The 55,483-nt window shown below is 65.1% G+C and carries 57 protein-coding genes (1 of these 57 cut by a window edge); 29 read left to right on the forward strand and 28 right to left on the reverse strand.

Features of this window, described 5'->3' with window-relative positions:
* The first annotated feature begins 273 nt into the window (after positions 1 to 273).
* Positions 274 to 870: a TetR/AcrR family transcriptional regulator gene (locus tag XI08_RS17290; RefSeq protein WP_271575319.1), complete on the forward strand. Its 597-nt coding sequence runs from the start codon at positions 274 to 276 to the stop codon at positions 868 to 870.
* A gap of 11 nt (positions 871 to 881) precedes the next feature.
* Positions 882 to 1,349 carry a PaaI family thioesterase gene (locus XI08_RS17295; RefSeq protein ID WP_011086851.1) on the forward strand — a complete coding sequence of 156 codons (468 nt, stop codon included), beginning with the start codon at positions 882 to 884 and terminating at the stop codon, positions 1,347 to 1,349.
* Positions 1,350 to 1,468: 119 nt separating this feature from the next.
* Here the strand turns inward: XI08_RS17295 and rplI are convergent, their stop codons facing one another.
* The 4 genes from rplI to rpsF form a co-directional block, all read right to left on the reverse strand.
* Positions 1,469 to 2,074, reverse strand: coding sequence for a 50S ribosomal protein L9 (gene rplI, locus XI08_RS17300; protein WP_271575320.1), 606 nt, complete (start codon positions 2,072 to 2,074; stop codon positions 1,469 to 1,471).
* Between the two features lie 50 nt (positions 2,075 to 2,124).
* Positions 2,125 to 3,102: a DUF2232 domain-containing protein gene (locus XI08_RS17305; RefSeq protein WP_271575321.1), complete on the reverse strand. Its 978-nt coding sequence runs from the start codon at positions 3,100 to 3,102 to the stop codon at positions 2,125 to 2,127.
* 130 nt (positions 3,103 to 3,232) lie between these two features.
* The gene (gene rpsR / locus XI08_RS17310; RefSeq protein ID WP_007592020.1) at positions 3,233 to 3,472 is read right to left on the reverse strand and encodes a 30S ribosomal protein S18; all 240 of its coding nucleotides are present in this window, start codon (positions 3,470 to 3,472) and stop codon (positions 3,233 to 3,235) included.
* Between the two features lie 5 nt (positions 3,473 to 3,477).
* Positions 3,478 to 3,978 carry a 30S ribosomal protein S6 gene (gene rpsF / locus XI08_RS17315; RefSeq protein ID WP_027542989.1) on the reverse strand — a complete coding sequence of 167 codons (501 nt, stop codon included), beginning with the start codon at positions 3,976 to 3,978 and terminating at the stop codon, positions 3,478 to 3,480.
* Between the two features lie 332 nt (positions 3,979 to 4,310).
* On the opposite strand from rpsF, the gene XI08_RS17320 reads away from it, so the two are divergent.
* The 9 genes from XI08_RS17320 (at position 4,311) to gmk (ending at position 13,016) form a co-directional block, all read left to right on the forward strand.
* On the forward strand, positions 4,311 to 5,018 hold the full coding sequence (locus XI08_RS17320; RefSeq protein WP_271575322.1) for a TetR/AcrR family transcriptional regulator C-terminal domain-containing protein: 708 nt from the start codon (positions 4,311 to 4,313) through the stop codon (positions 5,016 to 5,018).
* Between the two features lie 3 nt (positions 5,019 to 5,021).
* Positions 5,022 to 6,047, forward strand: a complete 1,026-nt coding sequence (locus XI08_RS17325; protein ID WP_271575323.1) for a fatty acid desaturase family protein — start codon at positions 5,022 to 5,024, stop codon at positions 6,045 to 6,047.
* A 172-nt stretch (positions 6,048 to 6,219) separates the two neighbouring features.
* Positions 6,220 to 7,179 carry an ACP S-malonyltransferase gene (fabD, locus tag XI08_RS17330; protein WP_271575324.1) on the forward strand — a complete coding sequence of 320 codons (960 nt, stop codon included), beginning with the start codon at positions 6,220 to 6,222 and terminating at the stop codon, positions 7,177 to 7,179.
* A 104-nt stretch (positions 7,180 to 7,283) separates the two neighbouring features.
* On the forward strand, positions 7,284 to 8,021 hold the full coding sequence (fabG, locus tag XI08_RS17335) for a 3-oxoacyl-[acyl-carrier-protein] reductase (protein ID WP_027542985.1): 738 nt from the start codon (positions 7,284 to 7,286) through the stop codon (positions 8,019 to 8,021).
* A gap of 311 nt (positions 8,022 to 8,332) precedes the next feature.
* Entirely contained in the window at positions 8,333 to 8,572 is a 240-nt protein-coding gene (locus tag XI08_RS17340) for an acyl carrier protein (RefSeq protein ID WP_008130699.1), read from the forward strand.
* 108 nt (positions 8,573 to 8,680) lie between these two features.
* Positions 8,681 to 9,946, forward strand: coding sequence for a beta-ketoacyl-ACP synthase II (fabF, locus tag XI08_RS17345; RefSeq protein WP_027542984.1), 1,266 nt, complete (start codon positions 8,681 to 8,683; stop codon positions 9,944 to 9,946).
* 125 nt (positions 9,947 to 10,071) lie between these two features.
* The gene (gene mltG / locus XI08_RS17350; RefSeq protein ID WP_271575325.1) at positions 10,072 to 11,349 is read left to right on the forward strand and encodes an endolytic transglycosylase MltG; all 1,278 of its coding nucleotides are present in this window, start codon (positions 10,072 to 10,074) and stop codon (positions 11,347 to 11,349) included.
* A 116-nt stretch (positions 11,350 to 11,465) separates the two neighbouring features.
* Positions 11,466 to 12,353: a YicC/YloC family endoribonuclease gene (locus XI08_RS17355; RefSeq protein WP_271575326.1), complete on the forward strand. Its 888-nt coding sequence runs from the start codon at positions 11,466 to 11,468 to the stop codon at positions 12,351 to 12,353.
* Positions 12,354 to 12,356: 3 nt separating this feature from the next.
* Positions 12,357 to 13,016 (forward strand): guanylate kinase, encoded by a 660-nt coding sequence (gene gmk / locus XI08_RS17360; protein WP_027542981.1) that lies wholly within the window; start codon positions 12,357 to 12,359, stop codon positions 13,014 to 13,016.
* On the opposite strand, the gene XI08_RS17365 is transcribed toward gmk, so the two are convergent.
* The 12 genes from XI08_RS17365 to lptF form a co-directional block, all read right to left on the reverse strand.
* The gene (locus XI08_RS17365; protein WP_271575327.1) at positions 12,949 to 14,196 is read right to left on the reverse strand and encodes a hypothetical protein; all 1,248 of its coding nucleotides are present in this window, start codon (positions 14,194 to 14,196) and stop codon (positions 12,949 to 12,951) included. The genes gmk and XI08_RS17365 overlap by 68 nt on opposite strands.
* A gap of 1,100 nt (positions 14,197 to 15,296) precedes the next feature.
* Entirely contained in the window at positions 15,297 to 15,518 is a 222-nt protein-coding gene (locus XI08_RS17370) for a hypothetical protein (protein WP_027542978.1), read from the reverse strand.
* Between the two features lie 55 nt (positions 15,519 to 15,573).
* Positions 15,574 to 15,750 carry a hypothetical protein gene (locus XI08_RS17375; protein WP_167770577.1) on the reverse strand — a complete coding sequence of 59 codons (177 nt, stop codon included), beginning with the start codon at positions 15,748 to 15,750 and terminating at the stop codon, positions 15,574 to 15,576.
* Between the two features lie 41 nt (positions 15,751 to 15,791).
* Positions 15,792 to 15,983 carry a hypothetical protein gene (locus XI08_RS17380; RefSeq protein WP_029677420.1) on the reverse strand — a complete coding sequence of 64 codons (192 nt, stop codon included), beginning with the start codon at positions 15,981 to 15,983 and terminating at the stop codon, positions 15,792 to 15,794.
* A 205-nt stretch (positions 15,984 to 16,188) separates the two neighbouring features.
* Entirely contained in the window at positions 16,189 to 16,419 is a 231-nt protein-coding gene (locus tag XI08_RS17385) for a hypothetical protein (RefSeq protein ID WP_271575328.1), read from the reverse strand.
* A gap of 54 nt (positions 16,420 to 16,473) precedes the next feature.
* Positions 16,474 to 17,532: an alcohol dehydrogenase gene (locus XI08_RS17390; RefSeq protein WP_271575329.1), complete on the reverse strand. Its 1,059-nt coding sequence runs from the start codon at positions 17,530 to 17,532 to the stop codon at positions 16,474 to 16,476.
* A 98-nt stretch (positions 17,533 to 17,630) separates the two neighbouring features.
* Positions 17,631 to 18,485, reverse strand: a complete 855-nt coding sequence (gene rsmA, locus XI08_RS17395) for a 16S rRNA (adenine(1518)-N(6)/adenine(1519)-N(6))-dimethyltransferase RsmA (protein WP_271575330.1) — start codon at positions 18,483 to 18,485, stop codon at positions 17,631 to 17,633.
* A complete protein-coding gene (pdxA, locus tag XI08_RS17400; protein WP_271575331.1) occupies positions 18,485 to 19,522 on the reverse strand; it encodes a 4-hydroxythreonine-4-phosphate dehydrogenase PdxA in 1,038 nt (345 codons plus the stop codon). Before pdxA ends, rsmA begins: the two co-directional genes overlap by 1 nt.
* Positions 19,522 to 20,451: a SurA N-terminal domain-containing protein gene (locus tag XI08_RS17405; protein WP_271575332.1), complete on the reverse strand. Its 930-nt coding sequence runs from the start codon at positions 20,449 to 20,451 to the stop codon at positions 19,522 to 19,524. Before XI08_RS17405 ends, pdxA begins: the two co-directional genes overlap by 1 nt.
* Positions 20,452 to 20,519: 68 nt before the next feature.
* Positions 20,520 to 23,006 (reverse strand): LPS-assembly protein LptD, encoded by a 2,487-nt coding sequence (locus XI08_RS17410; RefSeq protein WP_027542972.1) that lies wholly within the window; start codon positions 23,004 to 23,006, stop codon positions 20,520 to 20,522.
* The gene (gene lptG, locus XI08_RS17415; RefSeq protein WP_027542971.1) at positions 23,006 to 24,103 is read right to left on the reverse strand and encodes an LPS export ABC transporter permease LptG; all 1,098 of its coding nucleotides are present in this window, start codon (positions 24,101 to 24,103) and stop codon (positions 23,006 to 23,008) included. The genes XI08_RS17410 and lptG overlap by 1 nt, the downstream gene beginning before the upstream one ends.
* Entirely contained in the window at positions 24,100 to 25,269 is a 1,170-nt protein-coding gene (gene lptF / locus XI08_RS17420) for an LPS export ABC transporter permease LptF (protein ID WP_027542970.1), read from the reverse strand. The genes lptG and lptF overlap by 4 nt, the downstream gene beginning before the upstream one ends.
* 338 nt (positions 25,270 to 25,607) lie before the next feature.
* Between lptF and XI08_RS17425 the strand changes: the two genes are divergently transcribed.
* The 3 genes from XI08_RS17425 (at position 25,608) to XI08_RS17435 (ending at position 28,208) form a co-directional block, all read left to right on the forward strand.
* Positions 25,608 to 27,107 (forward strand): leucyl aminopeptidase, encoded by a 1,500-nt coding sequence (locus tag XI08_RS17425; protein ID WP_271575333.1) that lies wholly within the window; start codon positions 25,608 to 25,610, stop codon positions 27,105 to 27,107.
* Positions 27,104 to 27,556 carry a DNA polymerase III subunit chi gene (locus tag XI08_RS17430; protein ID WP_271575334.1) on the forward strand — a complete coding sequence of 151 codons (453 nt, stop codon included), beginning with the start codon at positions 27,104 to 27,106 and terminating at the stop codon, positions 27,554 to 27,556. Before XI08_RS17425 ends, XI08_RS17430 begins: the two co-directional genes overlap by 4 nt.
* A gap of 166 nt (positions 27,557 to 27,722) precedes the next feature.
* Positions 27,723 to 28,208: a hypothetical protein gene (locus XI08_RS17435; RefSeq protein ID WP_271575335.1), complete on the forward strand. Its 486-nt coding sequence runs from the start codon at positions 27,723 to 27,725 to the stop codon at positions 28,206 to 28,208.
* 106 nt (positions 28,209 to 28,314) lie between these two features.
* Here the strand turns inward: XI08_RS17435 and XI08_RS17440 are convergent, their stop codons facing one another.
* On the reverse strand, positions 28,315 to 29,106 hold the full coding sequence (locus tag XI08_RS17440) for a class I SAM-dependent methyltransferase (protein WP_271575336.1): 792 nt from the start codon (positions 29,104 to 29,106) through the stop codon (positions 28,315 to 28,317).
* Positions 29,107 to 29,459: 353 nt separating this feature from the next.
* On the opposite strand from XI08_RS17440, the gene XI08_RS17445 reads away from it, so the two are divergent.
* From XI08_RS17445 to XI08_RS17460, 4 genes are all read left to right on the forward strand, one after another.
* Positions 29,460 to 29,762: a DUF485 domain-containing protein gene (locus XI08_RS17445; RefSeq protein ID WP_027542965.1), complete on the forward strand. Its 303-nt coding sequence runs from the start codon at positions 29,460 to 29,462 to the stop codon at positions 29,760 to 29,762.
* Between the two features lie 38 nt (positions 29,763 to 29,800).
* Positions 29,801 to 31,450, forward strand: coding sequence for a cation acetate symporter (locus tag XI08_RS17450; RefSeq protein ID WP_049823239.1), 1,650 nt, complete (start codon positions 29,801 to 29,803; stop codon positions 31,448 to 31,450).
* 117 nt (positions 31,451 to 31,567) lie between these two features.
* Entirely contained in the window at positions 31,568 to 33,370 is a 1,803-nt protein-coding gene (locus XI08_RS17455) for a putative nucleotidyltransferase substrate binding domain-containing protein (protein WP_271575337.1), read from the forward strand.
* A gap of 1 nt (position 33,371) precedes the next feature.
* A complete protein-coding gene (locus tag XI08_RS17460; RefSeq protein ID WP_027542962.1) occupies positions 33,372 to 34,043 on the forward strand; it encodes a 3'-5' exonuclease in 672 nt (223 codons plus the stop codon).
* A gap of 123 nt (positions 34,044 to 34,166) precedes the next feature.
* Here XI08_RS17460 and XI08_RS17465 read toward each other — a convergent pair whose 3' ends face one another.
* The 3 genes from XI08_RS17465 to XI08_RS17475 all read right to left on the reverse strand — a co-directional run bounded on the left by XI08_RS17465 (position 34,167) and on the right by XI08_RS17475 (position 36,748).
* Positions 34,167 to 36,029, reverse strand: a complete 1,863-nt coding sequence (locus tag XI08_RS17465) for an ABC-F family ATP-binding cassette domain-containing protein (protein ID WP_271575338.1) — start codon at positions 36,027 to 36,029, stop codon at positions 34,167 to 34,169.
* A 71-nt stretch (positions 36,030 to 36,100) separates the two neighbouring features.
* Positions 36,101 to 36,280, reverse strand: a complete 180-nt coding sequence (locus tag XI08_RS17470) for a hypothetical protein (RefSeq protein ID WP_027542960.1) — start codon at positions 36,278 to 36,280, stop codon at positions 36,101 to 36,103.
* A gap of 216 nt (positions 36,281 to 36,496) precedes the next feature.
* On the reverse strand, positions 36,497 to 36,748 hold the full coding sequence (locus tag XI08_RS17475; protein WP_027542959.1) for a hypothetical protein: 252 nt from the start codon (positions 36,746 to 36,748) through the stop codon (positions 36,497 to 36,499).
* 310 nt (positions 36,749 to 37,058) lie between these two features.
* Between XI08_RS17475 and ndk the strand changes: the two genes are divergently transcribed.
* Together ndk and XI08_RS17485 are read left to right on the forward strand one after the other, a co-directional pair.
* Positions 37,059 to 37,481: a nucleoside-diphosphate kinase gene (ndk, locus tag XI08_RS17480; protein WP_011086893.1), complete on the forward strand. Its 423-nt coding sequence runs from the start codon at positions 37,059 to 37,061 to the stop codon at positions 37,479 to 37,481.
* 129 nt (positions 37,482 to 37,610) lie between these two features.
* Positions 37,611 to 38,471 carry a TerC family protein gene (locus tag XI08_RS17485; RefSeq protein WP_271575339.1) on the forward strand — a complete coding sequence of 287 codons (861 nt, stop codon included), beginning with the start codon at positions 37,611 to 37,613 and terminating at the stop codon, positions 38,469 to 38,471.
* Between the two features lie 48 nt (positions 38,472 to 38,519).
* Here the strand turns inward: XI08_RS17485 and ppx are convergent, their stop codons facing one another.
* The 4 genes from ppx to XI08_RS17505 form a co-directional block, all read right to left on the reverse strand.
* A complete protein-coding gene (ppx, locus tag XI08_RS17490; RefSeq protein WP_271575340.1) occupies positions 38,520 to 40,022 on the reverse strand; it encodes an exopolyphosphatase in 1,503 nt (500 codons plus the stop codon).
* Between the two features lie 15 nt (positions 40,023 to 40,037).
* On the reverse strand, positions 40,038 to 42,227 hold the full coding sequence (locus tag XI08_RS17495; RefSeq protein ID WP_271575360.1) for an RNA degradosome polyphosphate kinase: 2,190 nt from the start codon (positions 42,225 to 42,227) through the stop codon (positions 40,038 to 40,040).
* Between the two features lie 134 nt (positions 42,228 to 42,361).
* Entirely contained in the window at positions 42,362 to 43,039 is a 678-nt protein-coding gene (locus XI08_RS17500; protein ID WP_271575341.1) for a DnaA ATPase domain-containing protein, read from the reverse strand.
* Between the two features lie 90 nt (positions 43,040 to 43,129).
* Complete coding sequence (locus tag XI08_RS17505) at positions 43,130 to 43,672, reverse strand: CDP-alcohol phosphatidyltransferase family protein (protein WP_027542953.1); 543 nt, start codon at positions 43,670 to 43,672, stop codon at positions 43,130 to 43,132.
* 154 nt (positions 43,673 to 43,826) lie between these two features.
* Between XI08_RS17505 and purM the strand changes: the two genes are divergently transcribed.
* Both purM and purN read left to right on the forward strand, forming a co-directional pair.
* Complete coding sequence (purM, locus tag XI08_RS17510) at positions 43,827 to 44,900, forward strand: phosphoribosylformylglycinamidine cyclo-ligase (RefSeq protein ID WP_271575342.1); 1,074 nt, start codon at positions 43,827 to 43,829, stop codon at positions 44,898 to 44,900.
* Positions 44,900 to 45,553, forward strand: coding sequence for a phosphoribosylglycinamide formyltransferase (gene purN / locus XI08_RS17515; RefSeq protein WP_271575343.1), 654 nt, complete (start codon positions 44,900 to 44,902; stop codon positions 45,551 to 45,553). Before purM ends, purN begins: the two co-directional genes overlap by 1 nt.
* Before the next feature lie 85 nt (positions 45,554 to 45,638).
* Here purN and XI08_RS17520 read toward each other — a convergent pair whose 3' ends face one another.
* Positions 45,639 to 45,845 (reverse strand): cold-shock protein, encoded by a 207-nt coding sequence (locus XI08_RS17520; RefSeq protein ID WP_008129967.1) that lies wholly within the window; start codon positions 45,843 to 45,845, stop codon positions 45,639 to 45,641.
* 381 nt (positions 45,846 to 46,226) lie between these two features.
* Here XI08_RS17520 and XI08_RS17525 point away from each other — a divergent pair, with 381 nt between their 5' ends.
* Positions 46,227 to 47,351 (forward strand): autotransporter outer membrane beta-barrel domain-containing protein, encoded by a 1,125-nt coding sequence (locus XI08_RS17525; protein WP_271575344.1) that lies wholly within the window; start codon positions 46,227 to 46,229, stop codon positions 47,349 to 47,351.
* 9 nt (positions 47,352 to 47,360) lie between these two features.
* Here the strand turns inward: XI08_RS17525 and XI08_RS17530 are convergent, their stop codons facing one another.
* On the reverse strand, positions 47,361 to 48,401 hold the full coding sequence (locus XI08_RS17530) for a LysR family transcriptional regulator (RefSeq protein ID WP_271575345.1): 1,041 nt from the start codon (positions 48,399 to 48,401) through the stop codon (positions 47,361 to 47,363).
* 74 nt (positions 48,402 to 48,475) lie between these two features.
* Here XI08_RS17530 and XI08_RS17535 point away from each other — a divergent pair, with 74 nt between their 5' ends.
* The 5 genes from XI08_RS17535 (at position 48,476) to XI08_RS17555 (ending at position 52,014) form a co-directional block, all read left to right on the forward strand.
* Positions 48,476 to 49,087 carry a hypothetical protein gene (locus tag XI08_RS17535; RefSeq protein ID WP_271575346.1) on the forward strand — a complete coding sequence of 204 codons (612 nt, stop codon included), beginning with the start codon at positions 48,476 to 48,478 and terminating at the stop codon, positions 49,085 to 49,087.
* Positions 49,074 to 49,694 carry a GNAT family N-acetyltransferase gene (locus XI08_RS17540; RefSeq protein ID WP_027542947.1) on the forward strand — a complete coding sequence of 207 codons (621 nt, stop codon included), beginning with the start codon at positions 49,074 to 49,076 and terminating at the stop codon, positions 49,692 to 49,694. The genes XI08_RS17535 and XI08_RS17540 overlap by 14 nt, the downstream gene beginning before the upstream one ends.
* Before the next feature lie 25 nt (positions 49,695 to 49,719).
* Positions 49,720 to 50,283 carry an isochorismatase family protein gene (locus XI08_RS17545; protein WP_027542946.1) on the forward strand — a complete coding sequence of 188 codons (564 nt, stop codon included), beginning with the start codon at positions 49,720 to 49,722 and terminating at the stop codon, positions 50,281 to 50,283.
* A gap of 34 nt (positions 50,284 to 50,317) precedes the next feature.
* Positions 50,318 to 50,488, forward strand: coding sequence for a hypothetical protein (locus XI08_RS17550; protein WP_167770582.1), 171 nt, complete (start codon positions 50,318 to 50,320; stop codon positions 50,486 to 50,488).
* A 143-nt stretch (positions 50,489 to 50,631) separates the two neighbouring features.
* Positions 50,632 to 52,014 (forward strand): aspartate aminotransferase family protein, encoded by a 1,383-nt coding sequence (locus XI08_RS17555; protein WP_135173472.1) that lies wholly within the window; start codon positions 50,632 to 50,634, stop codon positions 52,012 to 52,014.
* Positions 52,015 to 52,207: 193 nt separating this feature from the next.
* Here the strand turns inward: XI08_RS17555 and rnd are convergent, their stop codons facing one another.
* Together rnd and XI08_RS17565 are read right to left on the reverse strand one after the other, a co-directional pair.
* Positions 52,208 to 53,356, reverse strand: coding sequence for a ribonuclease D (rnd, locus tag XI08_RS17560; protein WP_027542944.1), 1,149 nt, complete (start codon positions 53,354 to 53,356; stop codon positions 52,208 to 52,210).
* A gap of 354 nt (positions 53,357 to 53,710) precedes the next feature.
* Positions 53,711 to 54,613 (reverse strand): LysR substrate-binding domain-containing protein, encoded by a 903-nt coding sequence (locus tag XI08_RS17565; protein WP_271575347.1) that lies wholly within the window; start codon positions 54,611 to 54,613, stop codon positions 53,711 to 53,713.
* Positions 54,614 to 54,716: 103 nt separating this feature from the next.
* Between XI08_RS17565 and XI08_RS17570 the strand changes: the two genes are divergently transcribed.
* Positions 54,717 to 55,483, forward strand: the 5' portion of a protein-coding gene (locus XI08_RS17570) for a zinc-dependent alcohol dehydrogenase family protein (protein ID WP_271575348.1). It continues 223 nt past the right edge of the window; 767 of the gene's 990 nt are visible here — the first part of the coding sequence; it begins with the start codon at positions 54,717 to 54,719; the stop codon falls past the right edge of the window.

Consider the following 55,483-nt stretch of genomic DNA (forward strand, 5'->3'; position numbering starts at 1 on the left):
GGTCGCGCCCAAGGCGGCGGAAGAGGCGGCTCCCAAGCCTGCCGCGCCTGCCGCAAGCTCCGAACCGGCGGCCAAGCCGCAGGAGGCGGCGCCGCCCGCGACCGCTGCGGCCCCGCCGCCGGCGGAGTCATCAGGACCGCCGGCGCCGCCGATTTCGCGCTAAGCCAACCCGCATTTTCGGATCGCGTTGCGAGGGCCGCGTTCATCGCGGCCTTCGCATCGTCTTGACCGCGACTAGAGCAGTGCTCTAGAGTAGCACTCTAGGAGGCGCCGATGCCGGCAAGCATGCGTGACGACCTGTTGGCGGCGGGGCTGTTCGTGTTCGACCGCGTCGGCTTCGAAGCTGCGACGGTGGCTGCGATCCGCGCCAAAGCGCGCACCTCCAACGGCAGCTTCTTTCATGTCTTCGGGTCGAAGAAGGAGCTGGCCGGCGCGTTGTTTCTGGAGGTGCTGCGGCAATATCATGCCGCAGTGCTGGCCGCGCTCGATCCCGTGCCTGACGCCGAACAGGGCATCGATCGCCTGATCCGGGCGCATCTCGACTGGGTCGTCTCGAGCCGGCGCGAGGCCCGCTATCTCTTCGAGATCTCGCGCAGCGAATGGGGCGAGGACATCCGCGACGCCCAGCGCGCACAGAATGCGCGCCTTGCCGAAGGCATCGAACGCTGGCGCACGCCGCTGGTTGCCGGCGGCGAGCTCCTGCCGATGACGCCGGTGACGTTCATCAGCCAGCTCATCGGCCCGGCGCAGATCTTCTGCCGCGCGTTCCTGTCGGGTCGCGATCGTGCCGATCCGCGGAGCGAGGCCGACACGCTGGTCGCCTGCGCCATCCGCGCGCTGCGGCCGCCCGATCGCATCAACAAACAATAGGGAGAGATGTCATGCGAGCCGAAGCAGATCCAGAATTTGCGGCCGTAGCCGAGCGCATCCACGCCAATGTCGGCCGCCAGGGCTTTATGAACCTCGTTGGCGCCGAGCTCTCGGAATTGTCGCGCGGCACCTGCACGATCGCGGTGGAGCGCCGGCCGGAGCTGCTTCAGCAGCACGGCTTTTTCCACGGCGGCGTCACCGCCTTTCTGGTCGACAACGCCACGACGATCGCGGCCGCCACCTCGCGCGGCCAGCCGGCGCTGACGGCGGAATACAAGCTCAATTTGTTGTCGCCTGCTGTCGGCGAGAAGCTGATCTGCCGGGCAAGGGTGATCAAGCCGGGGCGCCAGGTCTCCGTGGTCGCAGCCGACGTGTTCTGTGTCAGCGACGGTGTCGAGAAGCATACGGCAACAGCGCTCGCCTCGATCGCGATGCTGAGCGAGGACGTCGCCGCCAAAACGAAAAGCCCGGCCGCTTGAAGCGACCGGGCTGATCCAATCTCCACTGTCATTGCCGGGCTTGACCCGGCAATCCATCTTCTTGAGTAAAACTCTTTTGATGGATGCGCGGGTCAAGCCCGCGCATGACGAGTTGTTGCTTACTTCTCGGTCTCTTCCGCGGCCGGAGCCGGCTCGACGTCGTCGTGCTGGGCTTCCGGATCGAAGAATTCGCCGGCGGCGGCGATCGCCTCGGCGGCCGCATCGCGGTCCTCGTTGCGGGACGAGATGTCCTCGCCGCGGTTGATGCGCTCGGCCTCGTCCTGGCTGCGCGCAACCGTGACGGTGATCTCGACTTCGACCTCGGGGTGCACGGCGACCGTGATGGTGTGCTTGCCGATGGTCTTGATCGGTGCGTCGAGCTGGATCTGCGGGCGAGCGAGCGAGATGCCGTCGGCTTCGAACGCGACGACGATGTCACGGACGTTGACCGAGCCGAACAGCTGGCCGGCTTCCGAGGCCTGGCGGATCACGATGATGTTCTTGCCCTGGATCTTCTCGGCGACCTTGGACGCCTCGGCCTTGGACGCGAGGTTGCGGGCCTCGAGGTCGGCCTTCATGCCGTCGTACTTGGCGCGGTTGTCGGCGGTGGCGCGCAGCGCCTTGCCGCGCTTGAGCAGGAAATTGCGGGCATAGCCGTCGCGAACCTTCACGACTTCGCCCATCTGGCCGAGCTTGTTCACGCGTTCCAGCAAAATGACTTCCATATTCGTTCTCCTTTGAAGTACTCTGTGAGTTCGGGGTTTCAGGGTTGGACTTAAGGGGTCGGCAGCGGCGGCGGCTGGCGGCTGCGCAGGAAGCGCTCGCGGAAGCCGAACACGGCATCCGCAAGGCCCAGGATCACCATCGCGATGACAGGCCATCCGAACACGACGACGACGGCGTAGGTCGAGCCGAGCCAGAACGTGCGGCTCTTCAGCGCGAGCGTCAGCGTGTGCAGCACGGCAAAGCCGGTCAGCGCGTAACTCATCATCAGCGCCGCCGTGGTGATCTGCGCGATGATCGCGAGCAGCCCGCCGGTGAAGCAGAACGCGAGCGCGATGCAGAGCGCCACGAGCGTCATCGGCGGCAGCTCGGCCGTCATCAGATCCGGCCAGGGGCGGCGCAGCCGGCCCGACGTCGCCGTCACCTTGGCGCTGAGCCAGAGGTTGAGGGTCAGCGTCATCATTGCGACGATGGTGGCGGCGGCTGGCGCGATGCGCACCAGTGCGTCGACGAACTGGTCGGCTTCGCCGGAGGCTTGCGGATCCGTGGCGCGGAGGATGCGCATCAGGCCGCGCCGCAGCGTGCCCAGGATGGTGTCGGCGTCGGTGCCGAGCGTGAGCAGGGCGGCGATCGTGGTCAGTGTGGCGAAGCCCGCGATCCACAGCAGGATGCGGCCGACCGGAAACCACTCGAGCTCGGGCTCGGCCGGCGGCTCGGTGGCGGCGTCCGGCGTGACGTGTCCCACTTGCCGGCTGAGCAGGACGAGATGGCCGAGCCACCAGGCCGGCAGCGCGACGGTGACGGCGAACGCGATGCAGTAGGGCAGGCCGAACAGGGCGCCGAGGCCGATCGCAGCGGCGATGCCGCCAAGGCTCGCGCAAAGCGGTCCCCAGCCGATCGCGGCGACCATCAGCGGCAGCGGTGCGAGATAGAACAGGACGAGCGAGATCAGCGCGCCCGAGACGATCGAGGCGAACATCAGGGCCGACGCAGCGCCGGCGATCAGGGCTATCAGTCCAAAGGCCATCATCAGCTGTCCCGCTCCCTTCGAGCGGTTAGAGGCATCTTGCCCCAACCATCGGCGACCGGACGACCCGGAAGCCTTATGAGTTAAGATTAAGTCGCGGCCGGCGGCGATGTCGCCGCCGGCCGAATTCGTCTTAGCGAATGACGTAGGGCAGCAGGCCCAGGAAGCGCGCGCGCTTGATGGCGCGGGCGAGCTCACGCTGCTTCTTCGCGGACACCGCGGTGATGCGGCTCGGCACGATCTTGCCGCGCTCGGAGACGTAACGCATCAGCAGCTTGGAGTCCTTGTAGTCGATCTTCGGAGCATTGGCGCCCGTGAACGGGCAGCTCTTGCGACGACGGAAAAACGGACGGCGTGCACCAGCTTCAGCCATTGATCTTACTCCCCATCCGTCGTGGTTTCGGCTTCTTCGCGCGGACGGCGCGGACCGCGGTCACCGCGGAAGCCGCCACCGTCGCGATCGCCGCCACGGAAACCACCCTCGCGGTCGCCACGGAAGCCGCCTTCGCGCTCGCCACGGAAGCCGCCGCCACGGTCATCACGCTCGCGGTCACGGTCGGCCTTGCGCATCATCGCTGACGGGCCTTCCTCGAGTTCCTCGACGCGGACGCTGAGATAGCGGATCACGTCTTCGCTGATGCGCTCCTGGCGCTCGATCTCGGCGATCGCCGCGGACGGCGCGTCGATGTTGAGCAGCACGAAGTGCGCCTTGCGGTTCTTGTTCATCCGGTAGGTGAGGGAGCGAACGCCCCAGTTCTCGGTCTTGGTGATCTTGCCGCCGAGACCCTCGACGATGCCGGTCATCTGCGCAGTCAGCTCTTCGACCTGCTGCGGGCTCGCGTCTTGGCGCGCGAGAAAAACATGCTCGTAAAGAGGCATGGAAGTCCTTTCCTCATGTTAGCGCATCGCCCGGCGTCAAGCCCTTAAGAGACCTTCGGAAAGGACTCTGGGATTAAGCTCAGAAGGCGGAAACACGGGACGACGGGCCGACTGGCCCTGCCACACCAAAATCACGAATGATTTGTTGAGACCGTCCGTTCAGCTCCCGGCCGGGGTCTGCGGATGCGCGCCTTATACGGATTTTGACCGGCTTTGCAAGGTTGGAGGGCCAGGTTTCGGCCCTTGGCGCCCGTGTGGGGGACGACGGGGCGAGCCCCTCAGCTTGATTTATTTGTTTGTATGGCATACAAATAAATCAGCGGGAGGATCCAATGGCGGACAAATCTGCCCACGCCCCATCCGAAACGGCGGTCGGCGACCCCAGGCATGCGGCGCGCGCCACACGCTCGGCCGGCCGCAAAATGCGCTCGCTGCTGCTGGATGCGGCCAGCCCACTGTTCCGGGAGCGGGGGCTGTCGGGCGCCTCGATCACCGACATCGCGGCCGCCGCGGACGCATTTCCGAGCCAGATCACCTATTATTTCCGCACCAAGGAGGCGCTGTTCGTCGAATGCGCCTGCCGCGAGCTCCTGTATCTGGCCCGCGCGACCGAGCAGGCTGCGCTGAAGGCGCGCACGCCGCGGGACTACACCCATGCGCTCGCCGAGACGGTGACGGCGAGCGATTCGGTCGCCTTTTTCGCCGAAGCATTGACGCTGACGCGGCGTCGCCAGGATCTCGCGCCGCTGGTCGAGCGCACCATCGAGCGTCTGCACGCCGAGGGCGCGCGTGCCTATGCGAGCCAGGTCGCGCGCCATGGCTGGCGTTCCATGCGCGCGCCCGACGAGAGTTCGCGGCGGTTCTGGGCGGTCGCCATCGGCGTCATCCTCGAGGGCTATGCCATGGGCCGCTCGCCGGATGAGCTCTGCGCCGAGATGCTGCGCGTGCTTGGCGAGCAGGCGAAATCCGCCGGCGAGGCCGCGCGCCTGCGCCTCGTCGACGACCGCGACGCATCGACCACTTCGGATGAGGAGAGCTAGGCCATGACCGCGCTTCGCATGCGTGCCCGCGATTTCCTGACCGAGGACCAGCTCGTCGACGTGCGCCAGCGCGTAACCTGGAAGGGGGTCGCACTGATCGCGCATGCCTGGGCGCTGATCATCGGCGCGATCGCGCTGGTCGCGTGGTGGCCCAATCCGCTCACTTATATCTTCGCCGTCGCCATTATCGGCTCGCGCCAACTGGGCCTGTCGATCCTCATGCACGACGGCGCGCATGGTTGTCTCTCCGCCGACGAGAACACCAATTTGACGCTGAGCCAATGGTTCTGCGCTTATCCGGTTTTTGCGGAGACGCGCGCCTATCGCCGCTATCACTTGCAGCACCACGCGCGGACCCAGCAGGAGGACGATCCCGATCTCGTGCTGTCGGCGCCATTTCCGATCACGCAGCTGAGCTATCGCCGCAAGTTCATTCGCGACATCACCGGGCAGACCGGCTACCAGCAGCGCAAGGCGCAACTGCTCAACGCACTCGGCCCGCAGGACTGGCCGTGGCGGCAGCGCGCTGCGCATTTCTGGGAGAAGCTCGGCCCGCAATGCCTCGTCAATGCCGCACTGTTCGCAGCGCTTGCGGCGGCCGGCCTGTGGTGGGCCTATCCGCTGCTATGGCTGGTGCCGCTGCTGACCTGGATGATGGTCATCACCCGCATCCGCAACATCGCCGAGCATGCCATCGTCCCCGACAGCAGCGATCCCCTGCGCAACACCCGCACCACGCATGCCAATTTTCTCGAGCGTCTGTTCATCGCGCCGTATTACGTGAACTATCACCTTGAGCATCACCTCCTGTTCTACGTGCCCTGCTACAATCTGCCGAAGGTCCATCGCCTGCTCAGCGAGAGCCGGCATGCCGGCCGCATGGAAGTGCAGCCGAACTACGCCGCCGTGCTGCGGCTCGCCACCGCCAGGCCGAACCGTGACGACCGGCCGGGGCAATTGGCCAGCAGCGCGCGCCGCGCGCGGGCTGGCGCCGAGGTCGGCGCAGACCAGAAGGCGGGCGGGTTTTAAGGGGCGCATCCCCAATTGGATGCCGGTCGAGGTTCCCATCTTGGCTTGACATTGCAGGCCCGGACGGTGTCTACGGCCCCCTTTGACGCACGATCCGGAACCATGGCCCAAGGCCGCGCGTAATCGGCTGCCGGTTCTCGCAGGGATCGTGCTCGACAAGCAGGGAGCGCCGATGACGGCAGCATTCACATTTCCGGGGCAGGGATCCCAGGCGGTTGGCATGGGCAAGGCCCTGGCCGACGCCTTCCCGTTGGCGCGCGCCGTATTCGACGAGGTCGATGCAGCGCTTGGGGAGAAGTTGACGGCCATCATCTGGGATGGCCCGGCCGAAACCCTCCAGCTGACCGAAAACGCCCAGCCGGCGCTTATGGCGGTTTCCGTTGCCACCCTGCGGGTGCTCGAGGCTGAAGCCGGTTTTTCCGTAGGACGGGACGCGGCCTTTGTCGCCGGCCATTCGCTTGGTGAATATTCGGCGCTGGCCGCAGCCGGCAGCCTGACGGTTTCCGACACCGCGCGGCTGCTTCGCACCCGCGGTCTCGCAATGCAAAAAGCCGTGCCGGTCGGCGCCGGCGCGATGGCCGCGCTGCTCGGTCTCGATTACGAGGCCGCCATGGAGGTCGCCAATGAGGCGGCGCAGGGGCAGGTCTGCCAGGCCGCCAACGACAATGGCGGCGGGCAGGTGGTCGTCTCCGGCGACAAGGCGGCGGTCGATCGCGCCGTCGAGATCGCCAAGACCAAGGGGGCCAAGCGCGCGATGCTGCTGCCGGTGTCCGCACCCTTCCACTGCAAGCTGATGCAGCCGGCTGCCGACGCCATGGCGGAGGCGCTGGCCAAGGTCACGATCAAGGCCCCGGCAGCTCCGCTGGTGTCGAACGTGCTGGCAACCGCCATCACCGATCCCGACGAGATCCGCCGCCGCCTGGTCGAGCAGGTCACCGGAACGGTGCGCTGGCGCGAGTCGGTTGCCTATATGGCAGGGCAGGGCGTGACCCGTTTCTTCGAGATCGGCGCCGGCAAGGTGCTGACGGGTCTCGTCAAGCGTATCGCCGACGGCGCCGTCGGTGTCGCCGTGGGCGGGCCGAACGACATTGCGGCGGCCAAGGATGCACTGGCCGCTGCGAAGCAGGCCTGAAGCGCGATTGATACGTCATCGCGCCTTGGTTCTTTAAGTTTGCGCACGATCTTTCCGGAAAACCGCTGCGCACTTTTCCGGATCGTGCTTTGAAGGAGTTATCGATGTTCGATCTGACTGGCAAAAAGGCGCTCGTCACCGGCGCGACCGGCGGCATCGGCGGCGCAATCGCGCAGGCGCTGCACGCGCAGGGCGCCACGGTCGCGATATCAGGGACGCGGAAGGAAGTGCTGGATGAGCTTGCCGGCAAGCTCGGCGAGCGCACCTTCGTGCTGCCCTGCAATCTGTCCAAGGCCGACGAGGTCGAGGCGCTGGTGCCCGCCGCGGAAGCCGCGATGGGCCAGGTCGACATCCTCGTCGCCAATGCCGGCATCACCCGCGACAATCTCTTCGTGCAGCTTCGCGACGAGGATTGGGAGGAGGTCATCAACGTCAATTTGACCGCGACCTTCCGCCTGGCGCGCGCCGCCACCAAATTGATGATGCGCAAGCGCTTCGGCCGCATCATCGCCATCACCTCGGTGGTCGGCGTCACCGGCAATCCCGGGCAGGGCAACTACACCGCGTCGAAGGCAGGCTTGATCGGCATGATCAAGACGCTGGGTGCCGAATACGCCAAGCGCGGCGTCACCGCCAACTGCATCGCGCCCGGCTTCATCAAGACGCCGATGACGGACGCGCTCAATGACAAGCAGCGCGAGACGATTCTGACAAAGGTTCCGGCAGCCCGGCTGGGGACGCCCGAGGACATTGCGGCCGCCGCCGTCTACCTGAGCTCAAACGAAGCGGCCTACGTCACCGGGCAAACCATCCATGTCAACGGCGGCATGGCCATGATCTGAAGCCCTCGTTCCGTACCGCCCACATGGCGGTGCGGGATGCGGCAAACGGCCGTTTCCGGTGCGAAATGAGGCTTGTAGTCAAGGCAATTGAAGTATGGTAACCGGACCTTCAACGGATGGGCAAAGAACGCCATTGCAGGTTTTTGAAACCCTGTATATTGGCGATGCGGAGCCTTGGCCGTCGTTCGCCGGGCCCTGCATCGGTTAGGATGGGGCCAAATCAAAGTTCGTAAGCGAAGGCAGTCAACGACCACGACGGCTCGTATCGTCCCGGGGGGTCGGGTCTACAGGGAACAACACGAGGTTATGCAATGAGTGACATTGGCGAGCGGGTTAAGAAGATCGTGGTCGAACACCTTGGTGTTGAACCCGAGAAGGTTGTCGACGCCGCGAGCTTCATCGACGACCTCGGCGCCGACAGTCTGGACACCGTCGAGCTGGTGATGGCGTTCGAAGAAGAATTCGGTTGCGAGATTCCGGACGACGCCGCGGAAACGATTCTCACCGTCGGCGACGCCACGAAGTTTCTCGAGAAGAACGCGAAGAGCTAACGCTCTTCTTTTTCGCGGGGACAACATTGAAACCGGACGGGCCGCTTCGCAGCGGTCAGCCGGTTTCTTGTTATTGGCCGTGAGTCTTTCGATGCGGAGTTTTCGGATATGAGGCGGGTTGTCGTCACGGGTCTCGGCATGGTCTCGCCACTCGGCTGTGGCGTCGAGCCGACCTGGAAACGCATCCTCAACGGCGAAAGTGGTGCGCGCAGGATCGAGAGCTTCGATGTCTCCGATCTTCAGACCAAGATCGCCTGCACGGTGGTGCGCGGCGACGGGTCGAACGACACCTTCAATCCCGACAAGTGGATGGAGCCGAAGGACCAGCGCAAGGTCGACGACTTCATCATCTTCGGCATGGCCGCGGCCGGCCAGGCGCTCGACGATGCCAACTGGCATCCCGAAACCGAAGAGGACAAATGCGCGACCGGCACCATGATCGGTTCCGGTATCGGCGGCCTCAACGGCATCGCGGAAACCGCCATCCTGCTGAAGGAGCGCGGTCCGCGCCGGGTGTCGCCTTTCTTCATTCCGGGCCGCCTGATCAATCTCGCCTCGGGCTATGTCTCGATCGCGCACGGGCTGAAGGGGCCGAACCATTCGGTGGTCACGGCCTGCTCGACCGGGGCACATGCGGTCGGCGATGCCGCCCGCCTGATTGCGCTGGGCGATGCCGATGTCATGGTCGCCGGCGGCGCCGAGTCGCCGATCAGCCGTATCGGCATTGCCGGCTTCAACGCCGCGCGCGCGCTCTCGACCGGCTTCAACGAGACACCCGAGAAGGCCTCGCGTCCCTACGACAAGGATCGCGACGGCTTCGTGATGGGCGAGGGCGCCGGCGTCCTCGTCCTGGAAGAGCTCGAGCACGCCAGGCGCCGCGGCGCCAGGATCTATGCCGAAGTGATCGGCTATGGCCTGTCGGGCGATGCGTATCACATCACCTCGCCGTCGCCCGACGGCGATGGCGGCTTCCGCAGCATGGCGGCAGCGCTGAAGCGCGCCGGCCTCACGGCAGCCGATCTCGACTACATCAACGCGCACGGCACCTCGACGCCGCTCGGTGACGAGATCGAGCTCGGTGCGGTCGAGCGTCTGCTCGGCAATGCCGCCTCCAAGGTCGCGATGTCCTCGACCAAATCGTCGACCGGCCATCTGCTCGGCGCGGCCGGTGCGATCGAGGCGATCTTCGCCATTCTCGCGATTCGCGATAATGTCGTGCCGCCGACCATCAACCTCGACAACCCGTCGGTCGAAACTGCGATCGATCTCGTGCCGCACGCGGCGAAGAAGCGAGAGGTCAACGTAGCGTTGTCGAATTCTTTTGGTTTTGGCGGTACCAATGCGTCGGTGATCGTCCGCCGTTTGGTCAATTAGTTTGTGTTTGAAGCGAATCCACCGTTTTGCCGTATTCGGCGATAGTCATGGTAGTGGGCGCGTGCATTTGGCAGGGCAAACGATTGTCAGGCCGCGGTTGAACCGGCAGGATTCAGGTTGCTTCGATGAGTGAAAGGCCGCCCATTTCGCCCCGGAGTCCGCGGGCAGCGCTCGAGCCCGAGCAGGTCCCGCCGCCGCCGAAGCGATCGGACCGCGCGCGCAATCCCTTTGTGATCGTCGGCAACGCCATCATCACGCTCCTCCTGATCTCCATGATCGGTGCGGGCGCCGTGTATTACTACGGCCGGCAGGTGCTCGAAACGGCGGGTCCGCTCAAGGAAGACAAGATCGTCAATATCCCGCAGCGCGCCGGCAAGCGCGACATCGCCGAGACGCTGAACCGGGAAGGCGTGACCGACGTCAATCCCTGGGTGTTCATTGCAAGCGTGGCCGCGCTGAAGGCGAGTTCGGACCTCAAGCCGGGTGAGTATTCGTTCCAGAAGAACGCGTCCTTGCGCGACGTCATCGCCACCATCGTCGAGGGCAAGGTGGTGCAGCATGCGGTCACGATTCCCGAAGGCCTGACCTCCGAGCAGATCGTGGCACGGCTCTCCGACAACGATATCTTCACCGGCAGCGTGCGCGAGCTGCCGCGCGAGGGCACGCTCTTGCCCGAGACCTACAAGTTCCCGCGGGGCACCACGCGCGAGCAGGTGGTCCAGCGCATGCAGCAGGCGCACAAGCGCGTGCTGGCCGAGATCTGGGAGCGTCGCAACCAGGACATTCCGGTCAAGACTCCGGAGCAACTGGTGACGCTGGCCTCGATCGTCGAGAAGGAGACCGGCAAGCCCGACGAGCGCAGCCGCGTCGCCGCCGTGTTCACTAATCGGTTGAAGCAGAGGATCAAGCTGCAGTCCGATCCGACCATCATCTACGGTCTCGTCGGCGGCAAGGGGACGCTGGGCCGCCCGATCAAGCGCAGCGAGATCACGCAGCCCTCGCCCTACAACACCTATGTGATCGAGGGCCTGCCGCCGGGCCCGATCGCCAACCCCGGCCGCGCCTCGCTGGAAGCCGCCGCCAATCCGGCCCGCACCCGCGACCTGTTCTTCGTCGCCGACGGCACCGGCGGGCATGCCTTCACCGAGACCTACGACGCGCACCAGAAAAACGTCGCCAAGCTGCGCGCGATGGAGAAGCAGATCCAGAACGACACGGTCGAGCCGGCCGAGGACGCGCAGCCGCCGGCGGCCGCGGCGCCCGGCGCTGTCGACACGCCGACCGCGACGACACCGGCACGGCCGAACCAGCAGAAGAAGCCGCCGGCTGCTCCTCGCCCCGCCAATCCCGCTCCTGCCCGGCAGGGCGCGGTGCAGCCCTCGCCGCCGGTGGTCCAGCGCTAGGCCGCGCGCAGACCTGCCTACGGGACTTTGCGGATTCCACTTTCCGGCAAAATAGTCTTAAGATTCGCGTGCCTTGATGGCCTCGCGAATCCTGTGTTTCTGGAGAATTTGACCTGATGGCGCTGTCGTCCATGACCGGCTTTGCCCGAAGCCACGGCGCTAGCGGGCCGTACACGTTCGAATGGGAATTGAAGTCGGTCAACGCCAAGGGCTTTGATCTCAGGGTGCGGTTGCCGCAGGGGTTTGACGAGCTCGAGGCCCATGCCAAGAAGCGCGCGGGCGAGCTTTTGTCGCGCGGCACCGTCTACGCCAATCTCACCGTCAAGCGCACCAATGCCGCCGCCACGGTCCGCGTCAACGAGGACGTGCTCAACGCCGTCCTCAGGGCCGCCACGGTGATCGCCGGCAAGGTCGATGCGGTGGCGCCGAGCGTCGACGGCCTCCTTGCCATCAAGGGCGTCGTCGAGGTCGCCGAGCCCGAGGGCGACGAGGAGGAGGACAAGGCGGCGCGCACTGCTGTGGCCGAAGCCTTCGACAAGGCGCTTGCCGATCTCGTCGAGATGCGCAAGCGCGAGGGCACTTCGCTTGGGCAGATCCTGACCCAGCGGGTGGACGAGGTCGAGCAACTGGCGAAGAAGGCCGAGGCCGCGCCCGGCCGCAAGCCGGAGGCGATCAAGGCGAGGCTCGCCGAGCAGATCGCTGCGCTGCTGGACACCTCCGACCGTTTCGATTCCGACCGCCTGATGCAGGAGGCGATCCTGATCGCGACCAGAGCCGACATCCGCGAGGAGCTCGACCGCATCGCCTCGCACATCGCGCAGGCGCGCGAGCTGATCGGCAAGGGCGGCCCGATCGGGCGCAAGCTCGATTTCCTGGCGCAGGAGTTTCACCGCGAGGTCAACACCTGCTGCTCGAAGTCGAACGACATCGAGCTCACCAATACGGGGCTCGCCATGAAGAACGTGGTCGAGCAATTTCGCGAGCAGGTCCAGAATCTGGAGTGATCGATGACGACGGACGGTCACGGAACTGACGGTGTCGAGCGGCGCGGATTGATGTTCGTGCTGTCCTCGCCGTCGGGCGCAGGCAAAACGACGCTGTCGCGTTTGTTGATCGAGCGCATGCCGGGCCTGCGAATGTCGGTCTCGGCGACCACGCGGCCGATGCGGCCCGGCGAGGTCGACGGCCGCGACTATCTGTTCGTCGACAAGCCCCGCTTCGAGGCGATGGTGAAGGACGACGAGCTACTGGAATGGGCGACCGTGTTCGACAACCGCTACGGCACGCCGCGCGCGCCGGTCGAGGCGGCGTTATCGGCCGGGCAGGACGTGCTATTCGACATCGACTGGCAGGGCACGCAGCAGCTGCGGGAGAAGGCGCGCGCCGACGTCGTCAGCGTGTTCATCCTGCCGCCGTCGGCCGGCGATCTCGAGAAGCGGCTGCATTCGCGCGCGCAGGATTCTGACGAGGTGATCCGCAAGCGCATGAGCCGTGCCAGCCACGAGATGAGCCACTGGGCCGAGTACGACTACATCGTCATCAACCACGACGTCGACGAGGCCTTCGCCGAGGTGCAGTCGATCCTGAAGGCCGAGCGCCTCAAGCGCGAGCGGCGGATTGGCCTCGTTGGTTTCGTGCGAGGTTTGCAAGGCCAGCTCCAAGGTTAGAGCCAGGGTTAGAGCCAAGGCCAGGCTGCTTCAGCCGCGGCCCTTCCTGCAGCAGCCGTTCCAGCATCGTGGTGATGATGTCGATGTTGACCGCATCCTCATCGCGACCGGCCGGCTCTTCATTGCTGTCGGCCTGGTCGGTTGCGAGCCGCGGTGCGCGGGCCTCGATCTCGAATTCCCTGTCGAATGCCGCGATCTCGGGCTCGCCGGATTCCGCGACTTCGGTGACGCTAGCTGGTTCAGTTGGTTCGCCAGCCGGCTCGTGCGCTTCGATCATATCGATCTTGCGGTCGATTGCGGCGAGCTGTGCCGCCTGGGGTCGTGCGGCGTCGAAATCGATCGGACGCGGCGGCTGCGCGCGCGGCGTGACGGCCGGCATCGCTTTGAGCCACGGCGCGCGGCCCTCGTCCCGGTTCTGTGGCTCCCGATCGTCCCAATTCACGCGGCGGTGGTCGTTCGTCTGGACGCGGACGCGGACGCGCGCGCGCCCGCCGGCGAAGCGGTAGATGACGCTGGCGAGGATGCCGGCAATCGCCAAGGCGCCGCCGATCACGAGCAGGAGCATCTGGAGCGAGCCGGTTGGCTTGTCGGCGGGAAGTTCGGCCGCGGCGAGTGCCACCGGAGCGGGGCCCTTTGCCGGCTTGGTGTTCGGCTGCGTCGCGGGGGCGGGCGCCGGCTGCGGCGCGGGCGCTGCGGATGTCGTGGAGGTATCGGGCCAGCGCGCGGCGACGGCGGGCTGTTGCGCGTTGTTGTCGGCGATGGCGCCCGGCGGCTGTTGCGTGACCGGCGGTGTATTCGTTGCGACGGGCGCGGGCGCGGTCATGTTCGGCGAGCCCGGTGCGGCACCGATCTGCGGTGCAATATATTCCGCGCGCGCGTTCTGCACCGATGGCGTTGTGGCTGAATCTGCGTCTGGTGCGTCGGCCGTCGCCTGCGCGCTCGGCGTCGCCTTGCCGCCTTCGGCGCGCAGGTACCAGCACTGCCGCTTGGTCACGCGATCGAGGCGATAGTGCCAGTGCTGTCCCTGCGGCGCGGTGCTCTTCGGCGAGGCCAGGCAGTCGGCGGCCGCATTGGCCGTGCTCGATCCGCTCGGCGCGTTCTGCGACACGGCGGCCAGTGGCGCGCCGGCAATGATGCTGCCGACAAGCGCGGATATGAACTTTGCGGTGCGGTTGCCCATCCTGGTCTCCCGATTACGCGACGCAACTCTTAACCATTCCTTTCTCTTCAAAGAGTTGGGTGGCAATGAGCCGCAAATCCGGAGAGGATGAGGCTTAAATCGGGCCTGCGCGGCGGTCGTTCCGTCGCGAAATCAGGCATTTTGCCGGCGCTATTGCCTGGTCGAGTTCCAGGTTCCCGAGCAAGTTGGAGCGGCGGAAGGTCTTGGAACCGCTGCGGCGGAGCGGGGGCGTATGGAACGGGCAGTGACCATGGCTCCACAGTCTCGCGGCAGGTTCTGCCCGAGCCTTGCTTCAACGCATCGCCCTTCTTGGCCAAAGGGCGCAGGGAAGGCCGGGCGCCGGCGGCACCCGAGATCCGTGCGCTACATGGAATGCACACGGTTTGGACCACAGGTGATGCCGGTCGCCCGGCCTTCCCCTGCGCGGATGGTTTTAACGGTGTCCTTCGTGCTCTCCCCGGGGAGCGATGCACTATTGCCCCCGTCGCCTCGCGGATCGCTGATGCGCGCCCGGTCGGGCCGCCACATCACCGCGAGCCTTGACGCACAGACCCCGGGCGTCAGGACCACACGACTTCTCCGTCCGCGGACGGCCCCGCCGGATCGTCAGGGGCTTGCGTGTGCTCACCCCCGACGACCGCCGGGCCCGCTGTACCAGCGCCGTGTCGTACCGCGTCGCGTGGATGCCTCACGGTTGTCCGCCCTGCCATCACGCCGCCCGCGCCGCCGCTGCCGCGTCCACCGCCACCCGGCCCGCATGTCGTGACGATCGCGAACGCCCCTTTGGCAGGGCCGGGATGAAGGGTGTATGTCATAAATCCGAAATTCGGAAAAGTGAAATATTTTTGCGGGCAGGGATTGACTGAGTGTTTTGCCCGACGGGTCGCGGGGGGCTGCCCTGACTTCCGCCTGTCATTCCGGGGCGCCCTGAAAGGGCGAACCCGGAATCCATCGCACGGCACGACATGTGGCCCGATGGATTCCGGGCCTGCGTGCTCGCGCACGCATCCCGGAATGACGGGGCAGGAGACGGCTTCCTAATGACGGAGCGGGAGATGGCTTCCTGGCGAGAGCCAAGCGAAGGAGCGAAACTGCGAAGCCTATTTCCACACGCGCGCCAGCGTCAGCGCCAGCAGCCCCAATGCGGCACTGATGAGGCCCACCATCACGTAGGATTGCGCGAACACGCCGGTCTGGATGAAGACCTGGCAGGCGATGGCGAAGCAGACGGCCGCGAGCAGCAGGCAGGCGCAACCGGCGGTGATCGAGAGGTAGCGTATCGCGGCCGCGACTGGCCTTGCGGGTGATGCAGGATCGGTCATGCAGGTACCAACGGTGCGATCGACGGCGGGTTCCTCCCGCGGCTGCGTGCGAGCATCAGTCGCGTGCGCAGCAATCGACGAGCGCGCGCCAGATGCGCCGGATTTCGACCGTCCTCTGAAGCTCCAGGACGTGGTTCTCGCTCGTTTGGGGGGATGCAGCCTCAAGGCGGGGTTCGCGCGGTGCGATCCAGCGTTCGGATATGGGATCGTACCACTTGCCGAGATTGACCACGTTCGTTTCTCCTCGTTTCAATCCCCCCGTTGTCTGATCGCTTATCCCTGGCGCCTGTTGCTTGTGTTCTGGGTCAGGTTGCCGTGCGCCGCCTGCTCGCGAATATTCTGCTTCTCGTCGTCGCGGTGGCCCTTGGTGGTGTCGACCGGGACCGACGGCGCGCTGCCGGCGCCCTTGTGGCTCTGGTTTTCTTCAGGAACAGGTTGCACTGTCTTCGTCAGCGGCTTTGTCATCAGCTCTGACTCCGTCGTTGTCTTCACGGGAGACAAACGCGCCCGAGGCGCGCGACGTTCCAATGTCAGGCCGAAGTGATCGGTTGGTGATCGGGATGATGGTGTGGCGAAGCGGGAGCTTCCTGTCTTCATCGAAGGGACAGGCATTGGGCTCGATGGGGGCGCATTTGCCGGAATGGGGCCCGGCGGTATCCCCCGCCGCCCGTCACCCGAAGCGGGCTTCCTGCGACGGCCGGCTCTTCGCCGCGTGGGCACGCCAGGTATCGATCGCTCTGTTCGCGAGCATCAACTGCCGGCGTTCGCCGGTCTTGAGCTGGGCTTCGATGGCGTCGAGGAGGACATTCGCTGTCTCGTCCGGAGGACCGAGCTCTCCGCTCTGCTCCAGGAAGCTCCAGGCGATGAAGAATGCGCTCTCGACGGTGCAGCGAATGGACATGCACTACCAACGCAGCGCGGCTGACGGCGTTCCGCGCGGGCGCTGATGCGCGCTCTAATTCTTCAGCACGATGCGGCCGACCACCTTGCCGGCGCGCAATTCGTCGATCCATTTCTGGACGTCGCCCATCGGCTCCTCGCGCATCGGCGTCGGCTTGATCTTGCCGGCGCGGGCGAGTGCCATCAGCTCCTGGGCCTCCGCAAGTGTGCCGACCATGAAGCCTTCGATGGTCATGCGCTTGTAGACCCACTGCACCATCGGCAGCGTGAACTGGCCGCCCATCAGGCCGGAGACCACGATCTTGCCGCCGCGCGCGGCGACCGCGACCGCAAACGCCATCGACTTCTCGTTGCCGGCGAAATCGACGATCTCGTCAAAACCGCCGTCGGTCTCCTTGAGGATGCGCCGGATCACTTCCGGTTCGGCCGGGTCGTAGGCGACCGCGGCGCCGTTCTTCAGCGCGGTCTCGCGCGCGGCCGGGCTGAGGTCGGCGACCGTGATCGGCTGCTTGAACATCGCCTGCGCGAACGACAGGCCCATCATGCCGACGCCGCCGAGGCCGATCAGCAGCAGGTTGCGCTGGCGCGGACGGTCGACCAGACGCTTGAGCGCGCCGTAAGCGGTGACGCCGGAGCACATCAGGGTTGCGGCCTGGTTGACGGGCAGGGGATCGTAGTCGAGCAGATATTTCGCGTCGGGCACCAGCACGTGGGTGGCGAAACCGCCGTCAATGGAGACGCCGAGGAAGCGCTGCTTGACGCAGAGGTTCTCGTCGCCGTTCTTGCAGTCGCGGCACTGGCCGCAGCCGATCCACGGAAACACCGCCTTCTTCGCTCCGACGAGGCTAGCCGGAACGTCAGGGCCGACTTCGTCGACGACGCCGGCGATCTCGTGGCCGAGCGTGAAGGGCAGCGTCATGCCGCGCGTGGTGTCGAGCTTCTTGCCGCCGCCGAGATCGGCATAGCCGTCCTGGATGTGCAGGTCGGAATGGCAGAGGCCGCAGCGCTCGATGCGCACGAGGACTTCGCGGCCTTGCGGCTTGGGCGTGTCGACGATGGTCTCGCACAGCGGCGCATCGAACTTGACCAGGGACTGCCGACGCATCAACGCCATTTTCTTTCCTCCGGAATTTTCGCCGAAGCGTGCGCTTCGGCTCGTTATTTGAGCATGATCTGGTCGGAAAACCGCTTCACACTTTTCCGGATCATGCGTCAGGTTTCGGCTCGTATATCCGCCAATTCACGCGCCATGGCAACAAAGCCCGATATCGGAACGGTCTCGGCGCGCCGCGTCGCATCGACGCCGGCGGCCTGCGCAAGCCGCGCCGGATCGACGCCCAGCGATTTCAGGCTCTGCCGCAGCATCTTGCGGCGCTGGCCGAAGGCTGCGGCCGCGACCTGTTCGAGCAGCTTGCGATCGCAAGCGAGAGGCTCGGTGCGCGGCACCAGACGCACGACGGAGGAGGTCACCTTCGGCGGCGGCACGAAGGCGGACGGCGCAATGTCGAACAGGATCTTGGTCTCGCAGCGCCAGTTGGCGAGCACGCCGAGGCGGCCATAGGCCTCTTCGTCCTCGCGCGCCACGATGCGCTCGCCGACCTCGCGCTGGAACATCAGGACCATCATGTCGTACCAGGGCGGCCACGGTTCGGTGGTGAGCCAGCCGATCAGAAGCTGGGTCGCGATGTTGTAGGGCAGATTGGCGACGATTTTTGCGCGTTCGCCATTGAGCAGCGGGCGCGGGTCGAAGGTCATGGCATCGCCGTGGACGATCTCGAGCCGGCCGGGATAGCGCGCGGAAATATCCTGCAAGGCGGGGATTGCGCGCTCGTCATGCTCGATGGCGATGACGCGCCTGGCGCCGAGCGCAAGCAGCGCACGCGTCAGGCCGCCCGGGCCCGGGCCGATCTCGACGATGGTGGAGTCCTCAAGCGGTGCGGCCGCGCGCGCAATGCGCGCGGTGAGGTTGAGATCGAGCAGGAAATTCTGGCCGAGCGATTTGCGGGCCGACAGCGCGTGCTGGCGAATGACCTCGCGCAGCGGCGGGAGGTCGTCGATCGCGCTCATCAGGTTTTGGCAGCCGCCATGCGGCTGGCGAGTTGAAGCGCCGCGATCAGGCTTGCCGGATTGGCTTTGCCGGTGCCGGCGATGTCGAAGGCGGTGCCGTGATCGGGCGAGGTGCGGACGAAGGGCAGGCCGAGCGTGACGTTGACGGCGTCGTCGAAGGCGACCGTCTTGATCGGGATCAGCGCCTGGTCGTGATACATGCAGACCGCGCAGTCATAGCTGTTGCGCGCAGCCTCGTGGAACATGGTGTCGGCGGGCAGCGGGCCTCGTGCATCGATGCCGTCATTGCGCAACGCCTTGAGCGCCGGCGCAATCACCGTCTGCTCCTCGTGGCCGAGCGAGCCGTCCTCGCCGGCATGCGGGTTGAGGCCGGAGATCGCGATGCGCGGCCTCGTGATGCCGAAGCGGGATTTCAGCTCGGCCGCGACGATGCGCACGGTCGAGACGATCAATTCGCTCGTCAGCTGGGACAGCGCGTCGCGCAAGGAGACGTGGATCGTCACGGGCACCACGGCGAGCCGCGGCGACCACAGCATCATCACCGGCTGCGGCACGCGGCCGTCCTCTGCGGCGAGCTCGGCGAGGAATTCGGTGTGGCCGGGATGGCGGAAGCCCGCGCGGTAGAGCACGCTCTTGGCGATCGGGTTGGTGACGACGGCGCCGGCGCGGCCGGCGCGGACATCGGCCACCGCCTGGCGGATCGAGGCGAGCGCGGCCGGCGCGCTCGAGGCGTCGGGCTGGCCGGGTTCGGCCGTTGCGCGCTCGCCGGTCGCAACCACGGGCAGGGCCTCGGTGAAGGCGGCCGCGGCCTCGCGCGCGGTCACGGAGGCGATCCGGATCTCGGCGCCGAGTGCCTTACCCAGCGTCTTGTCTAGTGTCTTGGCGCGTCGCGCGATCAGCGCCTCGTCGCCGAGCAGGTAGAAGGCGGGCAGGTTCAGCTCGCGGCGCCGGAGCCAGGCCGCAATCGTGATGTCGGGGCCGATGCCGGCAGGCTCTCCCAGCGTCAGGGCGAGGGGCTTTGCTGCGTGGTTGGCCATCAGCGGTTGCGATATTCGATCATCGCCGCCTTGCGGAGCTCGTCGAGATAGGCCTTCTGGGTCTTCTCGTACTTCTCGGTGTACATCTTCTCGCGGATCTCGCGCTTCTTCGGCGTGTCGATCATGGTCGGCTTGCGCGAGCACAGCACAACCATCTCGATGCCGGCCTTGGTCACCTCGGGCGCGGTGAGATGGCCGATCGGCGTGTCGTCGAGCACCTTGCGCAGTGCGTCGGGCAGTTCTGCGGTCGTCTTGGTGACGCTGTCGCGGATGGTGGCGTTCGGCGTCGAGCGGAACAGCGAATTGGCCTCCTCGCAGCTCGCAATGCGCGAGCGGTAGGTCTCGGCCTCCTTCTTCCGCGTCTCCAGGAAGGTCGGGGAGGAGCCGCGCGGCACGATCAGCACGATCGGCTGCATCTTGTATTCGGTGCCCTCGATCTGGAGCTTGTCGCCGGTCTGGGCCTGCACAGCCTGCGCGACGTCGCGCTCGCCGACCATCAGCTTCTCCTTGAAGCGGCCGCGCACGAGGCTGGTCCAGACCATCTCGGACTTCATCCGGGCCTTCAGCGTTTCGGGGCGGACGCCTTTGACCTCGAGCGACTTGGTCAGCTGATCCGTCGAGATCCGCATGCGCTGCGCCATGCCCTCGTAGGACTGGTTGATGTCGGAGACGCCGGGATCGACGCCGTACTTCTTGCCTTCCTTCAGCTTCACCCTGTCGTCGATCAGCTCGTTGATGACGTCCTGCCGGCTCGGGGTCTTCTGCGTCGTCAGCTGGTCGAGCTTGGAGCGCTGGTCGATGTCGAAATCGGTGATCGGATCGCCGTTGACCATGACGACGATGTTCTGCGCGCGCGCCGGCGCGGCGGCCAGAAACAGGGCGGCGAGGACGAGGAGGAGGAGGCGGAACATAGGCAAAGCAGTCGTCATTTTTATCGCTCGCATGTCAGCCGCGGTGAACCTGCGATTGGGAAAACGCGACCGGCACTTCAAACCGTTTACTGGAGGACGCCGGAACCGCTGCTCGTCGACGAGGTCGCCAGCGTACGCAGGCCAATCTGGAACATGAACGCATGGCTCAGGACGGGCGGCGTCGTGCCCGCGGAGTAGCTATACGAAGTTACATAGTTCGCCGCCAGCACGAAGCAATCGTCGACATAGCCCGCGCCGAGCACATACTGGTTGATCTTGTTGGCCTCGAGGTCCCAGCGTGCCGAGCCCGATACCACCCAGTTGGTCGCGACCTTGAGCGAGCCCGTGGTCAGGATGCCCTCGCGGCGCGTCAGATAGCCGAGTTCCGGCTGCGGCGCGTAGTTGCCGTACATCATGGCGATCGACCAGCGATCGAAGTTGGCGCGGCCTTCGGCCTCGAAGCGCTGGACGTTCCAGGTCTGCTCGTCCATGCGGGAGCGGACGCTGAACGTGTAGGTGCGGTTGGGCGAGTAGGCGAGGCTCGCCACGTAGTCGGAGCGGGGCTTGTCGAGGCCGGAATCCAGACCCGTGTTGATGGAGTCCTGGACCGCGTAGGAGTTCATGCCGAACAGCTGGTAGGACTGGCCGAACAGCGCCTTGACGGCGCCGCCCTTGTCGAACTGCGTGGTGGCCTGCACGCCGACATTGGCGCGTCCGCCGCCCTCGACGCGGTCGTAACCGGAGAACTTGTCGACGTTGAACAGGTTCGAGGTGTCGAACACCACGCTCTGCGCGTCCTCGTTCGGCAGCTTGCCGGCATAGGTCTCGTTCGGGCGGATGATGATCTGCGCGATCGGCTCGACCGTGGTGGAGCCCCAGGGCTGAACGTTGATGAAGGGATAGCGGTATTCGAGGCCGACGGTCGGCATCAGGCGGAACGCCTGGGTGTCGCCGACCGGCAGGTAGTTCGACACGCCCGGCTGGTTCGAGACCGATGAGTTGATCGCATCGGCGCGGAGGCTGACGAACGGCGTCCAGATCTGGCCGAGCGGGTCGGTGAATGATTTGCGCCACTGCGCTTCCGCCGACAGGCGGGTGTAGGTGCCGGGGAAGCCGCGCAGCAGGCACTGCGACGGCGTGCGCGCGAGCGGATCGGCCGACGCCGTCGTGCACAGGCTGTTGGTGTTGGCGAGCGTCGTGATCGGATCGAACACGGCGGTATCACGCGACAGGTTCACGAAATTGGTCTTGTAGCTGAACTCGCCGCCGAAGACCGGATAGTTGAGCACGTTCGAGTAGTCGATCACGGGGTAGACGATCGGCACCTGGCTCTGGTTGCCCGAGTAGCTCAGCCAGTACATCGTGCGCGCGTCGAAGAAGCTGCGATTGCCGACGCCGGTCAGGTAGAGCTGCGACATCGCGTCGGTCGGCAGGATCAGGAACGATCCGAGCGGGTCACGGTACTGCGACAGACGGTAGTCCGAGAAGAAGTAGTAGTCGGACATGACTACGCCTTCCCAGCCCCAGACCCATTTGTCATTCAGCGCGAACTGTCCCTTGGTGTCGACCGCGCCGCGGAACTCGCGGTCGCCGGGCTGACCGGCGAGCGCGCCCGGGTCGAGCTGGTTGATGCCATAGGCGCGGATCTGGTAGGCGCCGTCCAGCAGGCGCTGGCGGAATTCAGCCTGGAACAACACGCCCTGCCGGGACGTGATGCGCGGGTTGAGGGTCATGTCCATGTCGGGCGCGATCGCCCAGTAGAACGGGACTTCGACGCCGTAGCCGAACGGCGTATTCGACGAGTAGGACGGCATCAGGAAGCCGGTCTTGCGCTTCACGGTCGGGTCGGGCGTCGAGAAATAGGGCATGTAGGCGAGCGGCACGCCGAAGAATTCGAGCTGCGCCGTCTCGAAATACAGCATCTTCTCCTGCTGGTCGTGGATGATGCGCGCACCCTTGACCTGCCACAGCGGCGGCTTCTTCGGATCGTCCTTGCACGGCGCGCAGGCCGTGTAGACGCCGTTCTCGAACACCGTGTAGTTGCCGCTGGAGCGGTCGGCCCGGCTCGCCGCCATGCGGGTCTGGTCGGCGGTGTCCACGCGCAGCGAATCGACGAAACCGTCGCGGTAGTCGTCCGAGAGATCCATGATCTCGGCATAGGTGATCTTGCCGTCGGCATCCGTCATGCGGATGTTGCCTTCGGCATGGAGCCGCTTGGTCTTCTGGTCGTAGATGACCTTGTCGGCCTCGACGCTGGTGCCGTTGTAGAACAGCTGGACGTTACCGACCGCGGAGACGCGCGAATTGTTGTAGTCGTAGTCGACCTCGGTCGCCTGAACCAGCATCTGGTTGTCGTTGGCGACCTTCGGCGGCTTCGGACGCGGCGGCAGCGGATTGTAGGTGAAGCTCTGGGCGGAGGCCGGCGCCACGGCGGCAAGGTCGATCAGCGCCCCGAGCGAGGCTGCAGCGACGACAGCGAGCAGCAGCCTGCGAACGGACAAGCCGCACCCGTTCGCGCGCACCACGGTGCGGCGCGTCAGACGAGACACGGGCCCTCGACGGACGGCAGTCACTAACCGTCCTCCTGATACAACAAGGCCAAGAAGCCGGTGAGGCCGCCCACCACCACGGGCAACCACGCCGCAGCGATCGGATGCATCAACTCAGCCTTGCTCAAGTCTTCAGTCACTTTCGACAGAACGTAGAGCAGAAAGCCTGCGCCCACGCCACTCAAAACCATCTTCTGCACGCCGCCCATCCGGAAGAAGCGCAACGACACCGAGGCCGCGAGCATCACCATGGCGGCGAGCAAAAACGGCTGCGCCAACAGCTTGTGATACTGGAGTCGATAGCCGGCTGTCGCGAAGCCTGAGCTTTCGGAGGAGCGGATGTAGCTCGGTAGTTGCCAAAAGGACACAGTCTCGGGTGTGGAAAAGCTGTTGCGGACCTGGGCCTCGGTCAACGTCGTCGGAATCGCCAGGACGGCCTGCTCGATCGGCGGCGCGTCGAGCGAGAAACGGCGGACGTTCCTGAATATCCATTGTCCGGCTTCGAGCTCCGCCTCGCGCGCCTCGATGCGCTCCTTGAAGTGCTGCTCTGTGTCAAACCGGAACAGCGTGAGCCCCGTGAGCCGGACACCCTGCTGCTCGCTGCGCGCCGCATTGATGATCGTCTGGCCGTCGTTGGTCACCTGGTTGAGCCAGAAGCCGGAGGCGTCCTGGATGCCGCCGCCCGGCGCCGAGCCGAACAGCTCGGCCTCCATGCGCTTGGAGAGCTCGCGCAGATTGGCCGACATCGGATTGTAGGCGACGGTTGCGATCACCCCGATCAGGAGCGCGCTGCCGAGCGCCGGCGAGATGAACTGCCAGGCGGAGACGCCGGCTGCGCGCGCAACCACGAGCTCCAGCCGGCGGGAGAGGGCGAGATAGCAGGTCATGGCGCCGATCAGCATGCAGAACGGCGTCAGCTTCTCCAGCAACTGGGGCACGCGAAACAGCGAGGTCTCGGCCACCATGATCGCCGAGGCGGATGCAAGGCCGGAGGTCTTGCGCACCATCTCGATGTAGTCGACCAGCACCAGCAGCAGGAAGATGCCGGCGAACACGCCGAGCGCCGCGACCACGAAGCGGCCGGCGAAATAGCGCCCGAGTGTATTGGTGAGCATGCTCATGCGGTGGCCGGCCGTCCGAACAGCCGTGCGATGCGCGCGTTCGACCTGTTGATCGCCTCCATGAGGCGGGGCGGCGGCTCGACCACGATGCCGCCGACGATCATCCACATCCCGACGCCGATGGCGCCCAAAACCATCGCGTATTGGACCAGCACTGCGCCCGGCGACTTCACCGCCATAACCGAGCAGGCGAAGCCGGCCATGCGCAGGCCGAACACCGCGACGACGGACGAGCCCATCGAGAAATTGCGGCTCTGGCGGGTGGTGCGCGGCGCACCGAGGAAGGCGAAGGTCAGGACGGCAAAGGCGAACGGATAGATCGGCGCCAGCAGGCTGTCATGCAAGGCCGAGCGGAACTGACCGGGGATCTGCTTGTAGACGGGATCGTCCTCGGACGGCGAGAACAGCTCCCAGAGATAGCGCTCGCGGATGCCGAGAGTGACGTCGCGGCCCTGGCCCGAGAACTTCGACATGTCGAAGCCGTAGCGACCGAACGCCACCAGCGCGGGATCGCGTTTGCCCGCCTCGAAGCGCTGGAGATTGCCCGTCTCCAGCACCAGGAACGAGCCGTTGTCGTTCTTCACGACCTCGCCATGCTCGGCGACGATCGAGACGCGCTCGTTGGGATCGCGGCGGTCGTCGATGAAGATGCCGGCGAGAATGCCGCCGGGCTGGCGTTCGCGAATCCGGATCGTCAGGTTCTTGTCGAGCTGGGCGAAGCGGCCGGGCTGGAGGATGTTGGTGAGCACGTCGGCGGTGATCTCGGCGTCCCACTGCTTGATCCGCCGCATGCCGTCGGGCGCCAGATAGGCCGCGATGAAGGCGACCAGCAGCGCCACCACGCAGGTGGCGTAGAAAAACGGATAGAACAGCCGGAACGGCGAGAAGCCGGCGGCATTCATCACGATGATCTCGGAATCGGTCGCGAGCTTGTTCAGCGTGTGCGAGATCGCGATCATCAGCGCGATCGGCGAGATGATCAGGACCAGCGCGGGCACGACGAGACTGGTGATGCCGAGGAAGGTGAGGATGGTCTGACCCTGGCTCGTCATCAGGTCGATGCCGCGCAACGCCTGCGTAATCCAGATCACGCCGGTGAGGCTGACCAGGACCAGCGCAAACGACGCCAGCGTCGTGCGGAAGATATACCTATCGATTGACCCCATGCACTACCGCACGAATCCCACCAAAGCCCCAATGCCGGCCGAAGTTCTGCCGTCCAACCAATCCCCGAAAGGGGATCCCCAAGGTCGGACAAACAGCTCTTAGCCAGCTTACCCTCTCACTACCATCCCTTTGATCCGTCAACAAAATGGCTGGCCCATGGCACCCTCAATATATGGTTAATATTTCGCTCGTTGTGGCCTGGCGGCCACGGGCGGTGCTTGGCATCTGCCCGGCCGGTGGCCCATAGTGGGGAAAGTCCAGTGAATCGCCGTTCAGCGCCGGCCCGTGGCCGGAACCGCCGAGCGGCAAAAAGCCCCATGTTTTGGAGGAGTTACCCATGTCCGATGCCATCAAGGTCGGCTTCGTCCCGTTGTCTGCCGCCGCCCGTGGCATCCTGGTCGTGTTCTGCGACGACGGTTTGAAGCTGGGCCCCGCGACCGCCAAGGCACTGGGCGGCGGTACCGAACTCGTGAAGCGGGCGGCCGCGGCCGCCGCCTTCAAGGGTAAGAGCGGCGCCGCGCTGGACATCCTGGCGCCGGAGGGGGTGAAGGCCACCCGCCTGATCGTGATCGGGGCCGGCAAGGCGACGGGCCCGAAGGCGAACGACTTCCTCAAATTCGGCGGCGTGGCGGCGGGCAAGCTCTCCGCCGGTACTGCCACCATGACGATCATGGCGGAATTGCCTGACGGCGCCATGACGAGCGAGCAGGCGGTTGCGATCGCTGCGGGCCTGCGGCTGCGCGCCTACAAGTTCGACCGCTACAAGACCAAGAAGAAGGACGGCGAGGAGGGCGGCTTACGCGCCGACATCTCGCTTGCGGTCGGCGATGTCGTCGCGGCCAAGAAGGCGTTTGTCTCGGCCGGCCACGTCGTCGACGGCGTGATCATCGCGCGCGACCTCGTCAACGAGCCGCCCAACGTGCTTTTCCCCGAGGAATTCGCGCGCCGCGCCAGCCTGCTGCGCAAGCTCGGCGTCAAGGTCGAGGTGCTCGACGTCAAGGCGATGGACAAGCTCGGCATGGGCGCGCTGCTCGGCGTCGGCCAGGGCTCGACGCGGCCGAGCCGCACCGTGATCATGCGCTGGGAGGGCGGCAAGAAGGGCGAGGCCCCGGTCGCCTTCGTCGGCAAGGGCGTCTGTTTCGACACCGGCGGCATCTCGATCAAGCCGGCCGGCAGCATGGAGGACATGAAGGGCGACATGGGCGGGGCTGCCTGCGTCGTCGGGCTGATGCACGCGCTTGCGGCGCGCAAGGCCAAGGCCAACGTGGTCGGCGCCATCGGCCTCGTCGAGAACATGCCCGACGGCAATGCGCAGCGGCCGGGCGACATCGTCACCTCGATGTCGGGCCAGACCATCGAGATCATCAACACCGACGCCGAAGGCCGCCTCGTGCTGGCCGACGTGCTCTGGTACGTGGCCAAGAAGACGAAGCCGAAATTCATGGTGGACCTGGCGACGCTCACCGGCGCGATCGTGGTCGCGCTCGGCACCGAGCATGCCGGCATGTTCTCCAACAATGACGAGCTCGCCGACCGGCTGCTGACGGCCGGCATCGAGAGCGGCGAGAAGGTCTGGCGCCTGCCGCTCGGCCCCGAATACGACAAGCTGATCGATTCCCAGTTCGCCGACATGAAGAACACCGGCGGCCGCCATGGCGGCTCGATCACCGCGGCGCAGTTCCTCCAGCGCTTCGTCGACGGCACGCCCTGGGCACATCTCGACATCGCCGGCACCGCCATGGGCGCGCCGAAGACCGACATCAACCAGAGCTGGGGAAGCGGCTACGGCGTCCGCCTCCTGAATCGTCTGGTGGCAGATCATTACGAGCGCAAATGACGGAAGTGCTGTTCTACCATCTGCAAAACATGACGGTGGAGAGCGTGTTGCCGCCGCTGCTCGAGAAATCGCTCGAGCGCGGCTGGCGCGTCGTGGTGCAGTCGACCTCGGAGGAACGCGCCGATGCGCTGGATGCGCATCTGTGGACCTATCGCGACGATTCCTTCCTGCCGCACGCGACATGGCGTGTGAACGATGTCGCCGACCAGCCGATCGTGCTGGCGATCGAGGAGGGCAATCCCAACGGCGCCCATGTCCGCTTCCTGATCGACAACGCCGCGCTGCCGCAGGACGCCCAGGGCTATGAACGCATGGTGCTGCTGTTCAACGGCGACGATCCGGACGCGCTGGCGTTCGCCCGCAGCGCCTGGACGGATTGCAAGGCGCGGGGATTTGATGTCACCTATTGGCAGGCCGACGAACGGGGCCGGTGGCAGCGGCGGAATTAGCGGTCGTCAGCAATTAATGATAATTTGCACTTTTCGGGTAAGGCTGGTCTTGGCCACCTTGGTGCCGCAAAGTGATGTTGGGACAATCGTTTAGGGCTGGTCCTTCACACGGGGAATTTAGTTTATCGTGCGACATCAAAAGCTTCCCGGCTCGCTCATAGTTGCGTTGGCTGCGCTAGCACCGCTGGTCGCGGGCTGCTCGGGCGCGAGCGATCTGCTGTCCAAGGATGCCCAGTGGTTCAACACGCCCAGCCGCCTGTTCATCAAGAGCATCTCGATTGAATCGCCGCCGCTGACCCCCGACAAGCCCGTAACGGCGGAAGATCTGGTTAGCGCCGACGGGGCCTGTCCCGGCATGGCGCCGCCTCCTGGACCGGCTGATGCCAATGCGTCGACGACGGCGCCGATGGGCGGCACGGTCGCGCTCGGCCACACCGAATGCGACGTGGTGCGCGGCATCGGCGCGCCCTCGACCGTCAACCTCTCCAATGATGCCATCGGCCGGCGCGTCGCCGTGGTCACCTGGACCACCGGCCCGCGCGCCGGCATCTATACCTTCACTGCCGGCCGCCTGTCCTCGATCGAGGGCACGCCGGAGGCGCCGGCCGTGCCGAAGGCGACCAAGCCGAAGGCGAAGAAGAAGTCGGCGTAAGGCGAGCGCGGGACGGCTATGGCCGTCCTTGCATTGCATATTCGAACGACAGGATCTGACCGCCCGGTCCCCGGATTGCGGTGATCGTCGTTCGCGACCGTCCGCATCATCGAGCGGCTTTGCGTCCCTTGATCGCGGTGGCCGAGGCATGAACAGTGATCTCACCGCTCGCGCTCGCCGGCAGTCTTGCCCGCAGCCGGCGCATGAGCTCCGCGCTCTCCGTCTCCGACAGCCTCGCCAATATGCCGGCCGGGCTGCTGACGACCATCGACAGCCAGTAGTCATCGAAATTCGCAAACGTTCGCTCGACAACCAGTTCGCGGGTTTCGACCTCGCGGAGGCCGAGCTCCGCCCAAAGCGGCTTCAGCGCCTCGAACCGCGATACATCTGTACTTGGCGGACGCTGTGCAGGCTTGCCGAGAGCGTCCATCTCCTCCCACAGCGGCTGCGTGGGCGAGCCGCCCCGGACGATGTCCCAGGTGTAGGACGCGACCATGCCGCCGGGCCTGGTGACGCGGACCATCTCCGCGGCGCCCTTCTGCGCGTCGGGGACGAAGAACAGCGCCAGCGCCATCACCGCAACGTCAAAGCGGTTGGCGTCGTAGGGAAGGGCCATGGCATCGCCGATCGAAAGCTCGACCTGTTTGGCCGATAGTTTCGCGCGCGCCGTCGCGATCTGCGCGTCGGAGGGATCGATCGCGCAAACGGACGACGGGGCGGACGTCGCAAGGATGAGCTCGGTAAACGCGCCATTGCCGCAACCGACATCGACCCAGGTCAATCCGGAGCCTGGCGCCAGCCAGTCCAGGAAGAGTGCGCCGGCCGATCGGCTCCAGGGGGCCATGAAGCGCTCGTAAGCCACGCCGTCGGTGAACTTGATCGGTTCGGGTGCAGACATTTGAGCTATCCCTTCATCATTCCTTTGTTTGCATTTCGTCTCGGTTGGAAATCGCTTGGGCTAAAAAATGCCGATCGTTCTCGACTGTAGAGCCCGATCATCCGCAATGCGCTGACGCAAATTGCGTCCAACGTAACTCCAAATGTGCGCAAGCGACACGGGCCATTTCGTCGGCAGGCGCGGATGTTTCCGATTGACGCGCCGCCTGCAGACACATTCGCACGAGGAGCGACCGCGCTTGATCTGGATCATGGAGCCCGGCCGGCCGTCAGTGCAGGCTAGGACAGCTCCTCGAGAGAAGGGGCATCCGTCATGGCAAGAAATTTCAGAGGATCATCCAGGGGATCATTGACGTGAGCAACCTCGCCAAGATTGAACGCGATCCGAACTACCAGGAGCTCGTGCGCCGACGTTCGTCGCTGGGCTGGATGCTGTCGGGAGTTATGCTCGTCATCTACTTCGGCTTCATCCTGCTGGTCGCCTACGCTCCCAAGTTCCTCGGGATACCGCTGGGCAGCGGCGTGACGACGATCGGCATTCCAATCGGACTGTCCGTCATCGTGCTCGCCTTCGTGCTGACGGGTATCTATGTCCGCCAGGCGAATTCCAGTTACGACGTGCTCATTCGCAAGGTTGTCGAGGAGAACCGCCCGTGAAAAAATTCTCTTGGCTCTCGGCGATCCTGCTCGCAAGCATGCCCACCATTGCGCTCGCCGCCGGCAGCATCGACGGCGGCTCCAAACAGGCGACCAACTGGTCGGCGATCGGCATGTTCGTCGGGTTTGTTGGTCTGACGCTCGTCATCACCTATTGGGCCGCCAAGAGGACCGCATCGGCCGCGGATTTCTACTCGGCCGGTGGCGGAATTACAGGCTTCCAGAACGGACTTGCGATCGCAGGCGACTACATGTCGGCGGCGTCCTTCCTCGGCATATCGGGCCTCGTCTATACTTCGGGCTACGACGGCTTGATCTACTCCGTCGGCTGGCTGGTGGGATGGCCGATCGTCACCTTTCTGATCGCCGAACAATTGCGCAACCTCGGAAAGTTCACCTTTGCCGACGTGACGTCGTTTCGGCTCGGGCAGACCGAGATCCGCATCCTGGCGGCGTGCGGCTCGCTGGTGACGGTTGCGTTCTATCTCATCGCGCAGATGGTCGGTGCCGGTAAGCTGATCCAGCTGTTGTTCGGTCTCGACTACTGGATCGCGGTCGTCCTGGTTGGCGGCCTGATGATGATCTACGTGACGTTCGGCGGGATGAAGGCGACGACCTGGGTGCAGATCATCAAGGCGGTGCTGTTGCTCTCAGGCGCAACGTTCATGGCCGGCGCGGTCCTCTACAAGTTCGGGTTCAGCCCGGAAGCGCTGTTCACCAAGGCAACCGAGGTGCATCCCAAGAAACTCGCGATCATGGAGCCCGGCAGCCTGATTTCCAATCCGCTCTCCGCCATCTCGCTCGGTCTGGCGCTGATGTTCGGAACGGCGGGCCTGCCGCACATCCTGATGCGCTTCTTCACGGTGAAGGACGCTCAGGCTGCCCGCAAGTCGGTGTTCTACGCCACGGGTTTCATCGGCTATTTCTATATCCTGACCTTCATCATCGGCTTTGGCGCGATCACGCTGGTTTCGACCGACGCGATGTTTCTGGACGGGAGCATTCTCGAGAAGACCAAGAGCGGAATCGCGGCGATCAAGGGCGGCTCCAACATGGCAGCGATCCATCTCGCGAACGCCGTCGGCGGCAATCTGTTCCTTGGCTTCATTTCGGCCGTTGCCTTTGCCACAATCCTGGCCGTCGTGTCAGGCTTGGCCCTGGCCGGGGCATCATCCATCAGCCACGATCTCTACGGCATGGTGATCAAGGGCGGGAACGCAAACGAGCAGGACGAGATCCGGGTCTCGAAGATTGCGACACTGGTGCTCGGCGTGCTTGCGATCTTCCTGGGCATCGTGTTCGAGAACCAGAACGTCGCCTTCATGGTGGGCCTTGCTTTCGCCATTGCGGCGTCCTGCAATTTCCCCGTGCTGGTGATGTCGATCTTCTGGAGAGGCCTGACGACGCGGGGAGCCGTGTTCGGTGGCTTCCTTGGGCTGTTCAGCGCGGTTGTGGGCGTGGTCCTCTCGCCGGCAGTCTGGGAGGCGACGCTTGGCTTCGCCAAGGGGTCGGCTCCCATCAAGTTGGACAATCCGGCGCTGTTCTCGATGGCGCTCGCCTTTGCGGGGATCTGGCTGGTCTCGATCCTGGACCGCAGCAGGCGCGCCGCGGCCGATCGCGATGGCTTTGACGCGCAATATGTCCGATCTCAGACCGGTATCGGTGCTGCTTCGGCCACGGCTCACTAAGCGAGGATCCGCGGGACGTCGCTTCGGTACCGGCCGGTTCACATGGACCGGCCGGTGCTGCGCTTTCGATGGTCAATCGTCGGATCCTCGGATGGTCCGCATCTTCGAAAGGCCGAAATGCCCAAGGCGTTCGATATCACCAACCCGCCGTTCGATCGTCTGACGCCGAGCGAGGCCGAGACGTTGCGGGCCGCGCTGGACATCGGGTACTTCAGTCCGGGCGAAGCGATCATCAGGCGGGACACCCCGGCGGAGGCCCTCTATGTCGTGATCAAGGGCATCGTCGAGGAGCGGAACGAGGCCGACCTGCTGGCATTGCTCGGTCCCAAGGACACGTTCGACAGCCGCGCGCTCGTTCACGACCATAGCGGGCACCAGTTTCTCGCCCGCGACGAGACGCTTTGCTACGTGATCCCCAGGAGGGTCGCGCTCGATCTGATCAAGGCGAACCCGCGCTTTGCGGCTTTTTTCTACCGAGAGATATCCCAGAAGCTGGACGAGCTCGCCAACGACGAGGAGACGGGACGCTACGGTTCGTTGATGCACGCCAAGGTCGGCGAACTGTTCCTGCATCCGCCGGTGTTTCTGGCTGCCAGTGATACGATCGAGGCCGCCGGGCATCTGATGCGCGAGATCAACAGCAATGCGCTGTTTGTCCGGGACGGCGAGCGGATCGGCATCGTGACCGGCATGAACCTGTCCAAGGCGGTGGTGCTGCGGCGCCAGTCCATCCAGACGCCGATCGGCGAGCTCGCGAATTTCGACATCGTGTCGCTGCGCCGCGATGATTTCGTCTCCTCGGCTCTCCTGCTCATGACCAAGCACAACAAGCGGCGGCTTGCCGTGCGCGACGGCGAAGAGCTCGTCGGAATTCTGGAGGAGATCGATCTGCTGGGGTTCTTGGCGGGAAGCGCTCAAGTCACCGCCGGCCGCATCGATCGAGCCTCGAGTCAGCAGGACCTCGCCACCGCGGCGCGGGAGATCGAGACGCAAACGCGCGTGCTGCGACGGCAAGGGGTCAAGGTGGAGGTCATTGCGGAGATTGTCTCCGACCTCAACAGACGCCTGCTGTCTCGATTGTTCGAAATGATCGCGCCGGCCGAGCTGCGCACCAGCAGCTGCTTGATCGTGATGGGAAGCGAAGGGCGGGGCGAGCAGACCATCCGTACCGACCAGGACAACGGCCTTATCCTCGCAGGTCCGATGCAGGAAGAAATCCTGGAGGCGTTCCGTCAGGAATTCTTCGTCGCTCTGCAGAGCTTCGGCTTTCCGCCCTGTCCGGGCGATATCATGGTGCGCAATCCGCTGTGGTCCCGGCCGCTTTCGGACTATCGCGCGGATTTGCGCCGCTGGATCGTGCTTCCCGATCAGGCCGGGCACATGAATGTGGCCATCGTCTACGATGCGCAGGCGATCGCGGGCAATGAGCAGCTCCTGAACGACGCCAAGACGGCGCTGATCGACATGACCCGGGGCGAGCAGGCGTTCATGGCCCACTTCGCGCGCGCCGTTGACGCGTTTGAAACGCCGATCGGCCTCTTCAACAACCTGATCACGTCCGAGGGCACAGGGGATGCGCTGGATCTCAAGAAGGGCGGCATCTTTCCCATCGTGCACGGCGTTCGCAGTCTGGCGCTCGAACAGGGCCTGCGCGAGACCTCCACCGACAAGCGGATTTCCCGGCTCTGTGACCTCGGCGTGCTGCAAGGGGACTTTGGACGCGACCTGAAGCAAGCCTTCCGATTCCTGCTGATGCTTCGGCTCGACGGGCAGCTGGCCGCATCCGCGGGCGCGTCGGGGACTCTGGTGAGACCGGCGCAACTGTCCAGCATGGAGCGTCATCTATTGCGTGACGCGCTCCAGGTGGTGAAGAAGTTTCGGGAAATTGTCGGTCATCATTTCAAGCTCGGCGTGTTCTAGAATGCTGCCCCGTGCGATCAAACGACTGTTGCACCAGGCGACCCTGAGCGATCAATCGTATCGCTTCATGTTCGATCGCGCTCCGGACGACGAGTTTGTCGTCATCGATTGCGAGACCACCGGTCTGAATGTGCGAACGGACGACGTTGTCGCCATTGCAGCAATCAAGATCCGCGGCAACCGGATTTTGACCAGCGCGCGTTTCGAAGCCATCGTCCATCCCGATAGCGAACTGGAGGCGGAGGCGATCAAGATTCACCGCTTGCGCCGGTCCGACGTCGAAGCGTCGCCGATCGTCTGGAAGGTGCTGCCAGGCTTTCTGCATTTCATCGGGCCGCGCCCGCTGATCGGCTATTATGTCGATTTCGACATCGCCATGCTGGACAAGTACATCCTGCCGCTGGTGGGAATCGAGCTGCCCAACGAACGCATCGAAGTGTCGCGGCTTTACTACGAACGCAAATACGGCAACGCGCCTCCGAACACCCCGGTCGATCTGTCGTTCGCCGCGATCCTCCACGACCTCCGCATTCCGTCTCTTGGGCAGCACGATGCCTTCAACGACGCATTGATGACTGCGATGATGTTCCTGCAGTTGCGCGACCTGACCCGGCGCGGCGTACGTATCGCGCGCCAACGTGCCAGCCCCGTTTTCAACCAGTTCGGGGGATGACCGGGTCCAGCGCGGCGGAGCAGATTGCCCAATGGTAACAGATGGAATCGTGCAGGTATTTTGGGGTTGTTTTTCGGATTTTGATGGAGCCTCAGCCGGTCCCCGCCAGCCCAGCCTGCCAGACTAGCCCGCCGCCTCGTCGAACTGCGTGCTCGCCTCAAGCCATTGCTCTTCCGCGCGCGTTAGCGCGTCGGCGGCATTCGCGCGCGCCTTCGACAACTGCGCGGCCTGCTTGGGGTCGCGGGTGAAGATGTCGGGGAGCGATAGCGCGGTATCGATCTTGGCGATGATGTCGCTGACGCGGGCGATCTCGGCTTCCGCTTCCGCAATGCGCTTCTTCAGCGAGCCGCGATTGTCCGACTTCGGACGCGGCGGCTTCTCGCTTGCGGCGCTGCGTTCGCGCGGGGCGGGTTCGCTGTTGCGCGCCGACAGCACCAGGCGGCGGTATTCGTCGAGGTCGCCGTCGTAATTGGTGACGGTGCGGTCCGCGACGATCCAGAGCCGGTCGGCGCAGGCCTCGATCAGATAGCGATCATGCGAGACCATGATCACCGCGCCGGGGAATTCGTTGATGGCTTCGGCGAGCGCGGCGCGGCTGTCGATGTCGAGATGGTTGGTCGGCTCGTCCAGGATGATCATGTTGGGGCCGAAGAAGGTCGCAAGCCCCAAGAGCAGCCGTGCCTTCTCGCCGCCCGACAGCTTTGCCACCTTGGTGTCGGCCGCCTTGCCGGAAAAGCCGATCGCACCGGCGCGTGCACGCACTTTCGCTTCGGGCGCATCGCCCATCAGCTTGCGGACGTGATCGTAGGCGGAGGCGTCCTCGTTCAATTCGTCGAGCTGATGCTGCGCGAAATAGGCGATCGACAGCTTGTCGGCGCGCGTGACCTTGCCCGAGAACGGCGCGAGGCGGCCGGCGAGCAACTTCACCAGCGTCGACTTGCCGTTGCCGTTGGCGCCGAGAAGCGCGATGCGGTCGTCATTGTCGATACGCAAGGTGACGCGGCCGAGCACAGGTGTTGCCGGATCGTAGCCGACCGAGGCGTTGTCGACGGCGATGATCGGCGGCGACAGGATTTTTTCCGGCGCAGGGAAGCTGATCTCGCGCACGTCCTCGGTGACCAGCGCGGTGATCGGCTTCAGCCGCTCCAGCATCTTCACGCGCGATTGCGCCTGGCGGGCCTTGGAGGCCTTGGCCTTGAAGCGGTCGACGAAGGCTTGCAGGCGGGCGCGTTCGGCCTCCTGGCGCTTGACCGCCTTCGCATCGAGCAGCTCGCGCGCGGCGCGCTGCTCCTCGAAGGAGGAGTAGCTGCCCTTGTAGAGCGTGAGCTTGCCGCGCTCCAGATGCAGGATCTGGTCGACCGAGCTTTCCAGGAGGTCGCGGTCGTGGCTGATCACGATCACCGTGCGCGGATAATGTGCGAGGTGATCCTCGAGCCACAGCGTGCCTTCGAGATCGAGATAATTGGTGGGCTCGTCGAGCAGCAACAGGTCGGGGGCCGCGAACAGCGTCGCGGCGAGCGCGACGCGCATGCGCCAGCCGCCGGAAAATTCGGCGCAGGGCCGGAGCTGATCGGCGGCGGAAAAGCCGAGGCCGGAGAGGATCGCGGCGGCACGGCTCGGCGCCGAATGCGCGTCGATGTCGACCAGCCGGGTCTGGATCTCGGCGATCCGGTGCGGATCGGTGGCACTCTCGGCTTCGGCGAGCAGTGCGTCGCGTTCGAGGTCGGCCTTGAGCACGACCGAGATCAGGCTCTCGGGGCCGTTCGGCGCCTCCTGCGCGAGGCTGCCGACGCGCCAGCGTGGGGGCAGGGTCACCGTGCCGTGCTCGGCCGCGAGCTCGCCGCGGATCACCTTGAACAGCGTCGACTTGCCGGTGCCGTTGCGCCCGACCATGCCAACGCGCGATCCGGGCGTGATCTGCACGGAACTCTGGTCAATCAAAAGGCGTCCGGCGAGGCGGATGGAGAGGTCGGTGATGGACAGCATGCGGCCTTGTCACCGCAGCCGGGATCAAACGCAACCCGTTTTTGCGCTGCCCGTTCTATGTCTACGGCCTGTCAGTGAGCGCCGCCTTCGCGGTCGCGCTTCTTCAGCTCGTTGAGGAGCTGTTCGAGATGCGTCGGCAGCCGGGGGTCGGGGCGGAGACTCTGCTGAAGCCGTTCGCCCACGGCATCGCAAATCGAGCGGCTGGTGCGCCGATCGATCTGTTCGCTGTCATTGGCGAAAAAGCCCGTCATGACGAAGTTCCATGTTGCAGAGTAACGACACGGTACCAAGTCGTTGGCCTCCAAATGGTTTCGCCGCTCGTGGGGAATGTCCGGCGTTCTAGCAAAAATTGTATGAATTCGTCGTGCCTGCTCAAAAACGAGGCCCCGGCGGGGGGATCGCCGGGGCCTCTCTTGGAAGGGCCGTTGGGGGGGCGGGCGGCACCCTTAAGTTAAGGTGCTGCGGGCTCAGTAGCAGCGGTTGATCATCCGCCAGCGGGGTCCCCAGGGGGTCGGGACCAGCCGGCGCACATAGCAGCCGCCATAACCGTAGGAGACGGGGGCATAGTAGCGCGGGCCACCCCAGCCATAGCCGTGATGCCAGCCGCCGCCGTGCCAGCCCCAGCCGCCGCCATGCCAGTGAGCAGAGGCCGAGGTCGGTGCCAGCGCGGCACCCAGCGCGACCGCAGCGACAGCGGCAAGCGAAAGTTTCCTCAACATGGTGATCTCCTCAAAACTGCCGGCGCGGGGTATCGCGTCGATGGAAAGGCCGCCGAAACTGTCTGCCTGACGATCAGGCTTTGGTTTCGATAGACCCAACCTTACGCCGGCGAAGCTGAACCAAAGCCTGAATGGGGGCTTCAGATTGGGTTCATCTGGATGAAATCTCGGTAATCCACGTCTGGATCCGCCGGGGCGGCCTGCGGCGAAGCGCCCGGGAGGCGGTTTGGGCGGTCGCTTGCCGTCCGGCAAAGGCGCCGATATAAGCCCCGCAACTCCGAACCACTGCTTTCTTCTCAAGGACAAGATCATGGCCATCGAACGTACTTTCTCGATCATCAAGCCCGACGCGACCGCGCGCAATCTGACCGGTGCGGTTAACGCCGTGATCGAAAAGGCGGGCCTGCGCATCGTCGCGCAGAAGCGCATCCGCATGACCAAGGAACAGGCCGAAACCTTCTATGCCGTCCACAAGGCGCGCCCGTTCTTCGGCGAGCTCGTCGAGTTCATGACCTCGGGCCCGGTGGTCGTCCAGGTGCTCGAAGGCGAGAACGCCGTCGCCAAGTACCGCGACGCGATGGGCGCGACCGATCCGTCCAAGGCGGCCGAAGGAACCATCCGCAAGCTCTACGCAAAGTCGATCGGCGAGAACTCCGCACACGGTTCGGATGCGCCGGAGACCGCCGCGATCGAGATCGCGCAGTTCTTCTCGGGCAACGAGATCGTCGGCTGATCATTCAGCCGATTGAAGCGCGATGACAGTCATCGCGCTTCAATTTATTGTTTGGGCGTGATCTTTTCGGAAAACCGCTTCACTGTTCCGAATCATGCTTTTTGAGACGACGGGGCGAAAGGACGCATTGTGAACTGGCTCTGGCAGGTCTTCGATCCCGCTACGATCGGGGCATTCTTCACCCAGTTTCGCAACGAGATGGCCGAACCGACCTTCTGGATCGCGGTCGGCAAGATCATCTGGATCAACATCCTGCTCTCCGGCGACAACGCGCTGGTGATCGCGCTCGCCTGCCGCGGCCTGAAGCCGCGGCACCGGCTGTGGGGCATGATCATGGGCGCCGGCGCCGCGGTGCTGCTGCGGATCATCTTCACCGGCATCGTCGCGAGCCTGATGGAGCTGCCGTATCTCAAGCTCGTCGGCGGTCTCGCGCTGATCGTGATCGCAGCCAAGCTCCTGGTGCCGGAGAACGAGGACGAGGACGGCGTCGAGTCCGCCTCGCATCTGTGGCAGGCGGTGCAGATCGTCGTCGTCGCCGACATCGTCATGAGTCTGGACAACGTCATTGCGGTCGCCGCCGCTGCCAATGGCAGCGTGCCCTTGCTGGTGCTGGGTCTTGCCATCAGCGTGCCGCTGATCGTCGCCGGTGCCGCGCTGATCATGGCGCTGCTGGCAAAGCTGCCGGTCCTGGTCTGGGCTGGCGCCGCGCTGCTCGGCTGGATCGCGGGCGAGGTGATCGCGACCGATCCCGGCGTCGCACCGAAGCTCCACTCGCTGTTCGATGGCCCGCTCGGCGCCTCACTGGACAACATGCTCGGCGCACTGCGGATCCCGGCCCAATTCGGCCATGGCGGCGGAGGCGGCGAATATCTCTGCGCGGCGCTCGGCGTCGTCGTCGTGCTGGTCGTCGGCACCATCTGGCGCCGGCGCAGCCTGAGCCAGGCCGCGCTGGAATCCTCCGAGCGCCACGCCAAGGTTTCGGCAGAGTAAGCCTTTCCGAGGGACGTCTAGTTCACCTCTGCCGCAGGCAGAGGTGAACTACCGCCGCACGATCGAGCCGGCCCGGTTGACCAGGCGGGCGAGCTGGCGGAAGCGGCTGCCGACGCGGTCGGCGACGATGTCGCCGAGACGGTGCTCGAACACCAGCATCAATTTGCGGCCCTGGCTGCGGAAATGGGTGGCGGGCAGCACGCCTGGCCGTGCCGCCGAGATCAGATGCGCGACGCGGAATGCCGCGCCGAGCAGGCGGGCGCGGTCGAGCTGGGCCGGCGTCAGCAACTCCTGCGTGTTGGCCGGCGGCTGGTTTTCCTCGCTGAGGCCCGCATACCGATAGAACACGGATAGGCCGACAAAGGCGCGCTCGGTGTGGGTGATCGCGCCGAAATTGCCGTTGACGACGAGGCTGAGCGTCTGCTCGCCGCGGTGATCGGGATGCACGCGCCAGCCGATGTCGGAGAGCAGGCACGCGGTGTGGCGCAAGCGGCGGTCTTCGTCCGTCTCGCGCAGCTTCACCACGCGCGCCAGGCGATCGGTCCAGGCGATCAGCTCGCGGGCGTGCTTGGCCGAGCGCGACAGCAGCTGATTGAGCTCTTCGGCCGCGCAGATCAGCCCGTCCTTGTTGCGCTCGGTCTCCGGCAGCTTCTCGTGCAGCAGGCCCTCGCGCACACCGAAGGTCGAGAACACGATGGTCTTGGGCTTCGCCACCCGGATGATGTGTTCGAGCACCAGCGCCGCATAGGTGAGGAGCGGGCGCCGCGCATCGGCGACGATCTCGATGTCGGCGAGCATGTCGGCGGCCGCGAGACGGCGGAGGCGACGCGAAAAGTCGAGAGCCTCGGCCGCGGAGATGGAATAGCCGTGCATCACCTGGAGCGGATAGCCGCTCTGGATGATGTGGATGCGCGCGAGCGCGCGCCAGGTGCCGCCGACGGCGTAGAATGTGCGGCCGCTACCCGCCTTGAGCTGCGGCACCTCGTCGAGCTCCTCGCGCACGATACGGTCGGCGCGCTTGAGCGATTTGTGCGCGAGGTCCTGGAGCGCGAGCCCGCCGAGCGGCAGGGTCACGCCGCTGCGCACGCTGTTCCTGCGCACGTCGATCAGTTCGAGCGAGCCGCCGCCGAGGTCGCCGACGATGCCGTCGGGGTGGTGGATGCCGGAGATCACGCCGAGCGCCGACAGCCGCGCCTCGCGCGGGCCCGACAGGATCTCGATCTTGACGGCGCAGATGCGCTCGGCCTTGGCGATGAAGTCGGGGCCGTTGGAGGCGTCGCGGCAGGCGGCGGTCGCGATCGCGAACACGCGTCCGACCTGCATCACGCGACACAGCGCGCGGAACCGCTTCAGCGAGGTCAACGCCTTGTCGACGGCGTCGGGCGCGAGCAGGCCCGTGCTCTGCACCTCGCGCCCAAGGCCGCACAGCGTCTTCTCGTTGAAGATCGGAATGAGGCTCCGCGTCAGTCCCTCGTAGACGACGAGACGGACCGAGTTGGAACCGATGTCGATGACCGCGACGCTCGAGCCGCGCTTACGCGGCCGCTTCACGTCCACGATCCCGGATCAGGATTGATGACGTTCATTACGGCGCGTGAGACGGCGCGGCGAGGATTCCTTGAGCGACTTTCCACGGCCAGATAGACTCGGATTTGTCATGAAGTAGTTGTGGACGTTGAAAGGCTCCTCGCCCTTCGCGGTCTTCATACGCGTCGAGGACCCGTCCGGCAACAATTGCCAGCTCTGCTCATTGTCCTTCAGATTCGCGACCATGATCTGCTCGAGAACCTGCTGATGCACCGTAGGATTTTGCAGCGGACACAGCACCTCGACGCGGCGGTCGAGGTTGCGCGGCATCATGTCGGCCGAGGAGATATACACAGCCGCTTTCGCGCTCGGCAGCCCCTGGCCCATGCCGAAGCAGTAGATTCGGCCGTGTTCCAGGAAGCGCCCGATGATCGACTTGACGCGGATGTTCTCCGACAGGCCGGGAATGCCGGGCCTGAGGCAACAGATGCCGCGCACCACGAGCTCGACCTGGACGCCGGCCTGCGAGGCCTCGTAGAGCGCGTCGATGATGTCGGGGTCGACCAGCGCGTTCATCTTCATCCAGACCGCGCCGGGGCGGCCATGCCGCGCATGCGCGGTCTCGCCCTGGATGTGCTCGATGATGCGCTTGCGCAAGGTCAGCGGCGACACCGCCATCTTTTCCAGATCGCTCGGCGCGGCATAGCCTGTGATGAAGTTGAAGACGCGCGCGGCGTCGCGGCCGATGGTCGGCTCCGAGGTGAAGTAGGAAAGGTCGGTGTAGATGCGCGCGGTGACCGGGTGATAATTGCCGGTGCCGGTGTGGACGTAGGTCGTGAGGCTGCCACCCTCGCGGCGCACCACCATCGAGAGTTTTGCGTGCGTCTTCAGTTCGAGGAAGCCGTAGACGACCTGCACGCCGGCGCGTTCGAGGTCGCGCGCCCAGCGGATGTTGGCCTCCTCGTCGAAGCGCGCCTTCAGCTCGATCAGCGCGGTGACGGACTTGCCGGCCTCGGCGGCTTCGGCGAGCGCGCGCACGATCGGCGAGTTGTTGGAGGTGCGGTAGAGCGTCTGCTTGATCGCGACGACATCGGGGTCGCGCGTTGCCTGCTGGAGGAACTGCACCACCACGTCGAAGGATTCGTAGGGGTGATGGACGACGAGGTCCTTCTGCCGGATCGCGGCAAAGATGTCGCCGCCATGCTCGCGCACGCGCTCGGGATGGCGTGGCACGTAAGGGGTGAATTCGAGGTCGGGCCGGTCGAGGCGGGTGAGCTGCGAGAGCTCGTTCATGGCGAGCACGCCGTCGACCAGGAATACTTCGTCGTCGGCGGCGGAGAGGGCATGCTGCACGAAGTTGCGGAGCTGCTCCGGCATCTTGGCGTCGATCTCGAGCCGGATCACCGATCCGCGGCGGCGGCGCTTCAGCGCGGTCTCGAACAGGCGGACGAGGTCCTCGGCCTCTTCCTCGATTTCGAGCTCGGAGTCGCGGAGGATGCGGAAGGAGCCCTGGCCATGCAGATTGTAGCCGGGGAACAGGCGGTTGATGAACAGGGCGGTGGCCTGTTCCAGCGAGATCAGCCGTACCGTGCCCTCCGCCGGAAGGCGAATGAAGCGGTCGATCTTGCCGGGCATTCGGATCAGCGCGTTCATCTGCTTGCCGTCGGCGGCGCGCGTAAGCTGGAGCGCGATGGTGAAGCCGAGGCTCGGAATGAACGGGAAGGGGTGGGCCGGGTCGATCGCGAGCGGCGTCAGCAGCGGGAACACGTTGTTGAGGAAGTAGTCCTCGATCCAGGTCCGCTCCGCCTTGGTGACCTCCTTGCCGTCCACCAGCACGATGCCGACATCGGCCAGCGTGGCGCGCAGGTCGCGCCAGATCGCCTGCTGGTCTGAGGCAAGCTGGGAGACGGTGCGGTTGATCAGCGCGAGCTGCTCGGACGGCGTCAGGCCATCGGGGCTGCGCTCGGAAATGCCCTCGCGCACCTGGGCCTTGATGCCGGCGACGCGCACCATGAAGAATTCGTCGAGGTTATTGGCGGAAATCGACAGGAATCGCACCCGCTCCAGCACGGGATGGCTGGGATTGACCGATTCCTCCAGGACACGGCGGTTGAAATGCAGCCAGGAGAGCTCGCGGTTGATGAATCGCTCGGGGCTCGAGGCGATCGCCGGCAGGCTCTCGGCTTCCGCGTCTTTTTCTTTTGTTTCAATAGCTTGAGCGGAGTCCATGAGAAGTCGGTCCATCCAGTTTGCCCCAATTTGCGACCTACGCGCAAAACCGGCGGGAGCATGTGTTAGGGCGATGACGTTTCGATGACATTGATGTTCCGCAGTTCCGCGCCGTCAAGCGGCGTTGGGCGGGGTCAGGCGTCCCGGAGCAGCTCGGCGGCCAGCGCCCGGGTCACGGGGCGGCCGAGCCGCAGGGCCTCGCTGTCGAGCAGTTCGACGGCCCGCCGGGCGGCGGCCGAGGATCGCTCCAGGCGCGTGGCGAGGTAGCTCACCACGCTCTCGTCCACGGAGAGCTGGCGGTCGGCGCAGAATTTGACGATCAGGCCACGGAAGAGCTGGTCGTCGGGGGGCAGCAGCGTGACCACCGGAACGGCGCGCAGCCGCGAGCGCAGGTCGTGGAGCTCGATGTCCAGCGAAGCCGGCACCTCGCGCCCGGTGAACAGGATATAAGCGCCGTCCTCGCGGGCGAGGTTCATCAGGTGGAAGAGGGCGCGCTCGTCAAAGTCCTTGGCCTTGAGATCCTCGACCACCAGCGCGCCGGTGGCGAGCGCACCGGGAACGCCTGCGGCGGTCAACGCATTGGCCGTGGTCGAGCGGGCGCCGGCCTCCGCGGCCCAGATCGCGGCGAGATGGCTCTTGCCGCTGCCTTCGGGGCCGGCCAGCCACATGATCCGGTTCGGCCATTCCGGCCAGCCGTCGATCAGGGCAAGGCCGGCAGCGTTGGCGGGGCCTTCGAGGAAATTGTCCCGGCTGAGGCTCTCCGCGTGCGGAAGCGAGAACGCCAATTGTCGGGGGTGAACGCGGCCTGCCACGCTTGCTTTGCTCCATGCCGGACGGCCGGCCTCGGTTGAAAGATTCGACCTATCGGGCGTGAGTTGGCCCTTTGCGGGGCCGGTTCACGCTCATTTGGCCTCGATCGTGCTCATGTGCCGCACCCACTCGACGAGATAGAGCGACACGGAGGAGAGCGTGAAGATCGTGACGAGACCCATCAGGATAATATCATAGGGCGCCGGCTTGAAACCGAAGGCAAGCGCGGCCAGCACCAGCGCCGCGAATGCCACCTGGGCGACCGTGTTGAGCTTCGACACTTTCGACGGCTTCATCTCGACGGGCCGGTCGAACAGCCAGGACACGATCACGGCGGCGACGATCATGATGTCGCGGGATACCACCAGGATCACGATCCAGCGCGGAATCGCGCCCCAGATGCCGAGCGACATATAGATCGAGACGAGCAGCGCCTTGTCCGCGAGCGGATCGAGCAAGGCGCCGAGCTCGCTTGTCATGTTGAAGCGCTTGGCGAGGAAGCCGTCCACGGCATCGCTGATCCCGGCAATCAGGAAGACGGCGAAAGCCACCTCCATTTGGCTCGACACGATGGCCCAGACAATGATCGGGACCAGCATGATGCGGCCCAGGGTAATGATGTTCGGAATACTCACGCGGCGCTTCCCGGCACCCGGCCTGACCTCGAATCCGGCCTCTTTGAAGGCTGAACCCGTTGATATCTACATAGTATGGCGCCGAGCGCCATGCGAGCCATTGCGCGTCCCCGGAATTCGACGTAACCAGCCGCAAACCCACTGGAAATCGGGCATGACCGACCGCAAAAACGGCCTCACTTACGCCGATTCAGGCGTCGATATCGACGCGGGCAACCGCCTGGTCGATCTGATCAAGCCGATGGTGCGCGCCACCGCGCGGCCCGGCGCCGACGCCGAGATCGGCGGCTTTGGCGGCCTGTTCGACCTCAAGGCGGCCGGTTTTAGGGATCCCGTCCTGGTCGCCGCCACCGACGGCGTCGGAACCAAGGTCAAGATCGCGATCGAGACCGGCCTGCATGGCGGGATCGGCATCGACCTCGTCGCCATGAGCGTCAACGACCTCGTGGTGCAGGGCGCCGAGCCGCTGTTTTTTCTCGACTATTTCGCCTGCGGCAAGCTCGACCCGGAGGCGACGGCCGCGATCGTCGCCGGCGTCGCCGAAGGCTGCCGGGAATCCGGCTGCGCCCTGATCGGCGGCGAAACCGCCGAGATGCCCGGCCTCTACAAGGACGGCGACTATGACCTCGGCGGCTTTGCCGTCGGCGCCGCTGAGCGCGGTACACTGTTGCCGCGCAAGGACATCGCCGCCGGAGACGCCGTGATCGGTCTCGCCTCGTCGGGCGTGCATTCCAACGGTTTCTCGCTGGTGCGCAAGATCGTCGAGCAGTCCGGCCTCGGCTTCGGGGCACCGGCGCCGTTCGCGCCCGTCATGACGCTCGGCGGCGCGCTGCTGACGCCGACGCGGCTCTACGTCAAATCCTGCCTGCGCGCGATCCGCGAGACCGGCGCAGTGAAGGGCCTCGCCCACATCACCGGCGGCGGCTTCACCGACAACATTCCGCGCGTGCTGCCGAAGAATCTTGGCGTCGGCATCGATCTGGAACGCCTGCCGGTGCTGCCGGTGTTCAAATGGCTGGCCGCGCAGGCCGGCATCGCCGAGCTCGAAATGCTGCGTACCTTCAACTGCGGCATCGGCATGATAGCGATCGTCGAGCCGGACAAGGTCGACAAGGTGATCGAGGTCTTCGCCGACGCCGGCGAGACCGTGGCGCAGCTCGGCACCGTGATCCCGGCCGAGGGCGAGCACCGTGTCGTCTATAACGGCCACCTCGACCTGGCGCTGTGATGAAGCGCCGCGTCGCCATCCTGATCTCCGGCCGCGGCTCCAACATGTCGGCCCTGATCAGGGCTGCCGCCGCGCCGGATTTTCCGGCGGAGATTTCGCTCGTGATCTCGAACAAGGCCGACGCGCTCGGGCTCGAACGGGCCAGAGCGGGCGGCGTAAAGACCTTGGTGATCGAGAGCAAGCCGTTCGGCAAGGACCGCGCCGGCTTCGAGGCGGTGCTGCAGGCCGCGCTCGATCAGCACGGCATCGAGCTGATCTGTCTCGGCGGCTTCATGCGCCTGTTTACGGCCGAATTCACCAAGTCCTGGTACGGGCGGATGCTCAACATCCATCCCTCGCTGCTGCCGTCGTTTCCCGGCCTCGACCCGCACGGCCAGGCGCTGCGCGCCGGCGTGAAACTGTCTGGCGCGACGGTGCACTTCGTCATCCCCGAGACTGATGCCGGCCCGATCGTGATGCAGGGCGCGGTTCCCGTCAGCGACCATGATACTGCGGACACGCTGTCGGAGCGCATCCTCGAAGTCGAGCACCGCATCTATCCGGAAGCGCTGCGGCTGCTGGCGATCGGCAAGGTCCAGATCGAGGGCGATGTCTGCAAGACGGCGGGAAGTGGGCCGTCGGAGAATTTCCTGGTTTCGCCCGTGGTGCGCTGAGGCGCCGCGCGTTTCGTCGTCACAAACAAAATCCCCCGGCGGAGCCGGGGGCAACGTCGTGATGTCTCGCGTGTGAGACGAGAGATCAGGAGACCTTGAGGTTCTCCGCGGATGATTTTCCGCGGTTCTCCACGAGGTCGTATTCAACCACCTGGTTCTCATTGAGGGTGGAGAGTCCGGCGCGCTCGACGGCGGAGATGTGGACGAACACGTCCTTGTCGCTGCCGTTCGGCTTGATGAACCCATAGCCCTTGGTCGGGTTGAACCATTTGACGGTGCCCTTTTGCGGCATCGCTAGTCTCCTCCGCTAGATAAAAAAAAGACGCGGCCGCTTTTCGCGTGCCACGCCACAAACGGGCTTCCGGAAGTCTGTTCGAGTCTTGAATCTCAATGTCGCGAAACGCACAGTCGAGCGGCCAATTCCGATTGTGTCCGATATTGCAACACGAAAATCGCGCATTAGCAAGTCGCGCGCAAATTTCAAGACCCCAATCGGAAGTGTCCGTCTGCAATTTCCGACCTGTGGCCGCGGAACCACAATCAGGGGCAATCGCCTCGGCCATGGGGGGCCAAACGGTTGACCCTCCGTGGCAGTTCAGCACAAATCGCCGCACGCGTGCGCCGCTCGTGTTGCATTTTTGCGCGCCGCCATTTTGCTTCGGGATTTGTGGTCATGAGCTGCCCATCGCAGCCCTCCGGGACACGGCAGACGACCGGTTTGGACTGCGTCCGCCGGGTTGCGATTGCGATGGTTGTTGCGTTCGTCGCGATGATGTCGGCGGCCACGCCAGGCTTTGCACAGAGCCCGACGCCCACGCCGACACCCACGCCAATACCATCACCGACTCCCATTCCGGTACCGAGTGCGACCACGCTCGATCTCGGATCGAACTTCCTGGAGCGGCTCGGCAACCGGGCCTCGGGCGGCATCGACCGATCGCTGCGTACCAATTCCGGCGGTGGCGGCGCGTCCGAGAGCACGGAGGATCCGCGTTACCGCACCTGGTTCGAGGGGTATGGCATCTCGGTCCGGACCGATGCGCAGGGCGATTTCGTCGGCGACAAGCGCAAGACCGTTGGCGGCGTCGCCGGCTTCGGTGCGCGGCTTGCGCCGGGCGTCAACATCGGCTTCTCCGTCGACCAGAGCCACACCGATATCGACGTGCCGCTCGCGCTCCAGTCGGCAACGCTCGATTTGACCCAGGTCGGCTTCAACGGCTCCATCGACAAGGGTCCGTGGACCTGGGCGTTCGCAGTGGTGCACGGTTTCGGCAAGGTCCGTTCCAGCCGGGACACCGGCTTTGGCCTTGCCACCGCCGGCTATCATGCCGCGGTCGACGGCGCACTGACGGAGATCAGCTACTACTGGACCAAGGATCAGATGCGCGTCGTGCCCAAGGGCGCGCTCGAATATGTCCGCGCCACCAGTGCGGCGTACCAGGAGGCCGGTGGCCTCGATCCGCTCAACGTCGGCTCGACGGCGCTCTCGCGCGCGCGTGTCATGATCGGGGCCGAGGTCGGGCGCTACTTCATCTTCGGCCAAAAGATTCTGGATCTCTCGGCCTACGGCAAGTTCGTCGACAATTTCTACCAGAACCTCGGCTCGGTCCAGGTCAGCCTGGGGACCGCGAGCATCGTCGTGCCCGGCATCGGCGAGAGCCGCTACGGCATGGATGCCGGCGCCTCCGCCTCGCTCAGCCTGACCAACACCGCGCGGCTCTACATCAATTACGACGGCAAGTTCCGCAACGAGCTCACCTCGCACCAGGGCACGGTCGGCTTCGAGTATCGGTGGTGAGCGCCGCGCTTACGTCGGCGTCGCTGCGATGTAACCGGTGAGCCCAAAGCCTTCGCGCGCGGCCGTCATCATCGGCACCAGCGCGTTCGGATGGATGAACTCGTCGCGGAAGCAGGGATAAGTCCTGGGATCGAAGATCTTCTTCAGCCAGTCGATCACGATCTTGTGGCGCTCGGAGTCGCGAAACTCCTTGTGATAGGTGAGCCAGAGGTCGGCGTGGTGGCTCACGCCGAGATCGACGGCAATGAACGGTGCGCCGAGCGCGATCGACACCGTCGGCAGGAAGCCGATGCCGGCGCCGCGCTCGACCGCGTAGAGTACGCCGACCGAGGAGTTGGTCTTGATGCCGACGATGCCCTCGAGCGATTTGAGCCCGAGCACGCGGGCGTAGGCCCCGTCGTCGACCTGCGGCGCACTCTGCTTGATGATGCGGTGGTTCTTCAATTCGGCGAGCGTCGTCGGCAGGCCGTAGAGGCTTTCGTACTCCTTGGAGACGAAGGGGTAGATGTGGAGACGGCCGAGCTTTGCGACGATCAGATCGGGGTTGGTCGGCGGCTCGAGCTGGATCGCGATATCGGACTCGAGCCGCGCGACGTCGGCCTGCTCCATCGCGCAGCGCAGATCGACGGTGATCTTGCGATAGGTTTTCTGGAAATCGATCAGCCGCGGCAGGATCCAGAAATTGCCGGGGCCTTCCGTCACTGCGACGCGCACGGTGCCCGACGTATCGTTCGACGAGCGCGATGCGCGCCGGAAGACGTTGAAGGCGTGACGCTCCATATGCGCGACGTCGGCAATCATCGCGGTGCCTTCGTCGCTGAGCGTGAGCCCGCTCTGGTCGCGCAGGAACAGCTTGCAGCCGATGCTCTCTTCGAGTCGATCGATCCGGCGCATCAGCGTCGTTGAGGTGAGGCCGAGTTCTTCGGCGGCGTTGCGAAAACTTTTATATTTTGCGCACGCTAGAAATAGTTTCAAATCGTCCCAGGATGCGTCCAGGGCTTCTTCACGGTGCTGCAACATCGCAGCACCCCGGTGCAATAACTGCTGCATACTCCTGATCCCCTACCGCTAAGCTCGACATAGCGGGGCACGAAAGCCGCAAACGATAGAAGGGCGATCAGGGTATGGAAAGGGGCTCCTTTGCCGCAAGGCATGATTTCGACGCGCTGCCGCTCAGTTCGGACGTCGATGTCCGTTGTGCGCAATTTTCTGAAATTGCCGCGCTTTCCGAGATGGCGCGCCGGCTGGTGCCCGGCGTGCAGATCGGGACGGCAGAGCTTGCAAAATACTTCACTTTGGATCCTCAAAGCATCCTGACTTTCAGCCGGAACGGCAAGCTGGTCGGTGGCATGGCCTTCCTGTTTCTGAGCGACCGCGGGCACGATGCGTTGTTGCTCGACGAGATATGTCTCACCGCGCCGGAGACGCACTATCTTGCCTCCGCGAAGGAGGAGGTTGCTGCCATCTACATCTGGGCGATTGCGGCGACGGGCCGCGGCATCGCTGGTCTCGGCAAGGCCGCGGCCCACCTGCGACAGCTAAGATTTCGCGGCGCGGATTGCTATGCGCAGCCGTCAACCGTGGCCGGACGCGACATCATGAGGGCGACCGGCTTCGAGCCGGTCCCGAGCTTCCAACCCGACCTGTGGTGCTACGAGCGTCCATGGCACCGGCACCCAATGCGCATGCCGGGCGCGATCATCCAAGCAAGGAGTGTTTCAGATGCACGGTACTAGGATTCCTCTCGCGAAGCCCGACTCCCGCGCCGTCACCATCCGCCTTGCGCGCGATCCCAACGATCTCATGCTTGTCACCGCGATCCGCTCGGCGGTCTATCTCGCCGAACAGGATTGCCCGTTCGAAGAGGAGTTCGACGGCAACGACATGGTGGCCGCGCATTTCATCGGCTTTGTCGGCAACGAGCCTGCGGGCTGTCTGCGGGTGCGTTTCTTCGGCGATTTCGCCAAGGTGGAGCGGCTCGCTGTGCGGCATCAATATCGGCGCTCGCGCGTCTCGTTCAAGCTGGTGCAGGCGAGCGTCGACTATGTGAAGCGCAAGGGGTTTCGCAAGATCTACGGCCAGGCGCAGGACCGGCTGGTCGATTTCTGGGCCCATTTCGGCGCCAAGCCGCTCGGCCACAATCGCAAGATCACCTTCTCGGATTTTTCCTACACGGAAATGCTGCTGGAGATCGAGCCGGGGCCGGACGCCATCACGCTGGACAGCGATCCTTACGTGATCATCCGTCCCGAGGGCGATTGGGACCGGCCGGGCGTGCTCGATGCCTCCGCCGGGCGGGCGGTGACCTCGCCGCTGCGGGACCTCGCGCTCGCCGATCGCTGAAACTGGTGCAGCTCTGCGCAAGACAATGCTGGCTTCCATCAACGATAATCCGCCCATCCTGGTCTGCGCGGATCTCCAGGTCGAATATCTGACCCCCGGGCGTCGCCATGTCATCCTCGACGGCGAGGCCGCCACCGCGCGCTGCCTGGAACTCCTGACGCTGTGGCGCGACAATCTCTGGCCGGTGATGCATCTGAAGCGCATCGCCCAGGCGGCCTGGTTCAATCCGGCATCCAGGCTGACGGATTGGATCGCCGAGACCAAGCCGCGGCCCGGCGAGATGACGTTCGAGCACCCGCTGCCCTCGGCCTACAGCTCGGCGCGGTTTGTGGATTACATGTCCAATATCCGCAATGTGCGCTGCGTCCTGATCGGCTTCTCCCTGGACGAGACCATCCTCGCCACCGCCGTCGACGGGTTTCACCGCAGCCATCATTATCAGGTGGTGGCGGACGCCGTGGCCTGCCGCCAGCCGGGCGCGGGCGATGCCGCGGCCTACAAGCATGCGGTAGTGAATGTCGTCGCCAACTTTGCTACAATCCAACCCAGCGCCGAACTGATCAGAAGCAGCGGCGCCGTCGCGGTGTAGGCGGCCGCGATCGACGGATGGATGGGGTGGGACATTGTCACGGGGAGACGAGCTCAAGGAGCTGGCAAGCGACCTGTCGCGGGCTGTCGAGACGGCGCGCCGCGTCGGCTTGCCCACGACGGTCTATCTGCTCTCGATGGCGCTGGTGGAGGTGCGGGAAGCCGCTGCTGCCGCCGACGAGGGTGATGACGACAGCGCAGCCTGAGAGCTGTTCCGTGTGCGGCTTTGTGCAACGCTGCTGAGCGCTTGCTGCCGACGAATTGGCGTTGCAAGTTCTGCATTCTCGCAATAGCCAAGTGATGACGCTGGCCGCGCCGGCGATGTGGCGACCTTGAGGATCTTTCGCAAATGTCCATGCTGCCGAATTCGCAAGAGGCCCGGGATGTGGCCTACCAGCTCCATCCCTACACCAACGCGCGCACCCATCAGCAGGCCGGTCCCCTGGTGATCGAGCGCGGCGAGGGCCCTTACGTCTTTGACGCATCGGGCAAACGCTATTTCGAGGCGATGGCGGGCCTGTGGAGCGTCGGGCTCGGCTTCAACGAGAAGCGCCTGGTCGAGGCCGCGCACAAGCAGATGCAGGCGCTGCCGTTCTACCACACGTTCTCCGCCAAATCGCACGGGCCCTCGATCGACCTCGCCGAGAAGCTGGTGGCGCTCGCGCCGGTGCCGATGAGCAAGGTGTTCTTCACCAATTCCGGCTCGGAGGCGAACGACACCGTCCTGAAGCTGATCGCCTATCGCTCCAATGCGCTCGGCCAGCCGCAGCGCAAGAAGGTGATCAGCCGCCTGCGCGCCTATCACGGCGTCACCATCGCATCGGCCAGCCTCACGGGCCTGCCGAACAATCACCGCTCGTTCGACCTGCCGCTGCCGAACATCCTGCACACGGGCTCGCCGCACTTCTACAAGGACGGCGCCCCCGGCGAGAGCGAGGAGGCGTTTGCCACGCGCCGGGCCGAGGAGCTAGACGCGCTGATCCAGAAGGAGGGGCCGGATACGATCGCAGCCTTCTTCGGCGAGCCGGTGATGGGGGCGGGCGGCGTCATCGTGCCGCCGGCGACCTATTGGGACAAGATCCAGGCGGTCTTGAAGAAGTACGACATCCTGCTGGTCGCCGACGAGGTGATCTGCGGCTTCGGCCGCACCGGCAAGATGTTCGGCTGCGAGACATATGGCATCAAGCCGGACGCGATCGTTGTCTCCAAGCAGATCACGTCGAGCTATTTCCCGCTGTCGGCGATCATTCTGAACGACCGCATGTTCGAGCCGATCGCGGACGAGAGCAACAAGATCGGCGTGCTCGGCCACGGTTTCACCGCGGGCGGTCATCCCGTCGGCTCGGCCATTGCGCTGGAAAACCTGAAGATCATCGAGGAGCGCGGCCTGGTTGCGCATGCCGCCGAACTCGGCGCCTACATGCAGGGCAAGCTGCGTGAGCTTGCCAGCCACCCGCTGGTCGGCGAGGTCCGCGGCGTCGGCATGATCGCAGCGCTCGAGCTCGTGATCGACAAGCAGCGCAAGACGGCAGCAGCGACACCCGGCGCCGTCGGCGGCATTGCCAGCCGCATGCTCCAGGAGCGCGGTGTGATCTCCCGCAACATGCTCGATGCCATCGCCATCTGCCCGCCGCTGATCGTCACGAAGAGCCAGATCGACGAGCTGGTGGCGGCGATATCGGGCGTGCTGAACGACATGAAGGCGGAAGTGGCGAAGCTGACGCCGGCGTAGAGCAAGTCGCGTCAGCTTTGGACGAAGCGACATGCCACAAATTCGGTGTCGTCCCGGCGAAGGCCGGGACCCATACCGCGTGAGCTGTCGAGTGAGCGTGGGTAGGGTACCGAACGACGAGTCTTCGCCAAATCCCTCCCTGGGGTTATGGGTCCCGGCCTTCGCCGGGACGACACTGGGAGGGACCACGCGCCTAAGCCCGCTGGACCCCGATCACGCGGCCTTTCTCGATCGCCAGCGCCAGCTCGCCGCGCTTGAGCTTCAGTGCGGCATCGCCGAACAGCTCGCGGCGCCAGCCGCGTAGCGCCGGCACGTCGGCCTCGTCACTGGCTGCGATCTCCTCGAGATCGTCGACGGTCGCGATCACCTTGCTGGCGACCGCATGGCGTTCCGCAGTCATCCGCAGCAGGACCTTCAAGAGCTCGACGATGGCTGCACCGTTCGAATTGTTGCGGGGCTTCTCCAGCTTCGGCAGCGTGGAGTGATCCCGCGCCAAGCCGCGCTCGACCGCAGCGACGATGTCCGCGCCCCATTTGGATTTCTCAAAACCCTTCGGCACGGAGCGCAGATGGGCGAGCTTCTCCAGCGTATTCGGCGCATGCGTTGCGATATCGCTGATGGCTTCATCGCGCAGCACGCGGCCGCGCGGCACGTCGCGGCTCTGCGCCTCCTGCTCGCGCCAGGCCGCGACCTCCATCAGCACCGCGAGATCCTTCGGCTTGCGCACCCGCGTCTTCAGCCGCTCCCAGGCGCGCTCGGGGTGGAAGTCGTAGGTGCGGGGCGAGGTCAGAACCTCCATCTCGATCGAGACCCATTCGCTGCGGCGGCGCTTCTTCAGGTCGGCATCGAGGGCCGCGAACACGTCGCGCAGATGGGTGACGTCGGACACCGCGTAGTGCATCTGCTCCTTGGTCAGCGGCCGGCGCGACCAGTCGGTGAAGCGATGGGTCTTGTCCGGGCGGTGGCCGGTGACCTTCTCGACCAGCGCGTCATAGGCGATGCTGTCGCCATAGCCGAGCACCATGGCCGCGACCTGCGTGTCGAACACCGGGTGCGGAATGATGTTGGCCTGGTGCCAGATGATCTCGATGTCCTGCCGCGCGGCATGGAACACCTTCAGCACGCCCTCGTTGCCCATCAGCTCGAAGAACGGCTTGAGGTCGATGCCCTCGGCGAGGGTGTCGATGACGATCGCTTCCTCGGGGCTGGCCATCTGCACCACGCACAACAGCGGGTAATAGGTGGTTTCGCGCAGGAACTCGGTATCGACTGTAATGACGGGGTGCTTGGCCAACCGGCTGCAGGCAGCCGCGAGGTCAGCGGTGGTGGTAATCAAATCCATGAACGGCCCATGACACTTGATATCAGCCGTTCTGCCGAAAGCGCTGTGATGTCAAGGGGCTCTAAGCGAATTCGAGCCTTGCATCGGGCCGGAATCGCCTGTTTCCGACGAAATTCCTATTCGTAGCGGACCCGGTTCGAGGATTTGCGGGCGCAAGGCAGCGCCACCACGACCACGCACATGGCGACCAAGGCCAGTCCCAGGAACTCGAAAACCAACAGATCCACGGCAAAATCCCCCGACAGAACCGTTAGACTTGTCGGGAGTGCGTTGAGGGTCTGTTAATTGTCGTGGTTACCGGCGGCGGGCCGGGCCGGATGGTGGACGGGGGGTTAATGGCGCGGACGACCGCCATCACGTCATCAGGTTCGGCAAGGCGGCGGCGAGGGCGTCCACGGCAGCGCGGACCTTTAACGGCATCCGTGGCGACCGTGGCCACAGGGCGTGGCAGTCGTACAGGAATTCCGGCTGGCCGCCGAAGAGACCGACCAGCGCGCCGTTGTTGAGGCGTTCGCGGACCAGCCAGTAGGGTAGCCAGGCGAGCCCCATGCCCTGTGTCGCGGCATCCGCGATCGCCTCGAGATCATCGAGTCTCAGCCTGCCGGCGGGCATGATCTCGTGCGGGGACTGGCCGTCCCGCGGCGGAAACAGCCAGGGCCGGACGCGCCCGGAGCGGCGATAGATGATCGCCTGGTGGGCGGCGAGATCGTCGATCGATTTCGGCTTGCCATGGGCGCGCAAATAGGACCGCGCGCCGCACACCACCATTCGCTGGCGAGCGATGCGCCGCGCGGTCAGGCCGGATTCGTCGTCGAGATCGCCGGTCCGGATCGCAAGATCGTAGCCGGCTCCGACGATGTCAGCGATCGGATCGCCGAAGGACAGATCGAGTTCGAGATGCGGATATCTGCGTGCAAGCTTCATCAGCAGGGGAGCGACGCAGTGCCGTCCCAGCAGGGCGGGCATGGTCACGCGCAGCTTGCCGCGCGGTTCGGATAGCTCGTCGAACACGGCGGCGTCGGCAGCTTCGGCCTCGCTGAGCACCGCACGGCAGCGCTCGTAATAGGCCTGGCCAGCTTCGGTCGGGCTCTGGCGACGCGTGGTGCGGTTGAGGAGGCGCACGCCGAGGCGCTCCTCAAGGAAGCGGATATGCTTGCCGACCATCGGTCCCGACATCTCGAAGGCATCGGCCGCAGCCGCAAACGAGCCAAGTTCGACGGCCCTGACGAACACGGCCATGCTGGTCAGGCGGTCCATATTGAAAACTCCTGGTTTCGACTGTTCGCTTGTTTGGGTGATTTATCCGCTTCCACGGGTCCGGCATAGCTCCATTCAGTTCAACTGATTTGGAGTGTTATCCATGACCCGCGCCGTTCGCTTTCATCGGCATGGCGGTCCCGAAGTGCTGCGCATCGAGACCGTCGACGTTCCACCGCCGGCAACGGGCGAGGTTCAGATCCGGGTCAGGGCGCTCGGTCTCAACCGCGCGGAGGCGCTATTGCGGAGAGGCACGTATATCGAGTCCGCGAAATTTCCGTCCGGCCTTGGTCTGGAGGCGGCAGGCACCGTTGAGGTTGTCGGCGAAGGCGTGGCCGGCTTTGCGCCTGATGACACCGTGAGCATCGTGCCGCCGCTGTCGATGGTGCGATGGCCGGCCTATGCCGAGCTTGCGACGTTTCCGGCCGATCTCGTCGTGATGCATCCGCCCGAGCTTGGCTTCGAGGTCGCGGCTGCAGTGTGGATGCAATATCTGACGGCCTACGGCGCGCTGGTCGACATCGCCGGAGTTGGACGAGGGGACGTCGTCGCCATCACGGCTGCATCGAGCAGCGTCGGGCTTGCGGCCATCCAGATCGCGAACCGGATCGGCGCTGTCCCGGTTGCACTAACGCGGACCTCGACCAAGCGGCGCGCCTTGCGCGATGCCGGCGCCGCGCACGTGATAGCCTCGGAGGAAGAGGACATCGGAGCGCGGCTCGCGGAGATCGCCGGTCCAGACGGCGTCCGCGTGGTCTTTGACGCCGTCGGCGGTCCCGCGTTCGAGCCGCTGACTGCGGCGATGTCACGGGGTGGAATCTTGATCGAGTATGGCGGGCTGAGCCCCGAGCCGACACCGTTTCCGCTCTT

Source organism: Bradyrhizobium sp. CCBAU 11361 (genome assembly GCF_028128935.1).
Classification (GTDB): Bacteria; Pseudomonadota; Alphaproteobacteria; order Rhizobiales; family Xanthobacteraceae; genus Bradyrhizobium; species Bradyrhizobium niftali.

Coding starts and splice junctions, on each gene's coding strand:
- XI08_RS17290 (WP_271575319.1), top strand. CDS start 274: ATGCCGGCAAGCATGCGTGACGACCTGTTGGCGGCGGGGCTGTTCGTG.
- XI08_RS17295 (WP_011086851.1), top strand. CDS start 882: ATGCGAGCCGAAGCAGATCCAGAATTTGCGGCCGTAGCCGAGCGCATC.
- rplI (WP_271575320.1), bottom strand. CDS start 2,074: ATGGAAGTCATTTTGCTGGAACGCGTGAACAAGCTCGGCCAGATGGGC.
- XI08_RS17305 (WP_271575321.1), bottom strand. CDS start 3,102: ATGATGGCCTTTGGACTGATAGCCCTGATCGCCGGCGCTGCGTCGGCC.
- rpsR (WP_007592020.1), bottom strand. CDS start 3,472: ATGGCTGAAGCTGGTGCACGCCGTCCGTTTTTCCGTCGTCGCAAGAGC.
- rpsF (WP_027542989.1), bottom strand. CDS start 3,978: ATGCCTCTTTACGAGCATGTTTTTCTCGCGCGCCAAGACGCGAGCCCG.
- XI08_RS17320 (WP_271575322.1), top strand. CDS start 4,311: ATGGCGGACAAATCTGCCCACGCCCCATCCGAAACGGCGGTCGGCGAC.
- XI08_RS17325 (WP_271575323.1), top strand. CDS start 5,022: ATGACCGCGCTTCGCATGCGTGCCCGCGATTTCCTGACCGAGGACCAG.
- fabD (WP_271575324.1), top strand. CDS start 6,220: ATGACGGCAGCATTCACATTTCCGGGGCAGGGATCCCAGGCGGTTGGC.
- fabG (WP_027542985.1), top strand. CDS start 7,284: ATGTTCGATCTGACTGGCAAAAAGGCGCTCGTCACCGGCGCGACCGGC.
- XI08_RS17340 (WP_008130699.1), top strand. CDS start 8,333: ATGAGTGACATTGGCGAGCGGGTTAAGAAGATCGTGGTCGAACACCTT.
- fabF (WP_027542984.1), top strand. CDS start 8,681: ATGAGGCGGGTTGTCGTCACGGGTCTCGGCATGGTCTCGCCACTCGGC.
- mltG (WP_271575325.1), top strand. CDS start 10,072: ATGAGTGAAAGGCCGCCCATTTCGCCCCGGAGTCCGCGGGCAGCGCTC.
- XI08_RS17355 (WP_271575326.1), top strand. CDS start 11,466: ATGGCGCTGTCGTCCATGACCGGCTTTGCCCGAAGCCACGGCGCTAGC.
- gmk (WP_027542981.1), top strand. CDS start 12,357: ATGACGACGGACGGTCACGGAACTGACGGTGTCGAGCGGCGCGGATTG.
- XI08_RS17365 (WP_271575327.1), bottom strand. CDS start 14,196: ATGGGCAACCGCACCGCAAAGTTCATATCCGCGCTTGTCGGCAGCATC.
- XI08_RS17370 (WP_027542978.1), bottom strand. CDS start 15,518: ATGACCGATCCTGCATCACCCGCAAGGCCAGTCGCGGCCGCGATACGC.
- XI08_RS17380 (WP_029677420.1), bottom strand. CDS start 15,983: ATGACAAAGCCGCTGACGAAGACAGTGCAACCTGTTCCTGAAGAAAAC.
- XI08_RS17385 (WP_271575328.1), bottom strand. CDS start 16,419: ATGTCCATTCGCTGCACCGTCGAGAGCGCATTCTTCATCGCCTGGAGC.
- XI08_RS17390 (WP_271575329.1), bottom strand. CDS start 17,532: ATGGCGTTGATGCGTCGGCAGTCCCTGGTCAAGTTCGATGCGCCGCTG.
- rsmA (WP_271575330.1), bottom strand. CDS start 18,485: ATGAGCGCGATCGACGACCTCCCGCCGCTGCGCGAGGTCATTCGCCAG.
- pdxA (WP_271575331.1), bottom strand. CDS start 19,522: ATGGCCAACCACGCAGCAAAGCCCCTCGCCCTGACGCTGGGAGAGCCT.
- XI08_RS17405 (WP_271575332.1), bottom strand. CDS start 20,451: ATGACGACTGCTTTGCCTATGTTCCGCCTCCTCCTCCTCGTCCTCGCC.
- lptG (WP_027542971.1), bottom strand. CDS start 24,103: ATGAGCATGCTCACCAATACACTCGGGCGCTATTTCGCCGGCCGCTTC.
- lptF (WP_027542970.1), bottom strand. CDS start 25,269: ATGGGGTCAATCGATAGGTATATCTTCCGCACGACGCTGGCGTCGTTT.
- XI08_RS17425 (WP_271575333.1), top strand. CDS start 25,608: ATGTCCGATGCCATCAAGGTCGGCTTCGTCCCGTTGTCTGCCGCCGCC.
- XI08_RS17430 (WP_271575334.1), top strand. CDS start 27,104: ATGACGGAAGTGCTGTTCTACCATCTGCAAAACATGACGGTGGAGAGC.
- XI08_RS17440 (WP_271575336.1), bottom strand. CDS start 29,106: ATGTCTGCACCCGAACCGATCAAGTTCACCGACGGCGTGGCTTACGAG.
- XI08_RS17450 (WP_049823239.1), top strand. CDS start 29,801: ATGCCCACCATTGCGCTCGCCGCCGGCAGCATCGACGGCGGCTCCAAA.
- XI08_RS17455 (WP_271575337.1), top strand. CDS start 31,568: ATGCCCAAGGCGTTCGATATCACCAACCCGCCGTTCGATCGTCTGACG.
- XI08_RS17460 (WP_027542962.1), top strand. CDS start 33,372: ATGCTGCCCCGTGCGATCAAACGACTGTTGCACCAGGCGACCCTGAGC.
- XI08_RS17465 (WP_271575338.1), bottom strand. CDS start 36,029: ATGCTGTCCATCACCGACCTCTCCATCCGCCTCGCCGGACGCCTTTTG.
- XI08_RS17470 (WP_027542960.1), bottom strand. CDS start 36,280: ATGACGGGCTTTTTCGCCAATGACAGCGAACAGATCGATCGGCGCACC.
- XI08_RS17475 (WP_027542959.1), bottom strand. CDS start 36,748: ATGTTGAGGAAACTTTCGCTTGCCGCTGTCGCTGCGGTCGCGCTGGGT.
- ndk (WP_011086893.1), top strand. CDS start 37,059: ATGGCCATCGAACGTACTTTCTCGATCATCAAGCCCGACGCGACCGCG.
- XI08_RS17495 (WP_271575360.1), bottom strand. CDS start 42,227: ATGGACTCCGCTCAAGCTATTGAAACAAAAGAAAAAGACGCGGAAGCC.
- purM (WP_271575342.1), top strand. CDS start 43,827: ATGACCGACCGCAAAAACGGCCTCACTTACGCCGATTCAGGCGTCGAT.
- purN (WP_271575343.1), top strand. CDS start 44,900: ATGAAGCGCCGCGTCGCCATCCTGATCTCCGGCCGCGGCTCCAACATG.
- XI08_RS17520 (WP_008129967.1), bottom strand. CDS start 45,845: ATGCCGCAAAAGGGCACCGTCAAATGGTTCAACCCGACCAAGGGCTAT.
- XI08_RS17525 (WP_271575344.1), top strand. CDS start 46,227: ATGAGCTGCCCATCGCAGCCCTCCGGGACACGGCAGACGACCGGTTTG.
- XI08_RS17530 (WP_271575345.1), bottom strand. CDS start 48,401: ATGCAGCAGTTATTGCACCGGGGTGCTGCGATGTTGCAGCACCGTGAA.
- XI08_RS17535 (WP_271575346.1), top strand. CDS start 48,476: ATGGAAAGGGGCTCCTTTGCCGCAAGGCATGATTTCGACGCGCTGCCG.
- XI08_RS17540 (WP_027542947.1), top strand. CDS start 49,074: ATGCACGGTACTAGGATTCCTCTCGCGAAGCCCGACTCCCGCGCCGTC.
- XI08_RS17545 (WP_027542946.1), top strand. CDS start 49,720: ATGCTGGCTTCCATCAACGATAATCCGCCCATCCTGGTCTGCGCGGAT.
- XI08_RS17555 (WP_135173472.1), top strand. CDS start 50,632: ATGTCCATGCTGCCGAATTCGCAAGAGGCCCGGGATGTGGCCTACCAG.
- rnd (WP_027542944.1), bottom strand. CDS start 53,356: ATGGATTTGATTACCACCACCGCTGACCTCGCGGCTGCCTGCAGCCGG.
- XI08_RS17565 (WP_271575347.1), bottom strand. CDS start 54,613: ATGGACCGCCTGACCAGCATGGCCGTGTTCGTCAGGGCCGTCGAACTT.